The 57671-nt window shown below is 42.5% G+C and carries 43 protein-coding genes (1 of these 43 running past the window's edge); 36 read left to right on the top strand and 7 right to left on the bottom strand.

From position 1 onward, the window contains the following. The 18 genes from BMW61_RS12995 to BMW61_RS12910 form a co-directional block, all read left to right on the top strand. Window positions 1–724: the 3' portion of a glycosyltransferase gene (locus BMW61_RS12995; protein ID WP_091822661.1), read on the top strand. The gene continues 530 nt to the left of window position 1, outside the view; only the last 724 of its 1254 coding nucleotides appear in the window; the start codon falls outside the window, past its left edge; its stop codon occupies window positions 722–724. A gap of 43 nt (window positions 725–767) precedes the next feature. Then, the gene (locus BMW61_RS12990; protein WP_091822658.1) at window positions 768–2276 is read left to right on the top strand and encodes an MBOAT family O-acyltransferase; all 1509 of its coding nucleotides are present in this window, start codon (window positions 768–770) and stop codon (window positions 2274–2276) included. Window positions 2277–2294: 18 nt separating this feature from the next. Next, window positions 2295–3398 (top strand): hypothetical protein, encoded by a 1104-nt coding sequence (locus tag BMW61_RS12985; protein WP_091822655.1) that lies wholly within the window; start codon window positions 2295–2297, stop codon window positions 3396–3398. 10 nt (window positions 3399–3408) lie between these two features. After that, window positions 3409–4452 carry a glycosyltransferase family 2 protein gene (locus BMW61_RS12980; protein ID WP_091822652.1) on the top strand — a complete coding sequence of 348 codons (1044 nt, stop codon included), beginning with the start codon at window positions 3409–3411 and terminating at the stop codon, window positions 4450–4452. A gap of 34 nt (window positions 4453–4486) precedes the next feature. Beyond that, on the top strand, window positions 4487–5356 hold the full coding sequence (locus BMW61_RS12975) for an alpha-1,2-fucosyltransferase (RefSeq protein WP_022762282.1): 870 nt from the start codon (window positions 4487–4489) through the stop codon (window positions 5354–5356). A gap of 31 nt (window positions 5357–5387) precedes the next feature. Continuing rightward, window positions 5388–7211, top strand: a complete 1824-nt coding sequence (locus BMW61_RS12970; protein ID WP_022762283.1) for an ABC transporter ATP-binding protein — start codon at window positions 5388–5390, stop codon at window positions 7209–7211. Further along, complete coding sequence (locus tag BMW61_RS12965; protein WP_091822648.1) at window positions 7180–8376, top strand: hypothetical protein; 1197 nt, start codon at window positions 7180–7182, stop codon at window positions 8374–8376. Before BMW61_RS12970 ends, BMW61_RS12965 begins: the two co-directional genes overlap by 32 nt. Beyond that, on the top strand, window positions 8327–9736 hold the full coding sequence (locus BMW61_RS12960) for a sugar transferase (RefSeq protein WP_091822645.1): 1410 nt from the start codon (window positions 8327–8329) through the stop codon (window positions 9734–9736). The genes BMW61_RS12965 and BMW61_RS12960 overlap by 50 nt, the downstream gene beginning before the upstream one ends. Window positions 9737–9748: 12 nt before the next feature. After that, window positions 9749–10783, top strand: coding sequence for a glycosyltransferase family 2 protein (locus BMW61_RS12955; protein WP_091822642.1), 1035 nt, complete (start codon window positions 9749–9751; stop codon window positions 10781–10783). Then, entirely contained in the window at window positions 10780–11856 is a 1077-nt protein-coding gene (locus tag BMW61_RS12950; protein WP_022762287.1) for a glycosyltransferase family 2 protein, read from the top strand. The genes BMW61_RS12955 and BMW61_RS12950 overlap by 4 nt, the downstream gene beginning before the upstream one ends. Further along, the gene (locus BMW61_RS12945; protein ID WP_091822640.1) at window positions 11853–13244 is read left to right on the top strand and encodes a DUF3329 domain-containing protein; all 1392 of its coding nucleotides are present in this window, start codon (window positions 11853–11855) and stop codon (window positions 13242–13244) included. Before BMW61_RS12950 ends, BMW61_RS12945 begins: the two co-directional genes overlap by 4 nt. Window positions 13245–13263: 19 nt before the next feature. Continuing rightward, window positions 13264–14478 (top strand): polysaccharide pyruvyl transferase family protein, encoded by a 1215-nt coding sequence (locus BMW61_RS12940; protein WP_091822637.1) that lies wholly within the window; start codon window positions 13264–13266, stop codon window positions 14476–14478. Next, window positions 14478–15392, top strand: a complete 915-nt coding sequence (locus tag BMW61_RS12935; protein WP_022762290.1) for an alpha-1,2-fucosyltransferase — start codon at window positions 14478–14480, stop codon at window positions 15390–15392. Before BMW61_RS12940 ends, BMW61_RS12935 begins: the two co-directional genes overlap by 1 nt. Window positions 15393–15434: 42 nt before the next feature. Next, a complete protein-coding gene (locus BMW61_RS12930) occupies window positions 15435–16244 on the top strand; it encodes a DUF4422 domain-containing protein (protein ID WP_091822634.1) in 810 nt (269 codons plus the stop codon). A gap of 27 nt (window positions 16245–16271) precedes the next feature. Continuing rightward, the gene (locus BMW61_RS12925) at window positions 16272–17381 is read left to right on the top strand and encodes a glycerophosphodiester phosphodiesterase family protein (RefSeq protein WP_139176311.1); all 1110 of its coding nucleotides are present in this window, start codon (window positions 16272–16274) and stop codon (window positions 17379–17381) included. After that, window positions 17371–18306 (top strand): LicD family protein, encoded by a 936-nt coding sequence (locus tag BMW61_RS12920; RefSeq protein WP_175475196.1) that lies wholly within the window; start codon window positions 17371–17373, stop codon window positions 18304–18306. The genes BMW61_RS12925 and BMW61_RS12920 overlap by 11 nt, the downstream gene beginning before the upstream one ends. 3 nt (window positions 18307–18309) lie before the next feature. Further along, window positions 18310–19035, top strand: coding sequence for an IspD/TarI family cytidylyltransferase (locus tag BMW61_RS12915; protein ID WP_091822626.1), 726 nt, complete (start codon window positions 18310–18312; stop codon window positions 19033–19035). Window positions 19036–19099: 64 nt separating this feature from the next. Then, on the top strand, window positions 19100–20164 hold the full coding sequence (locus BMW61_RS12910; RefSeq protein WP_091822624.1) for an NAD-dependent epimerase/dehydratase family protein: 1065 nt from the start codon (window positions 19100–19102) through the stop codon (window positions 20162–20164). A gap of 46 nt (window positions 20165–20210) precedes the next feature. Here BMW61_RS12910 and BMW61_RS12905 read toward each other — a convergent pair whose 3' ends face one another. Beyond that, window positions 20211–21986 (bottom strand): glycosyltransferase family protein, encoded by a 1776-nt coding sequence (locus BMW61_RS12905; protein ID WP_175475195.1) that lies wholly within the window; start codon window positions 21984–21986, stop codon window positions 20211–20213. A 160-nt stretch (window positions 21987–22146) separates the two neighbouring features. Between BMW61_RS12905 and BMW61_RS12900 the strand changes: the two genes are divergently transcribed. Genes BMW61_RS12900 through BMW61_RS12880 form a run of 5 tightly spaced genes read left to right on the top strand, consistent with a single transcriptional unit; the run spans window position 22147 to window position 30511 of the window. Continuing rightward, on the top strand, window positions 22147–25143 hold the full coding sequence (locus tag BMW61_RS12900; RefSeq protein WP_091822619.1) for a sulfatase-like hydrolase/transferase: 2997 nt from the start codon (window positions 22147–22149) through the stop codon (window positions 25141–25143). Window positions 25144–25163: 20 nt separating this feature from the next. After that, window positions 25164–26381 carry a CDP-glycerol glycerophosphotransferase family protein gene (locus BMW61_RS12895; protein WP_091822616.1) on the top strand — a complete coding sequence of 406 codons (1218 nt, stop codon included), beginning with the start codon at window positions 25164–25166 and terminating at the stop codon, window positions 26379–26381. Continuing rightward, window positions 26378–27169, top strand: coding sequence for an ABC transporter permease (locus BMW61_RS12890; RefSeq protein ID WP_091822613.1), 792 nt, complete (start codon window positions 26378–26380; stop codon window positions 27167–27169). Before BMW61_RS12895 ends, BMW61_RS12890 begins: the two co-directional genes overlap by 4 nt. 19 nt (window positions 27170–27188) lie before the next feature. Continuing rightward, window positions 27189–28145 (top strand): ABC transporter ATP-binding protein, encoded by a 957-nt coding sequence (locus tag BMW61_RS12885; RefSeq protein WP_091822610.1) that lies wholly within the window; start codon window positions 27189–27191, stop codon window positions 28143–28145. Then, on the top strand, window positions 28145–30511 hold the full coding sequence (locus tag BMW61_RS12880) for a CDP-glycerol glycerophosphotransferase family protein (RefSeq protein WP_091822607.1): 2367 nt from the start codon (window positions 28145–28147) through the stop codon (window positions 30509–30511). The genes BMW61_RS12885 and BMW61_RS12880 overlap by 1 nt, the downstream gene beginning before the upstream one ends. 76 nt (window positions 30512–30587) lie before the next feature. Here BMW61_RS12880 and BMW61_RS12875 read toward each other — a convergent pair whose 3' ends face one another. Further along, window positions 30588–32291 (bottom strand): right-handed parallel beta-helix repeat-containing protein, encoded by a 1704-nt coding sequence (locus BMW61_RS12875; RefSeq protein ID WP_091822604.1) that lies wholly within the window; start codon window positions 32289–32291, stop codon window positions 30588–30590. A gap of 213 nt (window positions 32292–32504) precedes the next feature. Between BMW61_RS12875 and BMW61_RS12870 the strand changes: the two genes are divergently transcribed. Continuing rightward, window positions 32505–35414, top strand: a complete 2910-nt coding sequence (locus BMW61_RS12870; protein ID WP_091822601.1) for an Ig-like domain-containing protein — start codon at window positions 32505–32507, stop codon at window positions 35412–35414. A gap of 19 nt (window positions 35415–35433) precedes the next feature. Here BMW61_RS12870 and BMW61_RS12865 read toward each other — a convergent pair whose 3' ends face one another. Continuing rightward, entirely contained in the window at window positions 35434–37320 is a 1887-nt protein-coding gene (locus BMW61_RS12865) for a diguanylate cyclase (protein ID WP_091822599.1), read from the bottom strand. Between the two features lie 109 nt (window positions 37321–37429). Further along, a complete protein-coding gene (locus BMW61_RS12860; RefSeq protein ID WP_026498845.1) occupies window positions 37430–38236 on the bottom strand; it encodes a hypothetical protein in 807 nt (268 codons plus the stop codon). Between the two features lie 281 nt (window positions 38237–38517). On the opposite strand from BMW61_RS12860, the gene BMW61_RS12855 reads away from it, so the two are divergent. From BMW61_RS12855 to BMW61_RS21620, 10 genes are all read left to right on the top strand, one after another. After that, on the top strand, window positions 38518–39552 hold the full coding sequence (locus BMW61_RS12855; RefSeq protein ID WP_091822596.1) for an extracellular solute-binding protein: 1035 nt from the start codon (window positions 38518–38520) through the stop codon (window positions 39550–39552). Further along, window positions 39545–41203 (top strand): sensor histidine kinase, encoded by a 1659-nt coding sequence (locus BMW61_RS12850; protein ID WP_175475194.1) that lies wholly within the window; start codon window positions 39545–39547, stop codon window positions 41201–41203. The genes BMW61_RS12855 and BMW61_RS12850 overlap by 8 nt, the downstream gene beginning before the upstream one ends. 96 nt (window positions 41204–41299) lie before the next feature. Further along, complete coding sequence (locus tag BMW61_RS12845; protein ID WP_022762312.1) at window positions 41300–42061, top strand: response regulator transcription factor; 762 nt, start codon at window positions 41300–41302, stop codon at window positions 42059–42061. A gap of 106 nt (window positions 42062–42167) precedes the next feature. Next, window positions 42168–43388 carry an ABC transporter substrate-binding protein gene (locus BMW61_RS12840; protein WP_026498849.1) on the top strand — a complete coding sequence of 407 codons (1221 nt, stop codon included), beginning with the start codon at window positions 42168–42170 and terminating at the stop codon, window positions 43386–43388. Between the two features lie 63 nt (window positions 43389–43451). Continuing rightward, entirely contained in the window at window positions 43452–45164 is a 1713-nt protein-coding gene (locus tag BMW61_RS12835) for an ABC transporter permease (RefSeq protein WP_091822591.1), read from the top strand. Between the two features lie 16 nt (window positions 45165–45180). After that, the gene (locus BMW61_RS12830; RefSeq protein WP_022762315.1) at window positions 45181–46242 is read left to right on the top strand and encodes an ABC transporter ATP-binding protein; all 1062 of its coding nucleotides are present in this window, start codon (window positions 45181–45183) and stop codon (window positions 46240–46242) included. Window positions 46243–46271: 29 nt separating this feature from the next. Next, window positions 46272–46958, top strand: a complete 687-nt coding sequence (locus BMW61_RS12825) for an MgtC/SapB family protein (protein WP_022762316.1) — start codon at window positions 46272–46274, stop codon at window positions 46956–46958. A gap of 591 nt (window positions 46959–47549) precedes the next feature. Next, window positions 47550–47876, top strand: a complete 327-nt coding sequence (locus BMW61_RS12820; protein ID WP_091822588.1) for a hypothetical protein — start codon at window positions 47550–47552, stop codon at window positions 47874–47876. Between the two features lie 380 nt (window positions 47877–48256). After that, the gene (locus tag BMW61_RS12815) at window positions 48257–49363 is read left to right on the top strand and encodes a phosphodiester glycosidase family protein (RefSeq protein WP_091822585.1); all 1107 of its coding nucleotides are present in this window, start codon (window positions 48257–48259) and stop codon (window positions 49361–49363) included. Continuing rightward, on the top strand, window positions 49347–49757 hold the full coding sequence (locus BMW61_RS21620) for a hypothetical protein (protein ID WP_026498851.1): 411 nt from the start codon (window positions 49347–49349) through the stop codon (window positions 49755–49757). The genes BMW61_RS12815 and BMW61_RS21620 overlap by 17 nt, the downstream gene beginning before the upstream one ends. Here BMW61_RS21620 and BMW61_RS12810 read toward each other — a convergent pair. From BMW61_RS12810 to BMW61_RS12800, 3 genes are read right to left on the bottom strand one after another with little or no spacing between them, the layout of a single operon-like run. Continuing rightward, window positions 49698–50984: a DUF5605 domain-containing protein gene (locus BMW61_RS12810; RefSeq protein ID WP_091822582.1), complete on the bottom strand. Its 1287-nt coding sequence runs from the start codon at window positions 50982–50984 to the stop codon at window positions 49698–49700. The genes BMW61_RS21620 and BMW61_RS12810 overlap by 60 nt on opposite strands. Continuing rightward, complete coding sequence (locus tag BMW61_RS12805; protein WP_026498852.1) at window positions 50977–51624, bottom strand: HAD family hydrolase; 648 nt, start codon at window positions 51622–51624, stop codon at window positions 50977–50979. The genes BMW61_RS12810 and BMW61_RS12805 overlap by 8 nt, the downstream gene beginning before the upstream one ends. A 1-nt stretch (window position 51625) precedes the next feature. Then, window positions 51626–51865, bottom strand: coding sequence for a hypothetical protein (locus BMW61_RS12800; protein WP_026498853.1), 240 nt, complete (start codon window positions 51863–51865; stop codon window positions 51626–51628). Between the two features lie 165 nt (window positions 51866–52030). Between BMW61_RS12800 and BMW61_RS12795 the strand changes: the two genes are divergently transcribed. Both BMW61_RS12795 and BMW61_RS12790 read left to right on the top strand, forming a co-directional pair. Continuing rightward, entirely contained in the window at window positions 52031–52594 is a 564-nt protein-coding gene (locus tag BMW61_RS12795) for a rhomboid family intramembrane serine protease (RefSeq protein ID WP_022762321.1), read from the top strand. A 289-nt stretch (window positions 52595–52883) separates the two neighbouring features. Next, window positions 52884–57671, top strand: a 4788-nt coding sequence (locus BMW61_RS12790) for an InlB B-repeat-containing protein (RefSeq protein ID WP_091822576.1), incomplete at its 3' end; no start/stop codon positions are given.

Genomic DNA, 57671 nt, shown 5'->3' with positions numbered 1-57671 from the left:
GACTTTGTTTCCGGGGGCTGCGGGAGTTGTGGTTCAGACCAATGGGGCGATGGATTATTTCGGTTCACTGATAAAGACGAAATGTAAAGTCCTTCCAAATGCAGTCAATGAAGAATTCATAGGACATGACATCGTTCCCTTTGATGAGCGTAAAAAGGTAATAGTATCAGTAGGAAGACTTGATGAAAACAAGAACCAGAAGATACTTATAAATGCTTTTTCCTATGCTGTAAAGAAATATCCGGACTACAGGCTGGTTCTCTATGGCGACGGACCTACAAGAGACCTCTTGGAGAGACTCTGCAGGAGCCTTGGAATTCTTGATGAGACCGGTAAAGGCGCTGACGGTAAGGTAACCTTCATGGGTAGTGTTGACAGGATTGCCGACAGAATCGCGGAGGCAGAGATATTTGTGCTGACATCCAGAACTGAGGGTATGCCCAATGCACTAATAGAGGCGATGGCCCTCGGACTTTGCTGTATTTCTACGGACTGTCCCTGCGGAGGCCCGGCAGATCTCATAGTTAACGGTAGGAACGGGATACTGATTCCCATGGAGAGCGATGTAAACATGGCGATGAATATTTTCCATTCGTTGGAGCGTATAATGGAGGATCCTACGATTGCCAGAAAGATGGCGGCATCTGCCCTTGAAGTCAGGGATAAGTACAACCCGCAGGTAATAAATGAGATGTGGCGTAAATATTTTGAAGAATTGATGTAAGAGATTTTTTCATAAAAAATATTGATATTAAAGGAGATAGCGGATGCAGTTTAACTCATATATTTTCATACTGTGCTTTTTGCCGCTGTCTCTTATTTTATATTTTCTTTTCCATGATATGGGGAAGAAAAAGATGGCGATGACATCACTTCTGTTGATGTCGCTTTGGTTTTACGGATATTTTAATCCCTACTATCTTGCAATTATCTGCAGCAGTATTGTCGTAAACTATCTGCTGTCCAGAGCCATGAGTAAATACAGAAGGCCATGTTTGATAGCAGGCGTTCTTTTTAATGTAGGACTGATTTTTTATTTTAAGTACTACGATTTCTTTATCGAAAATGTTAATAGCGTTTTCGGAACCGGTTTTAATCTCAGGCATATAGTATTGCCGCTTGGAATCAGCTTTTTTACCTTTCAGCAGATATCCTTTATCGTGGATTCCTACAAGGGTGAAACCGGCGACTATTCGTTTCTCGAATATGCGCTGTTTGTGGCATATTTCCCTCAGTTGGTGGCAGGTCCTATAGTACTCCATTCCGAGCTCATTCCGCAGTTCAGAGATGAAAAAAAGCACAGGATTAACTATGAAAACTTATGCCGCGGAATTATGCTGTTTTCAAGGGGACTTGCCAAAAAGATGCTGATTGCGGACACCTTCGGAAAAGCTGTGGACTTTGGCTTTTCGCAGGCAGCTCTTATTCCGGTGGGAGAGGGTGCTCTGACAATTCCCGAGATAATTATTGTTATGTTATCCTACACCTTCCAGATTTACTTTGATTTCAGCGGTTACAGCGATATGGCAACGGGACTTGGTGCGATGTTCAACCTGGATATTCCGATGAACTTCAATTCACCCTACAAGGCAATATCCATCGCAGGTTTCTGGAAGCGCTGGCACATGACACTTACAAGATTCCTTACGAATTATATTTATATTCCGCTTGGCGGTAACCGGAAGGGGAAGCTTCGAACTTATATAAATACACTTGTTGTTTTTCTGGTGAGCGGAATCTGGCACGGTGCGAACTGGACATTTATTCTGTGGGGTGTATTCCACGGATTGTTTCAGTGCATCAACAAGCTTACGCACGGAATATACAAGTCGGTTTGCGATAATGCCGCAAAACTCCCGGCGGGTAAGGCTTTTGCCGGAATAATAAAGACCGTTAGCTGGATAATAACATTTGGTATATTAAATGTGTTGTGGCTTCTTTTCAGAGCTGACAGCGTAGAGCAGTGGCTTCAGATTTTAAGAAGACTCTTTGTGCTCAATCTCGATGTGAGATCTGAGCTTATCGAGGGCTTCAGAATCCCGAGATTCAGATATGTATTGTCTGCGCTTCATCTGCCTGATGCTGATAACGTGGTACTTCTTACGGGATGCGCCCTTTCGATGATTGCGGCTCTTCTGATATGCCTTTGCTGCAAAAACAATTATGAGAGAAAGTACAAGACAGATGCGGTTTCTCTCGTATTTACATGGGTGATTCTCATGGTTTGCATAGTTTCCATGAGTTCAATCTCTACATTTTTATATTTCAACTTTTAATCGGAGCAGAACTTTGTTATGAAAAGCAAAAAATGGTTTTTCTCCATCTTAATATTGTCTGTGGTTTCACTGATCCTGATAGCGGGACTGGTGTTTTTTGTGGACCCGTTTTTCCATTACAGAGCACCGAATCCCAAATTCTTTTATAAGCTTTATGATGAGAGATCGCAAAACGATGGTATAACAAAGCACTTCGACTACGACGCCATAATAACCGGGACCTCAATGGCAGAGAATTTCAAGGCATCGCAGTTGGAAGAGGGACTTGGCTTTAAGACCATTAAGGTGCCCTATTCGGGAGCTACCTATAAGGAGATAAATGACAACCTGGAGGTGGCTTATAGGAGCGGACATAACCCGCGTTATGTTTTAAGGCCTCTTGACTACACGCTTCTTGTAAGAGACAAGGATGAGCTAAGAGATGATATGGGTGAATATCCCTACTGGCTTACAAACGATATTATCTGGGATGATGTGAAATATCTTTTGAATAAGGATGTAATCGTAAGATATACAATACCTGCCATACTTGGATATTTTCAGGGAAAAAACCCCGGATATACGAATTTTGACGAATACAGCTTTACCGACGGGGAAAATATTTACGGAAAAGACCAAGTTCTTCTTGGGAGAAAGAAATTTAAGGAGCCCGAAAAGTATTATCTTCCATCCGATGAAGATATGAAGATGCTCGAGGAAAATATAGAGCAGAACGTCGTTGCGCTTGCCAGAAAGCACCCCGAGACTACATTTTTATATTTCTTCCCGCCTTATTCGATGGCATACTGGGGAGCAGTTAAGGAGGATGGAGAGCTCGATAATCTGTTAATATATAAAGAGAGAGCAATAGAGCTTATGCTCGAATGTGACAACATACATATTTACAGTTTTACTACTCATACGGACATCACCGCTGACCTTGACAGATACAGGGATCAGGCGCATTACGATTATGATGTGAATTGTATGGTGATGGATACTATAATAAAATATGAGAACGGCTATGAAAACACTGACATGTTCTCGGTATCCGACAGAATTACGAAGGATAATGTCATAGAATACGTGGCAGCCGAGAGCGTACTGTTGAGTGAGTTTGATTACAACTCACTGATCAAATGACGGAGCAGTTATGAAGGATATCAGCCATTTTTATTACAAGGGAATAGAACCGGAGAGGCAGCCTCTCGTTACGGTTGCCATATCCTGCTATGATGTCGAGAAGTATATTTCAAGATGCATAGAGTCCGTACTTGCGCAGACGTATTCCAACCTGGATATTCTGATTCTGGATGACGGATCCAGGGACAGAACCGGCAATATCTGCGACTATTATAAGACGCAGGATTCCAGGATAAGGGTGGTGCATCAGAGCAATCAAGGCCCGGGAACCGCAAGGAATTATCTGCTTGATATGGCTTTCGGAGACTTCATTGCGTTTCTTGACGGCGATGACTATGTTGAGAAATACATTTATGAATACATGGTCAGTGCAATCCTTGAGACACAGTGTCCGCTGGCTATCTGTAAGTATTATGAGAACAAGGAAGAGGATCCTGTAAAACGATATCAGCTTACTGAGGACATGCGTGCAAACAGACTCAGGATAATTCCGAGGGACGAACTTATCACCGGACTTATTGAGGAATCAGATGAACTTCCTGTCAGAAGTATGGTATGGAACAAGCTTTATCACAGAAGCATTCTGGAAGAGAGACGGTTCCCGGGAGTGATGTTTTACGAAGATAAACTGTTTACACTTCAGGTTCTCGGAGATGTGGAAGAGGCTGTGTTCATTGACACGCCGCTTTATCATTATATAATAGACAGAAAAGAAGGTTTAAGAACACAGGCGGGATTTTTCTGCATTTTTTCAGAGTGGCTTCCGTCACTACGGGATGCGAGGAACTATCTGTGCAGCATAGGCAGGGAAGATCTGGCCTGGTCACAGGATTATCTGAAATATAAGCAGCTTCTCGATTACTATTCTGAGGCCAAGCGTGACAAACTTGGTGATAAAAGTAAGTATCTTCCGGATATAACAGCGGAAATCGAGAAATGCAAAGATTCCTTTGACAAAATATACGGGTGCAGGATTGCTGACCCGAAGGAAAAAAAGCGCATGCAAAAGTTTTTGGAGCATCGCTGGACTTACGATCATTTCTATCTTAGATGATAATAATACATAATAAAAAGACGCAGGGGGAAGTATGATAATAATCAGAATGATGGGCGGTCTGGGTAACCAGATGTTTCAGTACGCCCTTTATCTTCAGCTGAAGGCATTGGGGAAAGAAGTCAAAATCGATGATGTATACGGGTTCAGGGATGACCCCCAGAGAGACCCGGTACTTGAAAAAATGTACGGAATAACTTATACGAAGGCTTCTGATGCAGAAGTTGTGGATATTACGGATTCGCATCTTGATATTTTCAGCAGAATAAGAAGAAAGCTCTTTGGCAGAAAATCACATGAATATATTGAAGAGACAGGACTCTTTGATCCCAAGGTATTTGAGTTTGAGACTGCATATCTCAACGGATATTTTCAGAGTGATAAATATTTCCCGGATAAAGAAGTACTCGCTCAGCTTCGCAGGGAATTTGTGATTAAGCCCGATGATGTGTTTACTTCGGCGGACAGCTGGGAACTTTACAGACAGATACGTGAGACGGAGTCTGTCAGCATCCATGTGAGAAGAGGAGACTATCTTCTTCCCGGAACAGTGGAGACCTTTGGCGGAATCTGTGACAATGACTATTACAAGAGAGCCATTGATCGCATGGTCAGTGAGCATCCGGATGCTATTTTCTTTGTCTTCACCAGTGATAAAGAGTGGTGCGAACAGAATGTGTCAGGTAAAAAGTTCCGTATAGTCGACACAAAAGAGGAAAACGACGATGCTGCAGATCTTCTGCTTATGAGCCTTTGCAAGCATCACATCCTTGCCAATTCAAGTTACAGCTGGTGGAGTGCGTGGATGAACGATTCACCGGAGAAGACGGTTATTGTGCCCTCAAAGTGGCTCAATACCAAGCCCATGGATGATATTTATACTTCCAGGATGACAAAAATCTGAGGGTGAAGGAATAGACGATAAAGGATAGTTTATGAGTTTGAGTAATCCGAAGGAGAATAAGGCCGAGAGTCTTAATCTCCTTTCCAAAATAAATTACATTTTTGATAAAAAGCAGAAGAGAATGCTGGTAGTTCTGGGAATCATGATAATTATCGGCGGACTTTTCGAGACTCTGGGAGTAGGAATGCTTGCTCCTGTTGCGGAGGTTATTCTTGATCCCGAGGAAGTATATAAAAAGATTGAGGGTATTCCGATCGTTAACAAAATGCCGCAGCTTCTTGGCCTTGATACCAACGCCAAGCTTATATGTGCGATACTGGCACTTCTGATCGCAATATACATAGTTAAAAACATATATCTTCTGATATTGGTATACGTTCAGAACAGCTTCATCTCCAAGACACGTAATGACATGATCTCCCGCGTAATGAGGGAATTTTTGAACAGACCTTACGAGGATTATCTTGGTGCTGATATTCCGACTGTATTTCGAATAACTGACGGAGACATTCCCAAGACCTTTTCACTGATGCTGGCGCTGCTCAATCTTTGTACCGAGCTGGTTGTTTCAACATGCCTTGGTGTTTTCCTTATTTATAAAAACTGGAAAATGGCACTTCTTATCATCGTAGTGCTTGGTGGTATGACTATGATCATTACCAGAGTCTTAAAGCCCAGGATGAATGACATAGGAAGAAAAAATCAGACTATTGCATCAAGAATTGCCAAGTGGCGAATCCAGGCAATCTATGGCTTAAAGGAAGTTAAGGTGCTGAACCGAGAGGACTTCTTTATCAGAAATTATTATGAGTCCGGTAAGATTGGTGCAGATACGGACATAAGATATACATTCCTGAATAATACGCCGAGATCCCTTATTGAGACAGTGTTTATGGTTTCAATTTTCGGATTTATGATCTGGTTTATATCAAACGGTGGAGATACAAAGGTTTTGGCGGCTCATCTTACAGTATTTGCTGTTGCTGCGGTCAGGCTCATTCCCAGCGCTACACGCATAAATACTTATGTAACAGAGATTGCTTATGAAATGCCTGCCCTGGACTTTGTGTTTAATAATCTTACCGAGTCCATGAAGGCAGATAAGAAGATGGCTGCTGAGAGAAGCGCCATAGCAGGACCTGCGCTTTCTCTTAATGACAAGATTGAGCTTAAGGGAATTACCTTTGCTTATCCCGATTCCGACAAGAATATTTTCACCGGAGCGGATATGGTGATACCTAAAGGAAAGTCTGTTGGTATCATGGGTTCCTCCGGAGCAGGAAAGTCCACTGTTGTGGATATACTTCTCGGACTTTTGCATGCACAGAAGGGTGAGATACTCTGTGACGGACAGAATATTTTCAGTAATTACGAGTCTTGGCTTGCTCAGATAGGATATATTCCACAGAGTATTTACCTTATTGATGAGTCTATAAGAGACAACATCGCCTTCGGTATCGATGCGGAGGAGATAGATGAGGAGAGAATCTGGAAGGTCTGCGAGGAAGCACAGCTTGCTGAGTTTATTAAATCTCTGCCCGAGGGTCTTGATACCAAGATAGGTGACAGAGGTGTGAGACTTTCAGGTGGACAGAGACAGCGTATAGGTATCGCAAGAGCGCTGTATCACAATCCGGAGATCCTTGTGTTTGACGAGGCTACAAGTGCTCTCGATAATGAGACAGAGGCAGCAGTTATGGAGGCTATCAACAGCTTCCACGGCAAGAAGACAATGATAATAATCGCCCATAGACTTAACACCATTGAAAAGTGCGACATGATCTATGAGGTTAGCGATGAAAAGATCGTGGAGACCAGTCTTGATGGAAAGATCGTTTATCATAAAGCTACGTAATATATGTTTATATGCGGCACTGACCATAGAGCTTCTTCTTATGATCTATGAGAGAAGCACGCTGCCGCTTTCCAGTCCGAAGATGATCTTTCGCGTTAGCTTTGTTCTGACGGTTGCAGCGGTGCTTCTTACGAAATATTCGTTTAAACAATGGGTTATTATCGCTATAACGGTTGCAATAAGCGTGGTGAGCTATAAAATTACAGGGAATAATGATCTTCTTCGATTTTCATTATTTGTTATAGCCTGCAAGGATGCTGACCTCAAAATTATGCTTCGCTATATCTTTGGGGTGACTGTGGTGGGAAGCCTTATCATTGCAGCCGCATCGGCTCTGGGCATTGCCGGAGACGTGAAAATAGCCCAGGATTTCGGGCGTGATGCCGGCTCCGAGGTTAGATATGCTTTTGGCTTCGGTCATCCAAACACGCTGCAGAGTGTGATTTTTTCGATAACTGTTCTTTTGATTTATCTGATAAGGGAATTTGCTAAGTTCAAAAGAAATGTTATAATGGCAATTGCGCTTGTCCTTAATGTGCTTTTGTATTTTATTACCGGATCAAGAACGGGCACGGCGCTTACAGTTTTTACCATAGTTCTGGCATTTATTGTTTATCAGTTTGGGCCACTGAAGGACACAAAGATACTCTATGTGTCAGGGGCAGTGGTTATCGGTGCCTGCGTGGCTTTTTCGGTTTGGGCAGCAGCAATCAGCAAATATGCCAGAAAGAAGAAGTATCCGTTTTATTACAAGCTTGACCGGATTCTTACAGGACGTATACAGTCATTGTATTATGACACAAAGCCTCACAAGGGGGCGCTTCAGACCTGGAGTCTTTTCGGTGACAAATTTAGCGGTAATGCTTTTTTTGATATGGGGTGGGTAAGGTTTTTTTACTGGTATGGAATCATACCGGCGATACTGATCTTACTTGTTATTTTATATTTAATATATCGCTTATATCTAAACAGGGATTACGGGGTGATGATAATGATAATCTCTGTCAGCTTATTTACTCTGGTTGAAGCTAGTTTTGTTTCTTCGTTTATAGGAAGGAATTATCTGCTTCCCATAGCCGGTGTATATCTTCTAGGCGATATATGGGAGGAAAATCGTGCAGGGAAAAACAAAGTATCTGATCAATTACATACTATGGATAGTTGATATTGTATCCATAGTTGTTTCTTTTGTGCTTGCTACTTATATCCGTTTCCTGAACTTCAGGGACATGGAGGATAAGGCGCTTCACTTCTATGTATGTATCGTTATGGTATTGGTATGTACAATCTATACCTTTGCCATAGATTCCAGCAGGGGATTTTTAAAGCGTACAGTTTGGAAAGAGGGTACGGTGGTATTTAAATCCGAGTTTGTTCTTATTCTCGGAACAATTGCCATTGCTTATGCTCTCCAGTTGGCACAGCCGTTTTCCCGACTTGTTATGCTGTATTTCATTATAATCAATTCAGTACTTATGCTTGCGCTTCATCAGATTGTGAAGCTTATACTGAAGCAGTACTGGCAGAGCGGTGATGCGGCAATAAAGCTTCTTGTTGTTTCCGAAAAAGAGATCATGATGCCTACCATCAGACATCTTCAGCACAGACTTGAGTTCAACTATTCAATAGAAGGTGCTGTTTGCCTTGATGAGGATATGGAAGGCGATGAGATTAGAGGAGTTAAGATTATCGCTAACAGAGAGAACCTCATTGATGTAGTAACCTCTCTTGCGGTAGATGAGATATTTATCTATACCCCCAATATCAGCCAGAAGGCTCTCAATGAGACTATAGCTGCCTTTGGTGATATGGGTGTTACGGTTCATTACTGCGTAGAACTTCCCAATATCGCAGGAAGTACTTCGGTTGGCAATATCGGAACTTATTCAGTTATTTCATATATTCACGGAACAGAGAGATACAGAGCGCTCATGATCAAGCGCCTTATGGATATTGTGGGAGCCTTTGTGGGACTTCTGATAACCGCAGTTGTTACACCTTTTGTTGCGCTTGCAATTTTCATTGATGATCCCGGTCCGATCTTCTTCTCACAGATCAGAATCGGAAGAAACGGACGTAGATTCAAGATTTATAAATTCCGAAGCATGAGAACAGATGCCGAGGAGGTTAAGAAGAAGCTGGAAGCACAGAATGAAATGAACGGTCTTATGTTCAAGATGAAGGACGACCCCAGAATTACCAAGGTGGGTGCTTTTATCAGAAAGACAAGTATCGATGAGCTTCCGCAGTTCTGGAACATATTCAAGGGCGATATGAGCCTTGTGGGAACAAGGCCTCCGACCGAAGATGAGTTCAATCAGTACAACCAGTATTATCGTAGAAGAATCAGTATGACGCCCGGACTTACAGGCCTTTGGCAGGTCAGTGGACGAAGCGATATAGAAGATTTTGATGATGTAGTTAAGCTTGATCTTCAGTATATAGACAACTGGTCACTGGGACTTGACCTGAGGATTCTTATTAAGACTGTCGGTGTTGTACTTTTTGGAAGAGGCGCACATTAACGAGGGTGTTGTATGCCGGAAAAATTAGTCAGTGTCATTATTCCTGTCTATAACATAAAGGAATACTTTAAGGACTGTATTGAAAGTGTTATAAACCAGACCTACCGCGACATAGAGATAATTCTCGTAGATGACGGAGCAAGTGATGGAAGTGAAGTCATGTGCGATGATTATGCCGCAAAGGATGAGAGAATCCGCGTTATTCATAAGAAAAACGGCGGATTGGTGTCTGCGTGGAGTGCAGGTGTCAAGGAAGCTACCGGTCATTATGTTATGTTTATCGACGGCGATGACTGGGTAGATACGGACATGGTTGAATCGCTTCTTGAATTTGCTAAGCCAAATGAGGGCGTTACTGAGATCATCAGTAGTAATTATATTATTGAGAAAAAGAACGAGAAGCGTAAAGCGTCCAATGGAATGCCTGTTGGTACATATTCCGGGGCAGAACTTCGAGAAGTAAGGACAAAGCTTCTTGGAGAAGAGAACAGACCGGTTATTATGTCCAGATGCATGAAGCTTATAACAAGGGATCTTATTTTAAATAACATGAAATATTTAAATTATGATATCCGTATGGCGGAAGACGTAAATATAATGCTTCCGTGCCTTCTCGATGTAGATAGACTTGTAATTCATGATGGATTCTTCTATCACTATAGAACAATCGGTACTTCTATGGCGCATGGGTATGACGAGCGGCTGCTTGATAATATCAGGCAGGATTACGATACCTTTTCCGGAATTATGAAGGACAAGGGCGTATCCAACGGGAAAGAACAGATGGACAGAGAATATGTGAGACTCCTGTTCTTTGTTATGAAAAATTTGCTCAGGGCAGATATTCCCGGAGTAACCGGGCGCGTAAGAGAAATTTTTGATACAGAGCCCATCAGGGGCATTATAAAAAATACACCCGTTACTGTATCGGAGAAATCCAATAAGCTTCTTTATTTTGGAATGAAACACCCGATTGCACCGGTGGTTCTTCTGATAAAGATGATAATCAGGAGCTTTGACAGAGTAACGGCGGGGGCATTCTTATGAGTACTAATGGGGGCGGACCACTTATCAGCGTCATTATACCTGCTTATAATGCACAGGAGCTTATAGAGAACTGTGTGAAGTCAGTGTGCAATCAGGTGGTATCAGATACTGTCAGAGCCTTTTTTGGTATAGCAAATGATGCAGACAGCAGCCTCTTTGAGGTTGTTATAGTTGATGACGGATCAACTGACAAAACAGGTGAGATCTGTGACAGACTCTCATCAGAGTATAATTTTATAAAAACCATTCATGTAAAAAACGGCGGTGTATCAAAAGCTAGGAATATCGGACTTGAGAATTCCTGCGGAAGGTATATCGCTTTTGTTGATGCTGATGACAGCGTGGAGGATACATATTTTGATAATCTGCTGGTGGCTGTAACAGGAGGCGATGATACTGCATCCGAAGATAGAATATCTCTTGTTATTATGGATGGTAAAATGGTAACAGATGATATTATTACCGGACGAAGGTATCTTGAGGACGGCCTCTTATGTGAAGATACCCATGTATGGGGAAAGCTTTTCAGTAGAGAGGCTCTGACAGTGGGAGGACGTGAGATTCGATTCCCTGAGGGACTTACCATAGGAGAGGATATGCTCTTTCTTATGGAATTCCTGATAGGTATCGGAGACAGGCCCGGTATCAGAGCTATTGAAGGCGGCGGATATCACTATAATTACAATGACGACGGGGCTATGCTGAAGCGTTTTACGCCTTCCTATCTGGATCAGATTACCTGCTGGGAGCGGGCTGACAAGCTTATGGAGAGCATGAATCCCGGTGTGTCCTTAGAGTCTGTCAGAAGGCTCTCCGTGATCAAGATAATGGCTGCACTTTTGGTTGTAGGAAAATTTGCTAAAATCCTCAATATGAGCGAAAATAGTGGTAGGGCTATGATTCTTGCCATGAGGGAGGAAGTGATAGGTAGGGCTAAAGGGATGATCACTGCAGCGAAAGCGGTTCCGGGAGCCTTCAGAGCACTTTCATCAGGCTATAAGGTCAAGACAGTTCTGTTTTCGGTAAGCCCTGACCTTTATATGAAACTTTACGGACAATGGAAGAAAAGATGATTAAAGAGGAAAACACCAGAAAAAGACTGTTTATATTCTCAGTAATATTGTGCTTTGTGACAATCTTTATCTATGAGTCGCTGACTCCGATGCTTATGGATGACCTTCCATATAGCAGGGAGGTTAGCAGGGCAGGGAGTTTCTTCGACCTTTTTGCGCAGGAATATAACCAGTATATGACCTGGATTGGCCGAAGCGTCGCGCATTTTATGCTGAGAGCCATTATGTTTATCGATATGCATACTCTTGGAGGCAGAACATTCTTCAATATCATAGCTGCGGGTGTGTTCACGCTACTCACTGTGCTGATTTATCTGAATACCGATAGCAAAATACGATATAACGTTAAGAATTATTTGTTGGGAGTACTTCTTGTCTGGATTTTTGGCGTGTCTTTCGGTCAGACAGTACTTTGGGAAGACGGTGCCTGCAACTATCTTTTTACAACAACAATAGTTATGGCTATGGTAACGGCATTTCGAAAGACCTATAGAAGAAGTATGTCGGGGGAGAATGCTACCGGTTTAAAATTAACCTTAGGTTTCTTTGTTTTGGGATTATTTGCCGGATGGTGCAATGAGAATACGAGCGGAGGACTCCTCCTTTTAATGATAATTCTCATATGCTATTACAAGAAGGTCTTCGTATGGACAATATCTGCAGTTATCGGTACGATCACAGGATTTGCCCTTATGCTGTTTGCTCCCGGCAACAGGATCAGAATGCAGTATATGGAGGAAAAGCACGAAGGACTTTCGGCGATACCTATAAGGTTCCTTAACATTACAACTACTCTTAAGGAAGAATTCATGCTGCTTTTAATTGCACTGGTTATTCTTCTTATATTCCTGTGGGTTCAGGGTAAAAAGTTTGAGGATATGAAGGAGATGTTTCTGTTTACATTCATATTCTTCGCAACGTCCTATTGCCTGGTGCTCACTGCAACGCCGCAGGAGAGAGTTTTCTTTGCTCCGGGAATATTCCTTACGGTTGCGCTGGTTCAGGGTTATGCGAATATTGATCCCGGCATGCCTGACCCGGAGTCGGCAAGATATGTGATTTTTAAGACCCTTAAACTTGGAATTGTGGGAGCGATGCTGGTCTATATGGTATTTACCTATATAGAATGCGGCGCAAAGCTTGTATGGATATACAGAGTGGAGCGTGAAAGGTACGAATACCTTGAGGAAATGGCAGCAAAGGGCGAAGAGAATGTAACGGTTCCAATGCTTTATCCTCAGTTTGAGAACAAATATACAGCTGCTTACGAAAGTGATGTCGCCGGTGACATTGATGATGACAGATACTGGATTAATGAACTTATAGCAAATTATTATGGCTTTAAAACAGTAACCGGTGTGGATCCTGACATTTGGGAAGAAAATTGATTATACGGATGAGGGACTGATGGACAGACAACTGATTTTTTATATGCACGCCGGAAGCGGCAACCACGGCTGCGAAGCCATAGCGGATGCCACACTTTTTGCTTTGAATAAGGTAAATGAGGGTAAAAAGGGGATAGCTCCTATTATTGTTACCAATAACAGGGAGCAGGACATGCGCTACGGGCTCGGAGAAAGGGTATCCGGTGGTGAGTGCAGCATAATTGAGGAAAAACATATAGCTGAGGATTTTATACCTCATGTTATGTATTATGTCTATAGAAAAATAACGGGTGATGCAGTATCTTTTTGGCGTTATCAGTTTAAAAATGTGCTTAAGACAGCAGGAGATTATATAAGACCAATAGCTGTGTCCATTGGTGGAGATAATTACTGCTACCCCGAGATGGTTAATGATCTTAAGCTTGCACACGAAGCCTTCCTGGAAAAGGGAATGCAGTCAGTGCTCATGGGATGTTCGATAGAACCCGATACAGTTTTGGGGCTAAAGGACGACCTGATGAAATTTGATCTCATAACAGTAAGGGAATCAATTTCTTACGAGGGGATGATACAGGGCGGAATACCGGAAGAAAAGGTTAAGCTTTGTCCGGACCCTGCATTTATGCTTCCGGTGGAAAAGGGAACTCTTCCCGAAGGCTTTGAGGAAGGCAATACGATAGGTCTCAATGTCAGCCCGATGGTTCAGGGGAAAGAATCCCGCCCCGGAATAACCATGGAAAACTACAGAAATTTAATAAAACATGTGTTATCTGAAATGGACGGAGCAAAAGTAGCTCTTATTCCTCATGTGGTTTGGAGCAGCAATGATGACAGAAAACCGCTTAAAGAGCTCTATGAGGAGTTCAAAGATACCGGAAGGGTTATCCTTGCAGAGGATGCGTCTGCTCAGAAACTTAAGGGAATAATCAGCGCCTGCAGATTTTTTATAGGTGCAAGGACACATTCCACTATCGCCGCTTATTCTACCTGTGTACCAACCCTGGTGCTCGGATATTCGGTAAAATCAAGAGGAATAGCAAGAGATCTCTTCGGGACGGAAGAAAACTATGTGGTACCCGTACAGAAGCTGAAGACGGAGACGGATCTCGTAGAGGCGTTTAAATTCATAGTCGAAAACGAAGATAATATCAGAGGAAAACTAAGTGAAATAATGCCGGAGTATAGCAGCAGAGCTGCTAATAACGTGCGTTATATAAAGGAGCTTGTCAGATAATGCTGATAATACAGATAGCAGGCGGCCTTGGAAATCAGATGCAGCAATACGCCATGTATAGAAAGCTGCTCAAAGCCGGTGCTGATAGGAATATAAAACTCGATACAAAATGGTTTGATGAGGATAAGCAGAGCGGGGTTCTGGCAAAGAGAAAGCTTGAGCTTGAGTACTTTACCGGATTGCCACTTCCTGTATGCAGCGAAAGTGAGCGGGCAAGATTTACGGACAGAAGTGTGGCAAGGAAGGTGGTGGAGAAGCTCGTTCCCGGAATGGGAAGTCGATTTACCGAGAGCTGCATGTATCATCCGGAAATATTCGAATTAAAGGATAAGTATATCGAGGGTTATTTTGCCTGCCAGAAATACTATGACGATATTATGGGTGAGTTGCAGGAGCTTTTCGTATTCCCCACACATCCTGATGAAGAGATCAATATTAAAAATATGAATCTTATGAATGAGATGGAAATGGTTCCCAGCGTAAGTGTTCACATAAGAAGAGGTGATTACCTTGATCCGGAGAATGCGGCGCTTTTTGGAAATATAGCTACAGATGCGTACTATGACAGTGCGATGGAATATTTTAAAGCAATTGATCCTGACACGCATTTCTATATTTTTACGAACGATCCGGAATATGCCAGAGAAAAGTATGCCGATCCTGGTAGATATACGATAGTAGACCATAACACAGGGAAGTATTCTCTTCTGGATATTCAGCTTATGAGTCACTGCAGGGGAAATATCTGTGCTAATTCCACATTTTCTTTCTGGGGAGCAAGACTCAACCGAAGAAAAGACAAAATACCTGTAAGAACTCTTGTAATGCGTAATAACCAACCGGTGACTCCGGAACTGATGCATGAATATTGGCCGGGGTGGGTGCTCGTGGACAAAGACGGCAAAGTGCGGTAAAATAAGCATTTAGATATTGATTGAAGGAAAAGGTACAGGCGAATGCCCGATATCAAGATTATAATCGCGACGACAAAAAAATACAGAATGCCTGACGATCCTGTTTACTTGCCTATACAGGTAGGCGCTGCCTTGAAGAAGGCTGCAAATACTCCGTATATTAAGGACAACACGGGCGACAATATTTCCGAGAAAAACAGCAGTTATTGTGAGCTGACCGGACTTTATTGGGCGTGGAAGAATCTTAAGGCAGATTATATAGGGCTTGTCCATTACAGAAGATATTTTGCGTCACCGGAATCAAGAGGTGAGGATGATCCGTTCAACAGAATCATAGGTGGCGAGGAAGTTAAGAGGCTTCTGGAAAAGAGCTGTATTATTGTCCCGAAGAAAAGAAGATATTATATAGAGACACTTCAGTCGCATTATGCGCACACACATTATGTGGAGCAGCTGGATGAGACGGGAAAGGTGATAAAGGATCTCTTTCCGGAGTATATGGAGTCATTTGAGAGAGTAATGACACAGACCTCCGGGCATATGTTTAACATGATGATCATGCGCAAGGATGTGCTGGACAGATACTGTGAGTGGTTGTTCGCCATTCTTCCCGAGGTTGAGAAAAGATATCCGGAGGAAAATCTCGGAGCCTATCAGGGAAGATATATCGGCAGAATCGCAGAACTGATATTTAACGTGTGGCTCGATTACCAGATTACGTCGGGAGTTATACCGCGATATCAGATACAGGAGCTTCCCTGCGTACATATTGAGACAGTCAACTGGCTTAAAAAGGGCGGAGCTTTCCTTGCAGCAAAGTTGTTTCATAAAAAATACGGTCACAGTTTCTGACCTTAGGGGACAAGTGAGAAATATATAGTGAATAATATTTTAGCATGTGTTGGCGCATTTGGTTTTTTATTGATGCTATCTGTTGGCATATCGTCATTATCCGGCGGTATGCTGTCTGTGTTGTATGTTCTGACAAACTATTTCACCATGGGAGTGGGAATTCGCCTATTTGTGGTTATCCTGCTTTGTTTTATTGTGATCCTGGCTACTTTTCTGTATAAAAAGAGAGGATCAATTACTTTTAGAAAGATAGTGCCTGTCTTTTTAGGGATGGTTCTGCTTCTGGCTTTTGTAGCAGCAGTGCCTGCTGTTACAGAATTTGTTGAGACTGTCACTGCGCAGCACAGACTTTCAAAGGAAGACAGAGATGAGATAGAAGCAGTTCGAAATGCCCTGATAGATGAGGGCCATATAGTTCATGCAGCGGGTTTTATTGAAAAGACCGATGGCGAAACAGTAAACTACACAAGCTGCGTGGAAGCTCTTAATAATTGCTATGATATGGGAAACAGGTTCTGCGAGCTTGATTTTTTGAATACAACGGACGGGAAACTTGTCTGTGCGCACGAATGGAAGCAGCTTTACGATAACGGAGAGCCGCTTTCCGAAGCTGTTTCGCTGGAAAAAGCTCTCACTTGCAAGGTTGAAGGAGAATTTACACCTCTGGATCTTGAACAGCTTGTGGATTTTTTGAGAGAGCATGAAAATTTATACATCGTTACTGATATTAAACATGATTATAATGTAGATGGTGCTAAACTGATTGCCGAAACTTGCCCGGATTTATTGGATCGTTTTATTATTCAGGTCTATCACGAGAAGGAAGCCGGGATTGTAGAGAAGATCGGCTTCAGGAATATAATATTTACGCTATACAGGACGGATGAGGCGGAAAGAAGTCCAAGAGCTATCAGACATGCAGCCTTAAAGCATGATTTCGTAGCGTGGACAGTAAAGAAAAGCCTTATCGATGAGGAATTTGTTTCCATGATAGATGAAAACAATGGCATTCTGTTTACACATACTATAAACGATCCTGAAAAGATGAAAGAATTCATAGCACTGGGAGTGGATGGGTTCTATTCGGATATAGTCATGTGGGATGACATTAAAAAGGAACTGGAAAATGGGAAGTAACAAGGCAATAGGTGCAAAGGACAGGCGTCATTTTTTTAAAACAGGCTTTCGGGGAGCTCCAGGCACTTTTGAACTTAGTGAAGAACAACTGAAAAAGCTGCAAAGTACACTGCTGGATATGCTTAAGGATTTTATAGAAGTATTTGAGAATGAAAAAATATTCTATACCCTGAGCGGAGGTTCGGTTCTGGGATCTATACGACATAAGGGTTTCATACCCTGGGATGATGATATAGACATCAATATGCCGAGAAAAGATTTCGAGCATCTTAAAAAGGTATTTGATAAAAGACTCGGAGATAAATACGTGCTATGCGGTCCCGAATTTGGCAGGGGATATGGCATGAGCCATGTACAGATCAAGAAGAAGGGCACGGTATACAAGGCGTTTAATGAGCTGACGATGGAAGATACCGGGATATTTATAGATATCTTTGTTCTGGAAAATACCTATGACAGTCCCCTAAAACGAAAGATTCATGGTACGCTGTGCCTGATTATGGGGTATGTACTTACCTGCAGGAAGACGGCAGAAGATTGGAAGGCACTTGAGCCATATCTCTCAGTTAATGAAGTGCTTAAAGGCGCCTTTTTGAAGAAGAAGAGGATAGGAAGTTTCTTTAAATTCATAAGTCTCGACAAAGTTGCAAAAAGGGTAGGATATTGGTATTCTTACTGTGGTTTAGGTGATTCTGAGCTTGTTTGTATACCGAGCGGACGGAAGCACTATTTCGGAGAAATGTATAGGCGGGAAGATATGTGTGAATCCCGCGAGGCAGTTTTTGAAGGAGTGAAAGTCAGAATTCCTAAGGGAACTGAACGATATATGGAGATCCTTTACGGGCCGGAATATATGGAGATTCCACCGGTGGAAGACAGAGAGATACATTCGGCAGTGGAACTTGATTTTGGAGCAGGAGGTTGAAAAATGGCAAACATAGCACTTATTATTGCAGGTGGTTCAGGACATCGCATGCAGCAGGATATACCGAAACAGTTTATAAATGTATACGATAAACCTGTACTGATGTATACACTGGAGGGATTTCAGAAACATCCTCAGATCGACGCCATCGAGCTTGTCTGCATCGATGGATGGCAGGATATGGTATGGGCTTATGCCAAGCAGTTTAATATCACTAAATTAAAATGGATTGTGCCGGGCGGCGAAAGCGGTCAGGAGTCCATCAGAAACGGCGTTTTCAATCTTGAAGGAAAAGCAGAAGATGATGATATCATCATTATTCATGACGGAATCAGACCTCTTGTGGATGAGATGGTACTTTCGGATGTAATCGTTGTCTGCAAGAAGCATGGTAATGCGGTTACATCTCTTCCATATAACGAGCAGATTTTCGTTGTAAATGAGGAGGATGAAGGTACAACCATGAAGTACATCCCCAGAGAAACACTTCGCCGTGTGTCAACACCTCAGGCATATAAATTCGGGAAACTGGATTGGGCATACCATGAGGCTTTTGAAAAAGGAATCGGCATTAAGGGAAGTGCATACACCAATACAATGATGGTTGATCTTGGCGAAAAGCTATATTTCGCGGCAGGATCCGACAAAAACATCAAGCTTACAACAAAGGACGACCTTGAGATGTTCAAAGCCTACCTCAAGGCAGATAAAGACAACTGGCTTAAATAAAAAGAAGGCACAATCCTCATTTCCTTCTCCTAAGGGAGAAGGAAATGAGGGGAATAGGACTAACATGACTTTATTGGAAAACAATCTCTATCAGGAAGATATCAAACGTGTGGGGGCTCTTGACCTTTCCTGGGATAAACTCTCCGGGAAAACAGTGCTTCTCTCCGGAGCAACCGGCCTTGTAGGAAGCTTTCTGATAGACGTTCTCAATTACAGAAATAAGGAATTTGGCAGCAACACAAAAATTATTGCACTTGGAAGAAACAAGCAGAGAATTTATGATCGCTTCGGACTTTCCGGAGATACTGAGCTTTTCAAAGCAATTGTTCAGGATGTTAACGATGATCTTTCAGAGGAGCTGCTTTCAGAGACTGCGGACTTCGTTCTTCATTTAGCAAGTAATACGCATCCTCTTCAGTATTCTACCGATCCCATAGGAACGATTATCACTAATATAATCGGACTTAGGAATATGCTTGATTTTGCTGCTGATAAAAAGGCTGAGCGCTTTGTCTTTGCCTCTTCGGTTGAGATTTATGGTGAAAACAAGGGAGACACCGAGAGATTTGAAGAGGGTTACCTGGGATATATTGACTGCAACACGTTAAGAGCAGGCTATCCCGAGAGTAAAAGAGCCGGAGAGGCTCTTTGCCAGGCATATATGAAGCAGAAAGAACTTGATGTTGTCATTCCCAGACTTTCAAGGACCTACGGACCTTCAATGCTTAAGACAGACACAAAAGCAATATCACAGTTCATTAAGAAAGGTGTGGATAAAGAGGATATTATCCTTAAATCAGAGGGGAATCAGCTTTATTCATACAGCTATGTTGCTGATGCAGTCACTGGTCTTCTGTATTGCCTGTTATATGGTGAAAACGGAGAAGCTTATAATATTGCCGATCCTGATTCGGATATCACTCTTAAGGACATGGCTAATGTTATTGCGGATTATGTAGGAACAAAGGTCATTTTTGAGCTTCCGGATGCTACCGAAGCAGCAGGCTACTCCAAGGCCACAAAAGCTATGCTTGATTCAGCAAAGCTGAAAAATCTAGGATGGAAAGCAGAATATGATATGAAAAAAGGCCTTACAAGAACAATAGATGTTCTCAGAACACTGAACTAATCAGGGAAAAGGCTGATAATAAGAAAAATGAGAATAAAAAGATGGGTCAAAACTGACCCATCTTTTCTATTATATCAGCTGCTCTGTTATCGAAGGTGTGGTTGTTTACAACGATATCATGGCCTTTTGAAGCTATCTCATCGCGTTCATCTTTATGTTCAAGATAATAGTCTATCTTATTTTTCAAATCATCAGGATCTTTGTAAGTCACTACGCTGTCACCAAGTAATTCATGGATTCCGGCAACGTCATCACTTATTACAAATGCACCTGATGAAAGGGCGTCGAAGATTCTGTTTGATATTATTCCGAATTCAAGCATATCATCCCAGTGGTCATTAAGAAGAATGGCAGCATTGTGATATGCGTCGGCTATCTTGGAATTATCATAATATTCTGCAACCAGATGCTCTTTTACAATAGGATACTCATCCCATTCACGGCCGTATACCTGAAGCTCATGTTCTGTGGGAAGCAGATCCTTTAAAATCCTGCGAAAAACATGTCGGCTGTTGCCTATGAAGAGCAATTCAGGAGTCATAGAGCATGTTCCTTCAGCGTTCATGATATCAGGATCAGTACATTGCGGAAGTATGCTGGAAGGCACGCTCACGGAACTCTCAAAGTGATCCTGCATAAGCTTTGAAGGATAGAATACATAATCTGCCTGCTTCAGCTCGCCGGGTGTGATTTCAGCAGGATGTGATATGGTCCAGTACATAAGTACCTGATCGTAGTTCACGGGACTTTTGAAGTAGGGACGAAGACCTCTGAGTACAAGGACAAACCTGGAATCCGATTTATCATACCAGTGTTCCCTTGATACAATATTGGCCTTGTAGCCCATTTTTTCAAAGGCTTTCTTTAGTGCGAGGGCATAATGATAATCACCCCAGCTTTTTGCACTGTCATTGTCAGGCATGGGACCGCAAATATCGATGCTTAATGGATCCAGTGGCGATTTACTTGCTTTTATGTCTGCTCCGCTTGAGAGATATTTAAACCAGCGTCCTCTGAAAACTTCTCTGTTTTGACGCTTGTCATCTGTGCTGATGTCGTTCACAAAGTTTGCGGCGCAAATAGCCTCTCTTAAGAGCTTATTATCATGACCTATGGCATTTGAATTAAGACACAGGTCTGCCAAAGGAAAAGTCATGTAATTTGTATTGTAGAAATCTGAGAAACCACCGATTTCTTTAAAGGTTTTAATAGACATTGCCACAAAGTCAGTTGAAGGAATGACTTCAGAGGATGAGGCTTCCTCCGACAACCAGTTGGGCTTAAATGAATTCCGGGCTTTTATACTATAATGAGGCAAAGAGTATTTCTTTCCTGATCGCTTTTCGGTATAGAGCCCCTCCTGCTTGATGAGATTTGCACGGCTTCTGCCCGAAATGGGAGAGTAGTAGGATGGAATTCCCACGATACCCGTTTGAGGGTTTTTCTCTAATTCGGAAACTAAAACTACATCAAAATAGGCAGAAACTTTATAAACATTATTAAGAAGGAAAACGTAATCTGCCTCGGAATTCAGGATAGCTATGTTAATTTCCTTAAATGTGACATCCTTGTGTGGCAAATTAATGAAAATACAGTTGCTTTTACCTGACAAGGCGGATGATATTCTGTCCAAAGAAGCCTTCGAGGTATCAGAACCAGGTAACATTACAAGCGCTATGGTTTTATTGGCTAAAGAAAAATTATTTGAAGAGCCTGTCAGCTGTTTTTGCAAAGACCTTTCCTGATTATATCTAAGATGCCCGGCATAAATGCCGAGCGCAAAATGATATGCTTTTCTTATGGTCGATTTAACTTTTTTCATACAATAGTCACCTAATAGATACATTCCCCGCTTTTATCACGTGAGAATATTATAGTGTAGAAATGCTCACTTTGCATTATTTTTTGGCTGACTTGTTTTGTAATTCAAATATTGATAAAATAACTAAGCTGTAAAATGAGGATTTTTTGAGGATTTTATAATGAAAAAAGAGAATAGCCGATTAAGAATAGTTGTTAAAGGCATTTTGTGGATATTGATTTTTTTTGCTACGTTACTGGGATTTAGTCTTAGGTGGATGCTCACCACATGGGGAGAGCTGACCTTTGAAGAGGTACTCTTCCAGCTTACCGCATCACTTGAAGGTACCGGAAACGGTATGGTGTTTCAGTACATTCTGTTTAGTGTGGTTCCCACAATCGTAGTTGTGGCGATAGTACTGCTATTTAGATTTGTTATATTAAAAAACAGTGATAAAAAGAAATATATTATGCCGGTTTCAGCAGTGCTCTGTGTAGGACTGTTTATTTTTATGTTTGTGATTACCTGCAGAAATCTCGGAATAGTTGCCTATATTAAGGGACAGCTGTTTCCCGGCACATTTATTGAGGAACACTATGTTAATCCCGAGGATGTGGATATAGAGCTCCCTGAGAAAAAGAGGAACCTCATATATATTTACATGGAGTCAGGTGAGGTGACTTTTGCAGATAAGGAAAACGGCGGAGCCTTTGATCAGAATGTGATTCCGGAGCTGACAGCCCTTGCAGAGGAAAATGAGGACTTTTCAGGTAAAGATCCTACCCTTAACGGTGGAGTGGCACTTTACGATACCACCTGGACCATGGCAGCTATTTTTGCACAGTCAGCCGGACTTCCCCTTAAGACTTCTCTTAGCAGAAACGGAATGGTTACGATGGAGAGCTTTTTCCCCGAAATCGTAACGCTGGGAGATGTTTTGGAGAACAACGGATACAAGCAGGTATTTATGTTGGGGTCACCTGTTGTATTTGGCGGAAGAGATACATTTTTCAATGATCACGGAAGCTTTGAGAGTAAAGACTATTATTATATGCAGGAAAAGGGCAAATTCCCGAAAGATTACTATGTATTCTGGGGTTATGAGGATGCCAAGCTCTTCGAGTATGCCAAGGAGGAGCTCGGTGATTTGTCAAAGGGAGAGGATCCCTTCAACCTGACACTACTTACTGTTGATACTCATTTTGAGGACGGATATGTATGTCAGGATTGTGAGAATAAGTTTGATGATCAGTATTCCAACGTGTTTGCCTGCTCCAGCAAGAGAATAGCTGAATTTGTGGAATGGGCTAAGCAGCAGGATTTTTATAAAGATACTACGATAGTTATCGTTGGTGATCATCCTACAATGGATCTTAATTACTGCGATGATGTGGACGTTTCATATCAGAGAAAAGTATATACAACCTATATAAATTCGGCTGTTACACCGGAAACAGACAAAAGGAGAGAGTATTCAACTTTTGACATGTTTCCTACTACATTGGCGGCTATGGGAGCCACAATACCCGGAAACAGACTGGGACTTGGTACGAATCTGTTTTCATCAGAGGATACTTTGCTTGAAGAGTTTGGTAAGAATTCCTTTAATCTGTATTTGCAGGAGAAATCCGTTTTCCTTGACAAGCTGATGGATACAGGTGATTCTAATTTCGTGCCCTTCGAGCGTATTCGGGATGCGTCGATAGATGTTACTAAGACTGATAATGATAATGAGTATAATGTAAAGGTAAGAGATATCCTGGGAGTTGGAGAGGGTATTGAATCCGTTGAGGTTGAGCTGTTTTCCGATAAGGAATCCGAAAGCAAGAAATACATCATGGATTTCGATGGATTTACCACATATTCCACGAATATAGACAAGGCGTTACTTGATGATAATTACGGCCATCTGAAAGTTATTGTTCATGGAACTGAGGGTGGAGAATACACTGTTATAGATGTAGAAACAGATATCTATCTCCTGTCCAGAACATATCTCAGCTTCCTGCATAAGATTAAGGAATATCAGGATGCCGGAAGAGATATGACTATTCTGTGTGCAGGTCAGTCCGCTGCGTCCAGTAAGCTTAAGCAGTACATAATGGATGCGATGAATGAGATTGGCTTTGAAACTGATTTTAATGAGCTTAATAAGCAGAGTTATTATGGAATAATTGACAAAGGAACCGTTACAGAAAAGCTGAGCCGCGGATATCTTACATATAAGGGAACTTTATCTGATGGAACTGCTTATAAGATAAACAGTGGTGGTTATTATTCTGGACGTATAAGCCATATAATATTGGATGGAGTTGATTATACCAGACGACTTGACGGATTTAATTATTTTATCTTTGATAACAGCAAAAACAGAGTTATCAGTACTGACGGATATAATACTCAGATGGTTGATCCTGATATGGATCTAAGGATGACAAGCTACGATCCCGAGAGTAAGAAAATGACCATCAGGATTACACAGATTAAGGGTGTGAGAAAATGGGATAGAAAGGATAATTCTACAATTAAGTATTTTGATCCCGCTGACCAGAGCTCTCTAAGGTTCACTCAGCTGATCCTGGATACGGAAGACGTATCGTACTCTGCAGAACTCGACCTGTCAGCCTTTACAAGTGACAGAATTCAGCTTCAGGTCAATTCTTTCGGAGATAATGGTAAAGTCAGAGTCGGAGAGAGCATAACCAGTCTTGAATATCTGGAACATTATGATATTGCAGAGTATTTTGACTATTTGAAGACCAAGGAGAATATTGCGATATTCCTGTCTGTAAGGGCAACGGGACTGGAGCTATATGATGAACCTACGAAAGAAAGTCTGAAGGCCCTTGGACTTGCGGAGACCGACAAATTTGCATCAGCAGAACAGATGGGATATGCAGCAGTTATTGATAAGGGCAGAGTTGTCTTTGAACAGATACAGGATGATGCAGCAGGCGAAGGCATCGAAGGAGTTACCGGTAAGCTCGCTGACGGTACTGAATATGAGATCAGTAGCTATGGTCTTAATTCTGGTGATGACAGTAAGATTGTATTAAACGGGACAAACTATTCTCTTAACAGGGATGGTATTAATATAGTGGTGTATGATTATGAAAAGGGCGAAGTGGTTGATACCGCTTCTGCGAACAGGGTTGGAGAATATATTGTCAGCAGATAGGAGTTTTGGAGATTACAAATATGCCGGCGATTAAGTTAGTTTGTCATAAGCTGTTCAGATTCTGCACCAGGAAAATTGTTTTTCCGCTCTACTATAATCTGAACACATTAAAACCGCTTAAGGAAAATAAGGTTGTTTTTGTGGAACTAAGGCTTCCGGAGCTTTCAAACAGTTTTACTGAAATTTACGATTATCTGACTAGAGGATATAATCTGGAGCTTAGGACACATTTTATAAAGCATGGGTTTGACAGTAACCTTAGTAAATATAAGAGTATTTTTGCTTTCCTTAAGGACGCTGCTACGGCGAAGTATATAATATATAATGAGGCATCCGATATATACGGCGGAATGAGAAAACGTAAGGGTGCGCATATGCTGTGTACCTGGCATGGGTGCGGAGCCTTTAAGAAATTCGGACTAAGTACGAAAGATAAAGGTTTCGGGGATTCGGGAATAGAAGCCCGTCTTTATCCGGGGCATCCTGACTATGATATAGTGACTGTGAGTAGCCCGGAGGTAACATGGGCTTACATTGAAGCTATGGGCAAGGAGAGCAGGAAGGACTGCATAAAGCCTACAGGTGTCAGCAGGACAGATGCTTTTTATCGAAAAGAGTTTATAGACAAAGCCTATGACAAGCTTAAGAAAGAAGTCCCTAAATCAGCCGGGAAAAAGGTTATGTTATATGCTCCAACCTTCAGAGGGGAGACAAAAACAGCGCGTACCCCTGAAGAACTTGATATCGGTATGATGTATGAGAGATTTGCCAATGAGTATGTTCTTCTTATAAAAAATCATCCGATTGTTCATAACAAGCTGATGATTCCAGATGAGTACAAAGATTTTGCTTTCGATGTAAGTAAGCTTCTTACGACAGAGGAGGTTATCTGCGTTGCAGATATCTGCATCTCAGATTACTCGTCGCTGATATATGAGTATTCAATCTTTGAAAGACCAATGGCCTTTTTTGCATTTGACCTTGATGATTATTTTGACAACAGAGGCTTTTACTACGACTATGATGAGCTGACTCCCGGACCTGTCTGCAGGACAAATGAGGAGCTTGCGGATGCAATCACAGATCTTATGACAGATTTTGAAAAATCTAAGTATAAAGAAAAGATTCGGGGGTTTAGGGAGAAATTCATGTGTTCATGTGACGGACATGCGACAGAGAGAATTGTCCATGAGTTTTTCGGGAATGATATAGAAAAGTACAAAAGGCGAAACAAATGATTAGTAAGTTAACAAAAAAATGTATAAGAAATATTAGACAGTATAAGTTCCTGTTCAGCGAACTGGTGAAGAGAGACTTTTCCCAGAAATATAAGAGAACATCTCTAGGAATGGCGTGGAGCGTACTGTCGCCTCTTCTTACACTTCTTGTAATGAAGATTGTATTTACCAAATTTTTCAGCAGGGATATGCCGCATTATACTACATATCTTTTCAGTGGTAACCTGGTCATGGCATTCTATAAGGAAGCTACCAAAAACGGTATGGACTCTCTTATGAAGAATTCCAAGATTATTGAAAAGATAAATCTTCCTAAGTATTTATTCCTGCTATCAAAAAATATTTCCGCGCTTGTGAATTTTGCGCTGACGTTGGTGGTTTATTTCCTATTCTGTATTTTGGACAGAATTACATTTACGCCGAGGATGATTCTTCTGATCTATCCGATCATATGCCTGACTGTGATGAACATCGGAATAGGAATGATCCTGTCGGCACTTTACGTGTTCTTTAGGGATATCAGATACTTATATGATGTATTCCTTACACTTCTGACATATCTGTCTGCGATATTTTATCCTGTTGACAGATTTAGCCCGCATATTCAGAAGATGTTTTTGCTCAATCCGGTGTATGTAATGATCAAGTATTTCAGAACCATTGTTATAGATATGACAGTGCCTTCTCTTGAGTTTCACTTATTGTGTCTGTTCTATGCGCTGTTTTATCTGGCACTTGGTTCATGGGTATATAAGAAGTATAACAATGAGTTTATATACTATCTGTAAGTTTTTGGAGAAGTAGAATATGTCAGTAATAGAATGTAAAAATGTCAGCGTCATCTATAAGACCGGCGATTTTAAGTCAATAGGACTTAAAGAGTATGTCGTAAGAAGACTCAAGGGCAATTTTAAAGTAAAAGAGTTTTATGCCGACAAGAATGTGACCTTTTCACTCGAAAAAGGAGATATGCTCGGAATCATCGGGACTAACGGCGCGGGTAAGAGTACAATTCTTAAGGCGATCACCGGAATTATGCAGCCTGCCGAAGGAAAGGTAAAGACTAAGGGAAGGATTGCAGCTTTCCTTGAGCTGGCCAGCGGTTTTGATCCTGAGATGACAATTAAAGAAAACACATACCTTAGAGGTGCGATGCTTGGTTATACCAAGGATTACATAGATGAGAAGTACGATGATATCATTAAGTTTGCTGAGCTTGAGAAGTTTGAAGATTATACCTTTAAGCAACTTTCAAGCGGAATGAAGAGCAGACTGGCTTTTGCAATCGCCAGTATGTGCCAGCCGGAGATTATTATTCTGGATGAGGTACTTAGTGTAGGCGACGGAGCTTTCAGAAAAAAGAGTAAGGAAAAGATGATGGAGATACTTGAGTCTGATGTTACCGGCATTCTTGTCTCTCATTCGGTAGGTCAGGTTCGAGAGCTTTGCAATAAAATATTGTGGCTTGATCATGGTAATCAAATTGCATTTACCAATGAGAAAGACCTATATCTTGATGCCTATGAGGAATTCCTTGAGAGTAAGGTTTTGCCCCGGGATGAGAGCGACATTCACAGGATGGCGGCCGAACATCAGATAAAGGTTCAGGCAAGGCTTGAGGCTGAGAATAACAAAGAAGCTGCAAGACTTGAAGCAATACTTGAAGAAGGCGAGAAGACATCTGCAGTTTATGCAGCCATAAATATTCTTCAGAAGAACTGCCCTGAAGTAATAAACAAAAAATATCTTAAGGAATACATGTGATGAAATTTTTTAAAAAACTTTATGGAAGCATATTCAGATTTGTAACAAGAAAGATTATTTTCAAGATTTATTCCAGGAAGTGCTCCAAGGCACCCATTGAAGATAATAAAGTAACCTTTATGGAACTCAGACTTCCTGAGCTTTCAAACAATTTTCAGCTTCTTCATAAAGAGCTTACCGAGAATTATGACCTTAATGTCAATGTCCACTACATTAGACAGGGTTTTGCAAGAGGTAAGGACAAATACAAGAGAATATTTGCTTTTCTTAAAGATGCTGCAACTTCCAAGTATATTATCTTAAATGAGGGTTCGGACATCGCCGGAGGACTTGAGAAGAGGGAAGGCCAGCATATCATGAATACCTGGCATGGCTGCGGAGCTTTCAAGAAGTTCGGCAGAAGCACCAGGGACAAGATCTTTGGTGATTCCGGTAAGACAGCAGACAGATATCCCGGACATCCGGACTATGATCTGGTAACAGTAAGCAGCCCTGAGATAGTATGGGCATATGTCGAGGCAATGGGCAAGGAAGATAAGCCCGAATGTATCAAACCTCTGGGACTTAGCCGCACGGATGTATTCTATGATGAAAAATTCATGGATCAGGCTAAGGAAAATGTATTAAAAGTAGTTCCCGCAAGTAAAGGTAAAAAGATTCTCTTATACGCACCTACTTTCAGAGGAAGGACAAAATGGGCGTTTTCTCCTTCGGAGCTTGATATCGGGAAGTTTTATGAGAATTTTCATGATGAGTATGTGCTTCTTTTTAAACATCATCCCATCACACATGACAGACCGGAGATTCCGGCTGAGTATGCCGACTTTGCATTTGATGTGACAGATTCTCTTTCGATAGAGGATTTGATCTGCGTATCGGATATCTGCATTTCGGACTACTCATCGCTTATATTCGAATACTCGATCTTTGAGAGACCTATGATATTCTTTGCATTTGATTTGGATGAGTATTTTGACTGGAGAGGCTTCTACTATGATTATGATGAGCTGACACCGGGTCCAGTTGTTTCTACCAACGATGAGATGATCGATTACATTAAGCATATCGATGAGAGATTCGACAAAAATGCGGTCCGTGAGTTCAGAAAGAAGTTCATGTCATCCTGTGATGGTAATGCCACAAGACGAGTGATAATGGATTTCTTCGGAAATGACATACAGAAATATAAGAAAGCCGGATTAGACCCGGAAGTATCGATCGTCATTCCTTCATACAACGCATCCGAATTCCTTGACGAGTGCCTTAAATCAGTGACAAAGCAGACCTTTAGAAATACTGAGATTATCATTGTTGATGATGAATCAACGGATGATACTGTAAGTAAAATCCGAAAGTACATGGAGAAGGACAAGAGGATCAGCCTCATTGAGCAGAAGCATTCAAATGCGGGAGATGCGAGAAACAGAGGACTTGAAGCTGCAAAGGGTAAATATATTATCTTCTGGGATGCAGATGATTTCTTCGAGCTTGATGCAATTGAGAGGATGTACAGGCAGTCAGAGATGGATCAGGCAGATATCTGTCTCTGCAACGGTAATAACTATGACGGTGCTACCAAGAGAATAATGGAAACCACAAGGAAACTCAATGAAGAGTGGATTCCTGCTGAAGTTCCTTTTAACTACGAAAGTGACCCGGATCATTTTATTCTGGTGACGGCACTTCCACTTTGGAATAAGCTTTACAGAAGAGATTTCCTCATGGAGAACAACATCAGATGTCAGAGCCAGCCTAAGGTCAATGATGCATATTTTTCACTGGTTTCACTATATGCTGCTAAGAGCATAACAATCGTAAACGAGAAGTTTATCCATTACAGAATTAACGAAGCATCAAGCACCACAAGGGCTACTGAGGTTTCACCGCTTTATATATTCAATGCTTATGAAAAGGCAAAGGATTATCTTGTGGAACAGGGTATTTATGAAAAGGTTAAGCGAGGTTTTGTGAATAAGGCACTTACAGGATACCTTTACAGCCTCAGGAAGCAGTGTGAATTCAATAAGATAGATAATTATAAGGCTATATTCGATTATATGCGGGATAAGGCCCTTCAGAACCTTGGAGTGGATGAACTTGAGCCCGGATATATATATGAGCCTGATAAGGAAGAAAAATACAGATCCATAAGGCAGGAGGGCTACGAAGGATATCTCTTTGATTATCTCCAGTACAAGATCGGAGCGTACGATAACACAATTTTAACGCACAAAGACAAGTATCAGAGACTTATGAAAAAATATGAGAGGATGAAGTATTCCTTCGCATATAAGGTAGGCATGAAAGCGACCTTCCCGATACGATATATAAACGGCAGACTCCACGGTGAGAAAATAAAAGAATAAAGCAAAATCCCCGATAGAAAATCATTTAGATGAAATTCTATCGGGGATTTATTATTTTGTCATAATTATGATAGTCTTACTTTACTGTAATCGTAACCTGAGCGGAATATTTGCCCTTCTTTGCTGTTACAGTAGTTGTACCTTTACCCTTGGTAACAATCTTTCCTTTGCTGTCTACAGTAGCGATGGATTTATCCTCTGTACTGTATTTTGTCTTACCCTTCTGACCATAGGTTGAGATAGTGGAGCTCTTACCTTTTTTCAGAGTTAAAATACCTTCATCTGCTGCAAGATATTTTCCGTTACCGCCATAAGGTCTGTTGCCGGGTTTGGTAATCTTGTTGCCGCGGGTTGTAAGAATCTGACTCTTCTTCCCCTGTACATCGATACCGTTTTTCTTAGGCTTAACGATAGTATTTTCAGCAATCAGAGATACTACGGCATTTTTACATACGGTTATTCCATAGGTCTTGGCCTTTTTAATCGTATTGCCGATAATCTGACCATTTTGGGAGCCCTGTATAAAGATTCCAACTGCACCGGGATTTGTTATGGTATTTTCTTTTACCAGGTCATTATTGTTACTGATAAGAGCGATGCCGTGAGGGGACTTTGTTCCCTTGGTTTTTGAGATAGTATTGCCGGAAACTGTAACGCCGTCGCAATATTCAACTCTTATACCATTGATGGATGCGCCTTCAGTGGTTGTTCCGGATATGGTACTGTTCTTAACATATCCTGCATAAACTGCGTATGCATGAGGGCCAAGTACCTTATTGTCTGTAACTTTATAACCACCAAGTAAAGTCTTGGAATTAAGAATGCCTGATATACGAATACCGCAAGGTGTCTTCCCCTTTGAAGTCTTAAGTGTAATTGTATTGTTTGAAATGGTTATATTTGCATCATAGGAGCCGGGATTGCCGCCAACCTGCTTGTCGGAAGGTCTGCAGTCAACACCAAAACCAACGCCGTCGAGAGTGTTGCCATCAACTATAGAGTTGGTCCATCCTATTGTTTCAATAGCAGTACCGAGAATATTTTTAAAGGTGCAGCCTTTTACGGAAATGTTGTTGAAGAAGTGACCTGCCTGTATTCTGTGTGCTCCGAATGCACGCGGTACGCCCTCAAAAATACAAGCTGAAACAGCAACATCCTCGCACGCAGTATCATCAAAAGGCTTAACCGAGAAGTTTCCTTCGCTTGCTATATCGAGTGAAAGAGCCTCATAGGCGCCCTTATCTTCTGCTGTTGAATACTTGCCATCCTTGAAGGTGCAATTTGTAATTGTAGCCTTCTTGCAAGCACCAAGCTCAAGCATGTGGCAATCTACAGCGCCGCTGAAGTTGACATGATCAACCACAACGTTTGTTGCATGACCGATGATTACCATTCCGGTTGCTACAGAGTCAGCTTTCTTAATGTTACCATTTTTGATAGTGATGTTTTTATACTTTTCAAAACCACCTTTATTTTCACCATAGGTTGCATCTGTAAATAGGATAGAACCGTTGGTATTGCCGGTAAGAGTATGACCATTTAAATCAAGGGTCACATCACTTGCAAGCCATATGTTTTTTGTAACGGTAATATCGTTTTGGAGCGTAATTGTACCGGGAGCTGAAACACCCTGGGCGATATTATAGGACAACAATCTGAGTTCTTCTCCGTCGGTTACGGGATAACTTGTTCCATCCGCCTTGGAAATTATGGCCGGCGAGCCAATCAGCATAAATGCTGCCAGCATCATTGGTAGTATTATTGCACTTATTTTCTTCATTATATTCCTCCTCTCGTAGAAGATGATTTTTTTGTAGAGAAGTATCAATAATATTATTCTAATGCATGAATGGGCTGGATTGAAATTAACTATTTATGAAATTTTGTTTAAGCATTTAAGATTTATTTTATTTTTCTAAATGTGTTATTTTGCATGTTCGTGGCTTATCGGCTAAAATAGAAAAAGTGATTATTTTTTTAGTGAGGACGGGTAATGAAAAGAAGTAAAGTTATAAAAATGCTTGCGATAGTGAGCATGGTTGCAGTGACGGTTAGTTTTACAGGGGAGCATGCCCTGGCAGTGTCGGAAGGGACACTGGCGATAGAGAATGAGAGCCTGCAAACACAGGAGGCAGAAACTCTTTCGGAAAACGGTGAAGGAGAGACAAGCGGAGGAAATGCTGAAAACGGTCAGAGTCCGGATGAGGAGACAAATGGTCGTGAGAGCGGCGAAGAGAGCGGGAATGCCGGAGATACAGCTGAAGCTGAAAATAGCGATTTAAACGGCGAGAATGCCGAAAAGATGGAAGAAGGCAGCAATGCCGAAGAATCAAGCAATGAATCAGCAGAAGATCAGGCAACAGAGGAGCAGGATCCCTTGGCGGAAAACGAGGTAAATCCCGCTGTTTCCGATGGAGATGCTGCTGCGGCTGATGAGACTTCCGAAGATAAGGAGCCCTTGGTTAGCGGAGCTTTTCACTATGAGACCGAGGCAGATGGATACCGGTTTGTATTCAGTGCTGAGGAAAACGTGGTTCCGGATGGAACAAAGGCTGAGGTTAAGCTTGTTCAGGCAGATGAGAATATCGTTAACGAGATAGACAGAGCGGCCACCGGAGAAGCAATAATCGCAGATGTTTTCGATATAAGGCTGTTTGACAAAGACGGGACAGAGATACAACCTGAAGAAGGTAGTGTACATATCTCTTTGAAGCTCTCGGAAGGAGCGATGATCAGGCAGGAAGAGTATGAAGGCTGTGCCGACCTGAAGATGATCCATATTCACGATGAAGAGTCTAAGCAGCTTGATAACGAAGAGACTAAGGAAAACTCAGGCGTTGAGATTCCTTCAGATACAGATGTTGAGACCTATGTTTCCGAGGATATGATTGATCCCGATACCCAGACTTTGAAAGACAACGTACTTCCTCAGACGGTTGTCCTGGGAGCCTCTAAAGACAAGGAATACTATCAGAATATTACATTGGATTTTGATACGGATTCATTCTCTGTATTTGCACTGGTGAATGTCTTACAGAAATATGAGTTTGATCCGGTAACAACTGTTGATGGTGATGTTTCAACTATTGATCTTACGTCTATGAAGGCAGATCTGGAATCTGATTTTTACCGCGTTGTGCAGGATGCGTTGGGAAAAGCCTGGGCAGTTACCAAAACAGACAGGACAAAGTTCTATAAGATCATAGTTCCGGCAGGGACCTATTATCAATACAGTGATGATAAGGCATCTTTGAGGCTTGGAAATAATACAACCCTTATTTTAAATGGGGTAACCATCATTAACCAGCGTGACGGGTTGATGTTCACAACGCGCAAGTTAGAAAATGCTGAAATAAAAGGAAAGTATGACGATTATTGCAATATCGCCATAAACGGTGGAACTCTTGTAGCAAATAGTGCATGTGTTGAGCATTCAATGGTAAAACTCGCACATATAACAGGACTCGAGATCAGTGGAGTGACATTCCAGGGCGGAGCATCTCCCCACATGCTGGAAATAGCGGCCTGTAAGGATGTAAAGGTTAAAAACTGTACTTTTAAAGATACTTTGCATGGGGATAATGAGCTTGAGGCTTTCCAGATCGATGTACAGACAGAAGGAATGATGACCTATGATGTTGATCCTGCCAACGATGACTATCCTTGCACAAATGTAGAGGTTTCCGGTTGCATCTTTTCAAACCTGTACAGAGGCTTTGGAAGCCACGGTGCGATTGCAGGACCTTTTTACTACACAAATATCAATGTAAATAATTGCACTTTTGATAACATAATAAATACCGCAATAATGTGTACGATGTGGAAGGATTCCAATATCGCCAATAACGTAATCACTAATGTGGGCAGAGGAATCGATACAACCACCTACTCCTGGTACACGAATTATCCAACCGATGAAGATGATAATCCGGGTAGTCTTTCATATAATTCAAACACGACTATTTCCGGCAATCAGATTTCCATTGGCGGAGCTGACAGAAACAGTGGCATTTGGGCAGGAATCCTCCTTTCCGGTTATTACAGTGCTACTGCGGGCGAGAATTATCCGGCAGGTCTTTATCCCGTAAGCGGATTTACAGTCACAGGTAATACTATTTCAGGATATAAGGACTGGAACTACTTTAAACAGGATGATATTTTTGCTGATATCTACACCCTCTATGCGAAAGGTGTTAATATCAACGATAACACGCTTACCGACAACTGGTACGGAATTCAGGTTCAGGGTGGCGGAGAAGCATCCATGCTGAGTTCAAATCATTTTGGCAGTGAAAAATATGCGAGCATAGCTGTTAAAAATGGCGGAAATGTACAGAATATGTCAGGAAACAAGCTCACTATGGATTGTCCTTTCGGAATATATGTAGATGATGAATCTATCTGTAACGGAACCTGTGAGACGAACGCTTATGTAATGGGAGCAGGTGAATCAAAAAGCGTAAGGACCGGAGCGTTTTCATTATTCACCAATGACTGCAGCAATCAGATTGCCGGAACCTATAAGTCCAGTAAAAAGTCTGTGGCTAAGGTAACGCAGTCCGGTAAGATCAAGGGAATCAAGAAAGGAAAGGCGACAGTCACTGCGTCATGGGACAGAGGCGGCGGAGTAGTTAATGTAGTGCTTACTGCAAACATAAAGAAAGCTCCGAGTAAGGTTAAGCTTGCCAAGAAGAAAACTCTTAAAAAGGGCAAGACATATCAGCTTAATCCCAAAGTAAATAAAGGGTCTCACTGCGAGAAATACAAATATAAGAGCAGCAACAAGAAGATAGCAAAGGTTTCATCGACAGGGCTTGTTACGGCCAGGAAAAAAGGAAAAGCAATAATAACGGTAAAAGCCTATAACGGCGTTTCGACAACCATCCTTATAAATGTAAAGTAAAAAAACTCCCGAGAATGGATCAATTCTCGGGAGTGTTATTTTTCTTATTCTGTTTATTTCTTTTTTTCATCTTGTACATCTGTTCATCGGCCATGGCAATGATCTTATCGAGGTCGAGGAACTCATCAAATATAGTCGAGTATGCTCCATAGCTTGAAGATACGGTGTAGCCAAGCTTTTCGCTTTCTTCCTTAAGTTTTTTCTCCATCTTCGCTATAATGTCGCAGCTGTTGCACTCGCCGGGCACCAGGGCAAGCATTTCATCACCGCCGAATCTGACACAAAGAGAACCTTTGGGACATACGGATTTAAGCACCTTAGCAACCGTAGCTATTGCACGGTCGCCTGCAGCGTGACCGAGATTGTCGTTTATCTCTTTGAGGCCGTTTAAGTCGGTCATGATGATTGTGAGCTTCTGGCCGGAATTCTGAGGCGCATCCTTGAGCTCTTCAAGTTTTGAAAGAAATGCCAGTCTGTTGTAGAGACCGGTGAGGGCATCATTTTGATACATCCTCTGAATCTTATCGCGCAGATATTTCTGGTAGCGGATGGTTACATAACCACCAAAACCCATTCCGAGACAGTTTGTAAGGCTCGGAGTTCTTGAATAATCTATCAGATCGTACCGGTTGAAGGAATAGCATACAAAACCGATATCTTTTCCCATATACTCAAGAACATTGAAGATAATGGGATAGCCCCTCTCCATGATATCCTCGAGATTGGGGATGATATCCTCTTCGTTGTACGGGAAAATCTCGTCAGTGTCGCTGTAGGAGTTATAGATGACGCTCCTGGTGGTCCTTTCCATGTCTTCGAGGAAATAATTGTTCTCGATGTTAAAGCAGGCATCTTCCACAATAAGGCACATATTTTGGGTGATGGAGTTCGTAACTGAATTGGAAAGGTGCCAAATGCAGTCGGCCATCTTGTCACTTGCCATGATATTGGAAGTGAGATCCTGCATGATATATACATCATCCTGATGATGGTAAAATCTGTTGTTAAAGCTCTGAACAGTGGACATCCAGTTAATCTGGCAGCGGGGACAACCGCAGGACTCGTTGGCCATGAAACTGGGAGTTATCCACTCGGTAATGTTTTTTTCGCCGCGAAGAACGCCGTTTATAACTTTCATGACGGTATTTGCAAGAGTTGCACTGTCACAGATAGCGGTCGTGATTCCGGGAGAGGATAAAAAGGCCTCATCCAGTCCGTCAAATCCGGATATCAGAACCTGATCGGGAGTATTAATTCCGTGAGAACTAAAGACATCACAGACATTTATCGCCATGATATCGTTGGCACAGATAACAGCGTCCGGAATGACATCCCTTTTAAGCAGCTCCTTGGCAGCAGCTCTTGAAGGAATCGACCAGAAATCCCCATAGCTTACCATGCTGTTATCAAAGGTGAAACCATTTTCCTCAATGACTTTTTTGAAAACTTCAAGCCTCTCATTTGAGAATTCGCTGTCCGGTTTTCCGGCCATAAAATGAGGATGTTTAGGCTTGTGGAACTCAATTATGTGCCTTACTATGGCTTCAAAACCCTTGGCATAATCAAATTTTACATGGGAAACATTATCATATTCGCCGTCAACGATGATGGCGGGAACCTCATGACTGTTAGCCTTGTCGATGATTCGTTCGACGAGCTCACGACATTTGATCTTTTCATCCATGATAATAATGGCATCGACTTTGTCATAAGGAATAAGGTCAAAAACAGATGCTTCTGCGAGATGGGTATTGCCGACATTGCCTATTTCGGCATTCATGGCATAGATAAACAGACGGCTGTCAGCTGCCTTCAAGAGCTCATTGAGTTCTGCTGTAAAACTGAAGACCTGAGAGTCGTATATTCTATATGTGCATAGAGCTATTATCTTCTTGCCAGCTATCATATGCCCTCACAAAAGTTACGCTGATAATCAGAAAAAATCATTTTTCCATTTAATATATTATCATATAAAAATCTGCATAGTACTAATATTTATTTGGATTTATATTTTTTTAGCGTTTTTTTATAACTAAATACAGAATATGGCTGTGATGGAAAACGAAAACAGCCGCAAGCAGGAACAGATGGGTGTAAAAAGCTCCCACTATGTAGTAATTGCGCTCAAGCAGGTAACCTGCCTCGAATCCAAAGAAACAAAGGAGCCCCGACAGCGTAAGTCCCAGCATCAGAAGCGGGAGCTTCATGAATATGTTTCTCATGGCATGCAGGAAATCCTTGAAGGAAGCGTCGAAGTACACGAAACGACCTATCATAAGACCGAGATAGTACATCATAACAGGGCTGTACTCACTTTCGTCGCCGATGACATTAAGAAACATCAAGATAATTATCACATAAAACATGCCGAGCATTCTGACACAGGCGATGTCATCTCTGGAAATCCTTTTTAAAGGGATGATGAGTTTATCCAAAATAGTATTTAAAACGCAGGACAAGCAGATAAGAAGCAGAAGTACGAAATCTTTCCAGTTTTCCCAGATATACATGAACTGTCCGAGGAATCCTGTCTGTGTGGTGCCCTGAATCAGGCTGTATACGTGGTTTAGGACCACATAGGCGCAGGCAAAGGACATGACTGAGGTCGCGGAGATGATCATCTCGTACAGGAGCTGAACCGAGTTGTGAAAACGCTCGCTGATTAGGGTTTTTCGCTCCTCGCGGTCCCTGCTGGATGTGACTATTTCCGTTCCGCCGAGGATCAGGAAGTCACAGATGATTATTCCCACCAGTGCCAAAAGAAAGAATATGAGCTTTTTTATCAAAGTAAAATCCGGATTAATATATGCTTCTATGGTCATGTTAATTTCTCCTTATTTGTTGTGCCTTCTCCCCTGGAGGCGCACGACGTCCGGGGGACGTCGGCTTTGCGCGGACCGGAGCGGAGCGTAGACAGGTGGCGCGAAGCGCCGGATGAGGCAAACCCAACTTATTTATTTTAATGACTTCTAAGGTGAATTTTCAACCCCCGCCGCGATCAAATTGCACGCTCCCGAAAATAATTTTCCACATGATATAATCAGTGTATTATATTTCCAAAACTATTAGTTTTAATTGTTTTAGAACAAAGGATAACGGTTGTATGAAACAGCGTGAAGGCTTGCCGATTTGGGCGATAATTGCAGTTCTGCTCGTAGTGGCTCTTTTGGGCGGAATTTTGCTTAATCTAAATAAAAAGAATACAGAAAGCAGCGATAAGCTCGTTGTTGTTTCACCGCATCCGACGGATTTCATGATTCCTCTTATTCAGGAGTTCGAAAATGAGACGGGGATAGAGGTGGACCTTCGCAGCTGTGGTACTTCCGAGGCTATTCGAAGCATGGTGGATGATGAAAATATCGATGTTTTGTGGGGAGGATCACTTTTGTCCGTCGGTGCGTACAGTGAGTTCTTTTACCCGTACAAAAGCGTGAACAGGGCTATGTTCAAGGATGATTTCAAGGATATTGACGGGAGGATCACCTGTTTTTCCAACGTTCCCAGTGTGATCATCGTGAACGAAGATATTATAGGAAACACGCAGATTGAGGGCTATGAGGACCTTCTTGCCGAGAATCTCAAGGGTAAGATCGCTTATGCGAATCCCGGTAAGTCATCTTCTGCCTTCGAACACCTGGTTAACATTCTCTATGCGATGGGGGATGGTAATCCGGAAGCCGGCTGGGATTATGTGGAAAAATTCATCGATCAGCTGAATGGTATTTTGCTTGGAAGTTCTTCTGAAGTTTACGAGGGCGTTGCTGCAGGAAAATATGTGGCAGGCCTTACTTTTGAAGAAGCTGCGGTTACTATGCTCGGAAAAGGGAAGCATATAAGGATAATCTACATGGAGGAGGGTGTCGTTTCGACGCCTGACGGAATCTATATCAGCAAGAATTCTACGAATATACTTAAGGCGGAGAAGTTTGTCGACTTCATGACAAGTGCGGGAACCCAGGAATTTATGGCGGGTAATCTCGGAAGAAGATCCGTGAGGCGCGATGTCTCTGCATCGGAGCTTGTTATTCCCGATAATGAGATTACCGCAATCGACGTCGACAGGGATGAAGTAATCAGCAAAAAGGATGAGTGGAATTCCAAATTCCTTGCACTTTTCGGGGAGGATAGCGATGAATAAGGCTCCCGCATCTTTTCAGGAAAACATAAGAAAAACCTTCATCAGATTTTCGGTTGTGCCCGTAGCGCTTGTTTCCGTAATGGCTTTGATTCTCTTTGTATTTTCCTTTGCCTTGATTATGGCGATCTCGAATCGCGGAGAGAATGAGGCTGTCAATGAAAAGCTCACTAGGATGACCAACATCTATTATCAGATGTTGGATGATGTGGGAGAATCCCTTGAAAATAATCATCTGACAGTTTCGAGGAATGAGGTTTTCGGAATTTTGTATGACAGGACCTCGGAATTTGAGGATATCGGAGATCTTATTATCCTCTCAAAGGATCAGAAGGTGCTGTTTAAGAGTAAGAGTAGTGTTCCGCAGTTTTTGACGGATGGAACAAGCTCAAACTGGGGCATTTTGAAGGCTTTGAAGAAGGCGAGGGGTAAGACCGCGTCGATTCTGTACGATAAGAAGCTGTGCATAGGAAAAGGCGTGTATCGCGGCGAGAAACTCAGGTTCATGATCGTCTATATCGTGCCCTCGGATGTGCTCAGCGTGGCGTCGGAGATTCAGAGCAGATATGTGCTCATTACAGATAAAAACGGTTGGATTTACGCGGCAAACACGAATAAACTGCGAGACAGCTACGGGCAGATAGATTCGAGGATTGCGCAAAACACAGGATTTATCATGGTCGACGGCGGACTGTTCTATGTGCATAAGTCGGTAACCGACAAGGGATTTGGGGTATATACCATAACCGACATGGGTTGGAGTGTTCAGTTGATTATCGTGCTTATCGTGATTTTGGCGATTGTATTTCTGGCAATTGCGTTTGTTACAGTCAGAAGTACGGCAAAGAGCTCAGAGGAATACACCCGTGACATCAGGAAAATCGAGAACGCTCTTGAAGAGGTTCAGAACGGCAATCTTGATGTGAGCCTCAGAATAGGCAGCAGCAAGGAGTTCATGACCATCGGTAACGACTTCAACGACATGCTTAAGGGACTTCGCGAGCAGATAGAGAGGAACAACGAACTAGCACAAAATGCGGCTTTCGCGCAGGTTAAACAGCTGGAGAGCCAGTTTAATCCGCACTTTTTATTTAATACTCTTGATAATATAAGATTCATGGCTAAGATCGATCCCGCGGCAGCTGATAAGATGATTGTGTCTTTGTCGGGGATTTTGCGATACTGCATCCGTGATATGCGAGAGGAAGTTACGGTCAGGGAGGATCTTGATAATCTGCAGTTTTACCTGAATATATTGCAGATACGTTTCAACAAGCGTTTTGCCTATAATATCGAGGTCAGTGAGGACATCATGGACTGCCTCATTCCGAAGCTGATGCTGCAGCCTCTTCTTGAAAATGCTATCAAGTACGGCTTCGGTGACCGTGAAAAGCTGACGGTGAATATCCGCGGCTATCAGATGCAGGATGAGCTTGTCTTTATCTGCGAAGACGATGGCGCCGGAATTGATGAGGAGCAGCTGTGGGTAATTCAGAATTATCTTAAAGAGGATGAAAACCGCACCAACCATTATGGGCTGTATAATATTCACCGCAGGATCAGGCTGCTTTATAAGGGCAACTACGGCCTGGATGTTACAAGTAAGAAGGACGAAGGCACGTGCGTGAGGATGATTATTCCGAAGCATACTTAAAGCCTCCTCCCGAGAGGCGCACGACGTCCGGGGGACGTCGGCTTTGCGCGGACCGGAGCGGAGACAGGTGGCGCACAGCGCCGGATGAGGGTAAGAATGTACAGAGTACTTATTGTAGAAGACGAAGATATCATAAGAAAGGGCATAGCCTACACCATGGACTGGACAGGCATGGGCTGCACCATAGCAGGCGAAGCCGCTAACGGCAAGGAAGGCCTTGAGAAGATTGAGGAACTTTCACCGGATATAGTTCTTGCAGACATAATGATGCCTGTTATGGACGGCATTGAGATGATCAGAAAAGGGCAGGAAATCTCTGACTTCAAGGCTATCATAATGACCAGCTATGCCGATTTTGAATACGCAAAGCAGGCGATTGACCTTGGAGTATCAGCGTATCTGATGAAGCCCGTGGATGAGGAAGAACTGAGGAAAAATGTTGCGAAGGTAACTTCCGAGATTGAGAAGGATAAGCAGATAAAGCAGCTTTCGGAGAGAAAGAAGTCCGGAGATGACCTCGATGTGGCCTTCATCAAGTCGGACAAGGATAATGACTATATTCAGCAGATAATTGAGAGGACGCGTGAGCGCTATTCTGAGAAGATCAGTCTGGACATGTTTTCAGAGGAACTGGGAGTGTCTTCAAGCTATCTTTCGCGCAAATTCAAAGAGGCCACCGGCCAGACCTATCTTGATTTCCTAAACCGCTACCGCGTAAGCCAGGCAGTAAAACTCCTTGAAACCGGCACCTACAAAGTGTATGAAGTCTCTGAACTTACCGGCTTCAGCGACTACAAGTACTTCAGCACCGTCTTTAAGAAGTATGCCGGAAGTTCTCCGTCTGACTTTGTGAAGTGAAGTTCAAAATATTGGATAATTAAACAGAATTTTAGGTATAGAAAAACGATTTCCTTCGGTATCATCTTCTTATCAAATGTATTTAACATTTTGAAAGGAGAGGAAAATGAGAAAAAAGTTAGCATTGGTTTTAGCAGGACTTATGACACTCAGCGTAGTTGGCTGTGGCGGATCTAACGGAGGATCTACAGAGGCACCCGCTGCTGAGACAAAGACTGAGGAGGCTGCACCGGCTGAGACAGCTACAGAAGAGCCCGCAGCAGAGGAGACAACAGAAGCTGAAGAGGCAACTGAGGATGCAGGTGAGGCTACAGAGGCCGGCGGAATGGATGCTCTTATTGAGGCAGCTAAGGCTGAGGGAGAGCTCATCGTTTACGGTTCATGCGAGGAAGAGTACCTTGCAGCAGCTTGTGAGAACTTCGAAAAAATGTATGGCATAAAAGTTCAGTATCAGCGCCTTTCTACCGGTGAAGTTCAGAGTAAGATCGAAGAAGAGAACGGAAATCCTTCAGGTGACGTTTGGTTCGGCGGCACAACCGATCCCTATAACGTAGCAGCAGGCGAGGGACTTCTTGAGGCATATGAAGCACAGAATGCTTCTCATCTTATCGGTGATAAGTATCGCGACAAGGATGGTTACTGGTATGGAATCTACAAGGGAATCCTTGGTTTCATGGTGAACAGAGACGAGCTCGAGAGAATGGGCATCGACGAGCCTAAGGACTGGCAGGATCTTCTTGATGAGAAGTACAAGGGACTTGTATGGCTTTCAAACTACAACACAGCAGGAACAGCTAAGCTTGTTATCAACACAATGATCCAGAAGTACGGACATGATGAAGGTATCCAGTACCTCGTTGACCTCGATAAGAACATCGAAGTTTACACAAAGTCAGGTTCAGGCCCTTCCAAGAACGTTGGAACAGGTGAGTGTATCGTAGGTATCGGTTTCCTTCACGATGGTATCACACAGATCGTTGACAACGGTTATGGCAATATTGACCTCGTAATTCCTTCAACAGGAACATCCTTCGAGATCGGTGCAACAGCTATTTTCAAGGGATGCGCACATCCAAATGCAGCTAAGCTTTGGATCGAGTATGCACTCAGCCCTGATTGCGTTGAGCTAGCAGCACAGAACGGTTCTTACCAGTTCCTTGTTATCGACAATGCAAAGCAGCCCGAAGTAGCAGCAGAGTTTGGACTTGATCCCGAGAACGTTATGGATTATGACTTCGAAGATGCAAAAGAGAATACAGAAACTTACATTGAGGAAGTTATGACCGCACTCGGAAGCGCAGCAGACGATCGTTTCCAGACCGAATAATATAACTATTATGGGCGGATGTTTATTTCATCCGCCCTAAATTTTTAGAGGAGGAGTTGAAAAATGGCAAAGAGTCAAAGTGCCAGCCTTGACAGGAAAAAGCTCATGGCGGATCCCATCATGGTTTCTACCATTATTCTTTTGGTGGTTTTTCTTACAGTATTTATTCTTTACCCGCTGGCTATACTGCTTGTTGACAGCTTTGTATCTGAATCGGGGTTAACGCTTGATACATTTAAGAGAGTTATGGGACTCTCAAATTTCAGACGCGCGATCACCAACACACTTAAGGTTGGATTTTTGGTAGGTATCGCGTCAGCTCTCATAGGCCTTTTATTTGCTTATGTTGAGGTTTATGTAAAACTCAGAACAAAATTCATGGAAGGTCTTTTCAAAGTCGTTTCCATGCTTCCGGTGGTTTCACCGCCGTTCGTGCTTTCACTTTCGATGATCATGCTTTTCGGAAAAGCAGGTATCATTACACGTTTTATCTTACATATCTATGACAACAGCGTGTATGGATTCTGGGGCATCGCCATAGTCCAGACACTTACATTTTTTCCTGTGTGCTACATGATGCTCAAGGGACTTTTGAAAAATATCGATCCTTCACTTGAGGAGGCTGCCAGAGACATGGGCGCTTCCCGTTTCAAGGTATTCATGACGGTTACTTTCCCGCTTATTCTTCCGGGACTTGGAAATGCCTTCCTTGTAACCTTCATAGAGTCTATTGCGGACTTTGCTAACCCCATGATTATCGGTGGTTCCTACGATACACTTGCGACAACAATTTACCTTCAGATTACAGGTGCGTATGATAAGCAGGGCGCGGCTGCCATGGCGGTTGTACTTCTTGCAATCACACTCGTGATGTTTATCATCCAGAAGTATTATCTCGAAGCCAAGAGCACAGCTACTCTTTCAGGAAAAGCGTCCAGAGAGCGTATGCTCATCACAGATAAGAGCGTTACAATCCCTCTTACAATCCTGTGCTCAGCGCTCGCGATTTTCGTAATAATCATGTATATCTGCGTTCCCTTTGGCGCTATGTTCAAGACCTGGGGATACGATTTTCATCTGACCTTCAAGTGGTTCGGCCAGGTGTTCACAAAGTACAAGGGACTAAAAGCATTTAAGGACAGCTTCATTCTTTCCTTCATATCGGCGCCTATCACGGCACTTCTGTCCATGATCATCTCTTATCTTGTTGTTAAGAGAAAGTTCAAGGCAAAGGGCTTTATCGAGGCGGTTTCAATGTTGGCTATGGCAGTTCCCGGAACTGTACTCGGTATCGGATATATCAGAGGATTTTCAGGCGGTATCTTCGGAACAGGAATCCTTCAGGGACTGTACGGAACAGGTGCGATTCTCGTAATCGTATTTATCGTTCGAAGCCTTCCTACAGGAACCAGAAGCGGTATCTCCGCCCTCAGACAGATTGATAAGAGCATTGAGGAATCCGCTTATGATATGGGTGCCGACAGCTTCAAAGTGTTTATGACAGTCACACTTCCGCTTATCAAGGACAGCTTCCTTTCGGGATTTGTAACATCCTTCGTAAGAAGTATCACAGCGATCAGTGCAATCATCCTTTTGGTTACACCTTCGTATCTTCTTATTACGGTTCAGATCAACGAGTTCGCAGAGAAGGGATCCTACGGAATTGCCTGCGCTTTTGCATCAATCCTGATCCTTATCACCTACAGCGCGGTTCTTGTTATGAACCTTGTGATTAAACACTTCGGAACAAGTCGTCAGATTAAGACTACAGATTGACGGGAGGAGAAAAATTATGTCAAAAGAGAAAAAGGGCGTACGCCTTGAACATATTTCAAAGATTTACAAGGATCCCAAGACCGGTAAAGATTTCTATGCAGTTAAGGATGCAAATATCGAGATCGAACCCGGAAGTTTCGTAACACTTCTTGGACCTTCAGGATGCGGAAAAACAACAACTCTTCGTATGATCGCCGGCTTTGAGAGCCCGGACGAGGGAGAGATTTACCTTGGAAATGAGCCGATAAATGCGCTCACTCCCAACAAGCGTGATACGGCTATGGTTTTCCAGAGCTATGCGCTTCTTCCTCACTACAACATTTTTGATAATGTTGCATACGGACTTAAGCTTCGTAAGATGGATAAGGAGACTATCAGGAAAAAGGTTACTGACATTCTCGGACTCGTAGGACTTGAGGGCATGGAAAACAGAATGACTAACCAGCTTTCAGGTGGACAGCAGCAGAGAGTTGCTCTTGCAAGAGCTCTTGTAATCGAGCCCGGCGTGCTCCTTTTCGATGAGCCGTTGTCAAACCTTGATGCAAAGCTTCGTGTTTCCATGAGAACAGAGATCAGAAGAATCCAGCAGGAAGCAGGAATCACAGCTATCTATGTAACACATGATCAGAGTGAGGCTATGGCTATCTCCGATAAGGTCATTATCATGAAGGGTGGTCTTGTGGAGCAGATTTCCACACCTCAGGAAGCATACTACTATCCGAACAACAAGTTTGTCGCAGATTTCATTGGCGAAGCAAACTTCCTTAAGGCTATTGTCAAGTCACAGGATATTGTCGAAATAAATGGTGAAGAGGTTAAGTGCTCAACAGGAAGTCTTGGAAACGGAGCTGAGTGCAGCATCGTTCTTCGTCCCGAGGGAGCAACCCTTGGCGACAACGGTTCTATAATGGGCGAAGTTGAGTATTCATGTTTCATGGGTGCTTATCAGGATTATCATATCAAGATTGGTGATGAACTTGTTAAAATCCAGGAGTACAACCCGAAGAACAAGAAGATTTATGGTGTAGGCGACAAGGTTTATCTGAACTTTGAAGAAAATACATTATATGCGCTTTAAAAAGAACACGAAGAAAAGGAGGGCGCTGAATGGGAACGCTCGAATTTTTTGAAAGCAGTGCCGATCTTGCGGTCGCACTTAGACTTGTGATAGCAACTCTTTTCGGTTGCCTCATCGGCTGGGAGCGTGTGGTAAAGCGCCATACTGCAGGTATCAAGACGTTCGCTCTTGTGAGTCTTGGCTCAGCGGTTGCGACATCCCTGAATATATATCTTGCAATGTTGCCGGGGCTTGGGGCTGATGTCAGCCGAATTCCCGCCGGCGTAGTAAGCGGTATCGGTTTCCTCGGCGCAGGTACTATCCTCGTCACAGGTAAGAAACAGATAAAGGGACTTACCACAGCTGCTTCTCTGTGGGTTACTTCCTGCATGGGAATGGCTATTGGTGCAGGATATATCGTTATCGGCATCACTTGCTTTGTGCTGGTCATGATCGCCAACGTAGTGCTTATGAATCTCAGCAATGTTGTTGAAGAATATAGTAAGTACATGAGCATGTATATTGAAGTGAATAAAGGCTCAGTCACTAAGCTCTCCAAGTATCTGTCTGAAGAGGATCTCTCAATCAGCAGTATGACCAAGAGCAAGGAGAAGACACTTCAATCCTCTGATGTTGCACTTCTGATCGATATCGACAGCTCCAGAAGACGCTCCCACAGGGAGATCATCAGAAGACTCCAGGAGCTGGAGTATGTTAATTATGTGGAAGAGATTTGATGGATATAGCATTATTTATAGGCTTGTCGTAAGTCAATTCGCGAAGAAATTAGGAATGGACTTACAGCTGGAGTCCTTTTTCTGTGGAATAGGAGTTTTGTGCAAAACCACAGATGTGTAAATCGGATTAATCTGCGTAATAGAAATTTTGTGCTAGAACACAGATAAAAAAATTGGTCAAATCTGTGAAAAAAATAATATGTGTAATATCATAGATGATTTTGAATTTTTATAGTTAAATTTATCTGTGAAAATTAGTATTGCGTAAGGAACACAGAAATATCTGACACAAAACTGGGTGGATAAAGGAAAAATATCTGTGAATAAAGAGTAGAAGCCCATAACACAGATTTTGGCAGAAAAATAATCTGTGAAAGAATTAAAAAAGTGGTTTTCACAGAAGATGAATAAATCCTATGGACATAATGTGGAAATGCTAAGTATATAAGATGTTAATCACAACAAAAAACATTGTGGTTCAAAATTAAGACACATTTGTGTGCTAGCATCAAAAATATGTGGATAATAAAGTCGCAATCAAACACAGTGTTTATCCATACCACATCAATTATCAATTTGGAGGAAACAAAAATGAGTCAGGAAAAAGTTGATGCTTACAAAATCGAGAAGAAGGGGAGAAAGGCAAGAATCGCAAAACATAAGAGAAATGTAAAGATTGCAAAGTGTGTAAGTCTGGTGCTTCTGCTTGCTGTATGTTCTCTGGTAGGATGGAGAGTTTATGCTGCTAAACATCCTACAGCAGATGCGGCTGCAACAGAGATTTCAGAGGATGTAGTACCTGCAGCAGAGACAGTTGATGGAACAGAAGCTACAGCAGAGACCACAGACGGAACTGAAACCGTAGATGAAACTGAAACTTCAACTGATGCTGCAGATGAGACAACAGATGCTAACTAATCCGTGATATATTTCATGACTGATTAAGATAATCAGTTTCAGGCTGAATTTTTTATTTTAGCATTTAGTTTCAATTTAGGTTAGAGGTATATAGTGTAATCATCGAGAGGAGCAATCCTTTTGGAAATAGCATACACACACTCTTTCTTCATATTAGTTGGCCGGGCTTCTCGAGGAGCCCGGCCATTCCTCATTAATATCGCAAAGCTTTATTCAGTCAAGCCTTCAAATCAGGAAAGGTTCTATCTAATCATATACTAAAAAATCATAGCATCCTTTTTAAACCTTTAGGTTGCATTTAGGTTCATTTGCAATAATACCCAATAAAGAAAATAAGCTGAAAAAGCTATTATGAAAAATACATTGAGGAAGGAAAGAAAATGAAAAAACACGCATGGGCTGTTTTGTACACTATCGCCCTTACAGCCTTTACCACATATATATCACTGGATACTTTTGTGTTGGCAAGGAGTTACAACACTAATGCAACTGATATAAATACAGCAATGTTTTCAGGAATGGAAGTCAGTTCAGGGATTAGTGACAGCATAAAACAGGACAATACAGATCAGGACACCACAGACGGGTCCGAAAAAAGAAAACATTCAAGAAATAAGCATCCGGGAGGATGGTCCAAAGATTCCGGATTCCCGGAAAAATTCAAGGACAGAAAAGCGCCTGACGATAGTGAATCAACTGAAGACAGCAATGCCCCAAGCGATAACGAATCCGCCAACAATAGTGAATCAACAACCACATCAGAATACACAGGAGAGACATCTTATAAAGATGAGAATGTGACCATAGAGCTCACTACTTACGATGAATATGACACGAAAATATATGTGGCAGACGTGACTCTGACATCCGCCGAGTATCTTAAGACAGCCTTTGCTGAGGATACTTACGGAAAAAATGTAACCGATACCACCTCCGATATTGCAGAGAAAAATGGCGCAATTCTCGCTGTAAACGGAGATTATTACGGTGCTCGTGAAAGCGGATATGTGATCAGAAACGGCGTGGTTTACAGGGATAGCGTTAATGGCTCTGATGTTCTATGCATATATGCGAACGGATCGATGGAGGTAGTAAAGGACAGCGAATATACGGCAGATGAACTTTTGGAAAAGGGAGTATGGCAGGCGTTTTCTTTCGGACCGGCACTGGTGGAGGACAGCGAAATAGCTGTAAGTACCAACACCAAAGTTGACAGAGAAATGAGCAGCAATCCCAGAACTGCCATCGGAGTGATCGATGAAAATCATTTTGTTTTTGTTGTATCGGACGGAAGAACTTCGGAAAGTGAAGGCTTGAGCCTATATGAGCTGGCAACCTTCATGGAAAAGCTTGGTGTGGAAACAGCTTACAATCTGGATGGGGGAGGATCATCAACAATGTATTTCAACGGTCAGGTTGTTAATAATCCGACCACAAGCGGAAAGATAAAGGAAAGAGAGGTAAGCGACATTGTATTCATTTCGTAGCATAAGAAGAAGTTTATTTGGAAACCTCGCAGGTACGATCTTTTTGGCTCTGTTTGGAGCAATTTATGAAATGTACAGCCATGGAGTATATTCGTATTTCATGATATATGCATTCGCGGTACCGCTTATAATGGGCGTTTTACCCTACATGATCATGCATACACTTGGAAAAACGGCGAGCCCGATATTCATCAATTTATGGAATTCTGCTATTGCAACATTAAGCGTAGGAAGCGTGTTCGCCGGGGTTCTTGCCATATACGGAACAACAAACAAGCTTCTGATCATTTATCCGATAGCCGGAGCAGTACTGATTCTGGGAAGTGTTATTTCCCTAGTGTGCAATCACAGCCATATAGGGCTTGCCGGGCAGAGCAACAGTAACCTTTCCTGATGCATTCTCGAGGACAACTTCCCTGGTCATGTTCCAGGTGTCGATTACTTCGACTTTGTACTTTTTATCTGCGGGCAAAACCAGAGTATCCCTGGCACAGCACCTGAGATAATAATAATTGATGATAGCAGAGTTATCAGCGCATCTGCCGCTGTAGCAGTGCTCTGCGTAGAAATGCATATGACGGTTCTCGGGAGTCATCAGTTCTATGGCATTCATGAAACTGACAAACCCGGGATCCTTTTCTTTTTCGCGGCGCTCCTCATCGGAGAGCTCAGAGAAGTAAGGAATACCGCCCGCCGTAGGTTCAACCGGTCCCGGAAGACTTTCAACAATTTCTTTAAGAAAAGCAATACGCTCGGGAGATGTTCCTTTTAAGCGGCCGCCCTTCGACCACCACAGCACATCGTCGGGATCAAGAAAAGTCTCTCCGTGAGTACAGTAAGCCCCGCTTACGATGCTCATCCAGAATCTGGCAGTCATCTCTTCGCCGGAAATAGAACCCCAGAAATCGGGAATATTTCCCTCATAACAGCACTCGTCAACCATAATCGGTTTTCCGAACTTCCTAACGAGACCTCCAATATCGGGAAAACGCTTGGTCTGGTAGGAACCGTGTGTAATATTCGCTCTCGAAGTATCCCAGGGAACAAAACAGTTATGGTTGGAAATAAGATGATGCCTCTTATCATGAGATGCTAGATACTCCTCAATCTCATACCAATCCGCCATGCTCTTTCTATGAAGCAGAAGATCATACTCATTCGCAAGGCTCCACCAGATATTATCAAGATGTCCCAGCCTGTCTATGCAAAGCTGCAGATATTTTAGATTATCTTCCTGTGAAAACTGCGAGAATCCCCATCTGTCGTAGGGATGAAAAAGAATGAGATCGCACTGAATCTCCATGTCATCGAGATGCTTGATAATGCTTTCCAGATGATTCCAGAATCTCTCATCGGGTGAATCTACATCCCAACACCCGGAATCAGTCTTATGGAACGGATAGAACTCCGGCTCATTTTTATTATAGGTATAGTCCTTGGGAAAAACGCACATTCTGACCTTATTAAAAGGAGAGCCGGAAAGGCTCTCAAAGGTATGCTCGATTATTTCCGAAGTTTGATGCGCGAAGGCATAGATAGTTGTACCGAAAGGATAGAAAATTATGCCGTCCTCATATTCGAAGTGAGTACCGACAGCTTTTACCATTCCATGTTTACTCATGAAGTAAAATCTCCTTAAGTTCCTCTGTGTCTTTTGCAAAGAGCTCCGCACCTGCTTCTATAAGCTCAGGCTTATCGCGAAATCCCCACAAAACAGTAACCATTGAAAGCTCTGAATTCTTTGCGGTGGCAACATCAATATCAGAGTCTCCGACATACACGGCTTCCGATTTTGACACACCAAGCTCAGAGAGCGCGATATCCACAAGCTCCGGTGAGGGCTTTCTCGGAACACCTTCTCTTGCGCCTACAGCCACTGTGAAAAGACCGTCAAAATAACTCTTTGCCAACCTGTGTACATTTTCATCGGTTTTGTTGGATACTACCGCGGTTTTAATTCCAGCATCCTTTAGAGACCTAAGTAGCTCGCAGATTCCGGGATAGGGCTTCGTCTTCTCCGCGCAGTGAAGAGGGTAGTACTCCTTGTGCATGGCAAGAACCCTGCTCTCGGTCTCAGGATCCGTGCCCTCGGGAACACATTTATTTACAAGGTATACCATACCTTTTCCGAGAAAAGCGCGAACCTCCTTTGTTGAACGCTCGGGAAGACCGTTCTCACGAAGAGCATGATTCACGCTGTCTCTTAAATCATCAAGACTGTCGAGGATGGTTCCGTCCATATCAAAAATGACTGCTTTCATATTATTGCTGCCTTCCCATATCCATCATGGTTCTGAAAAGATCGATATCATTCTGTGTAAGCTTGATATTACACTGTTTTGAAGCTCCGTCCGGAGTTGTGATTTTCATATCAAAAATGGTGCCCTCCTGAAGGGATGAGTCCTTTACCGCATTGAAAAAAGGGAATACGCGTGGGTGCTCAGCCTTGAAGGTGTTAAATTTCTGCTGCAATTCCATAATTGCCATAGGATTAATATTCATAAAAACCTCGCTAAAATAAAATATGCTTGCGCCGCAGCACAGCATATTTATTCTAAGAAAAAACAGGGTATCTTGTCTAGTACCGGCCTTGGTTTATCTGATATTTTGGAGAAAAATGTGATATGATTACATAAAATCATTGCTTACTTAAGGGGATTTGGGAAAATGAAAAAACTAAAGATAACATTTAACGCACCTGTTGTACTTGGCTTTGCACTGCTTAGTTTTGCAGTCCTTCTTCTGGGAATAGTAACGCATGGAGCCAGCACACAGACATTTTTCACAACCTACAGATCGGATCTTCGATCGCCGCTCACCTATCTCAGATTCTTCACTTATACGCTGGGACACTCCGGCTGGGAGCATTTCATCGGCAACATGTCCTATATACTTCTGCTTGGACCTGCGCTTGAGGAAAAGTACGGATCAGCAAAACTTGTTGTTGTTATACTTGTTACCGCTCTTATAACGGGAATCGTAAATTCAATGTTTTTCCCTACTGTTGCACTATGCGGAGCTAGCGGAATTGTATTTGCATTCATCGTAATGACTTCCTTCACAGGCTTCAAAGGCGGAGAAATCCCGCTTACTTTCATTCTTGTTGCAATCATATTTATAGGACAGCAGATAATAGACGGGGTTTTCATAAACGATAATATCTCTAACACAGCACATATTGTGGGTGGAATTGTCGGAGCTGCAATCGGATATATTTGGAATAAGAAGTAATGGCTGACAAAAGTCCTGAAAAAATGTCAATCATTTTCTTGCAATATTTTTTCAAAAACAAATTAAAATAATTATCTGAAAATAGCACAAATTGTTCTTTAAGAGCTGCTTATGGCAGCTCTTTTGTATACAATAGAAATAATATAGACCTATTTTCACGAAATTCTCAACTTGTCAAGTACGAATTATGAATTGATTATTTCATATTTGGTAGTTTATTTTGAAAGAAAATTTCATATAATAATATATATTGCACTAGTTAACTTTTTTATCGAGGGGAGAAAAAGTCATGCGTAAGAATATCGCACGTAAACTTGCTGCATTTATGGCTCTTGTAGTCCTTCTTACGACCTTTGGGTCAGACTACAACAGCATTGGCGCTCGCGCTAATTCAGACGTAGATGCAATCGAGCAAGGTCTATCAGACGAAAACGGGCTCTGGGAACCCCAGGGCGCAGAACAACAGAATGTGCAGGAGGCTGAAGAGCCGGCACCGGAGGTGGTAGAGGAGCCACAGGTAGAGGAGCCACAGGTAGAGGAGCCTCAAGTAGAGGAACCACCGGCAGAGGAACCTGTACAGGAAGAACCACAGGTAGAGGAGCCTCAAGCAGAGGCACCGGCAGAAGAAGCTCAGGTAGAAGAGCCTGCTGAAAATGTGGAGAATCCTGATGCACAGCCCACAGAGGAAGTACAGCCTACAGAGATTCCCGAAGAGGAAACTCCTGCAGCAGATACTCCCGCTGAGGAGACACCTTCAGCAGAGACACCAGCAGAGGAAAACGGCGAAGCAGTAGTGCCTGAAGAGGCACCTGCCGAGGCTGGAGAAGCTGAAGCACCTGCAGCTGAGACACCTCAGGGTATCGTGATAAGCTATGTTGCAGCTGAAGGCGGTAAAGTATCTGTAGAAACTGAGACAGTTACAGAGGCTGCTGCCGGATCTACAGCTATAGCTGATGAAGGCTATAAGTTTGCAAACTGGACAGATGCTGCCGCTACAGTAGTAGGAGAGGAAGCAACTTTTGTTCCTTCAGCAGAGCAGACCGTTGAGGGTGCTGTTTTCACAGCTAACTTCGAAAAGCTTGCGGTAGAGGCTGAGCCCGAAGTTGATATGCCGGCTGTAACCTTTGATGATGAGGCCGGAGATATCAGCGTTCACGTTGAAGCCGGAGAAGGAGCTTTTCCTGAAGGCACCATAATGAAGGTTACTGCTGTATATGATCAGGCTATTCTTGATGCAGCTGCACAGGCAGCAGGCGTTGAGGCTGACAGCACAGCAGCTGTTGATATCACTTTCTACTACAAGGATAAGGATATCGAGCCCGAAAAGCCTATCAAGGTACAGCTTCACAGTAAAGTGATCACAGAATCCGATGAAGCTCAGGTAGTTCACATTTCTGATGACGGAGATGCGAATGTTGTTTCTGATGCGAGTATGAACGGCGATACAGCTGAATTTAATTCCAGCGATTTCTCAGTATATGTAGTTGTCGGAAAAGATGATGATAACTGCCGTGTAAAGGTTGTTTTCAAGAATGGTGATGAAGAGATTGCTTCAATGTATGTTAAGAAGAATGACAAGATGGAGCAGGTTCTCTATGATCCTGGAGTTGGTCAATTAGCAGCCGGCGTTAATTTTGCAGGATGGACAACTGACAAGAATTATGAACCTGATGCAACCGGACTTACTATTCAAGAAATAAGGGATACAGTTAACGGTATGCTTCCACCTGCAATCGATGCTGATGAAGAAGGCGGAACAGTACTGGAATACTATGCAATGTTTCTTAAGCAGTACAAGGTAAAATATCTTGAAAACGAAGTTGTACTTGGAGAGCATGCAGTTAATGTACGTGCTGATGCTACAGGAGATGCTTCAATCAGACCTTACACTGTAAATATGGCATATACTGTGCCTGATGATGAGCATAAGTTTGAAGGCTGGCTTGTTGCTGAAGGCAATGGGAATATTGTAGACAGAGGGGGAGTAGAAACTGATAAGCCTTTCCCTAATCCCACGGACATAACAATAAAAGGTGATGTAGCCTTCTCTGTAGATGCTCCTTCAGGACATTGGCTTGTTTTTGATGAGAACGGAAAAGGAGCTACTTACTGCGCACCGATATTTGTTAAAGCAGATGAGGTTACAAGAAAATCCAGACCGGATGAGGAGATGACCAGAAAGGGTTATTCTTTTGGCGGTTGGTTCAAAGACAAAGCATGCACAGACGGAAATGAATTTACATTTGGTAACCCGCTTACTGAGAAAACAACCATCTATGCAAAATGGACTCCTAATAACGAAGCGCCCTATACAATTCTTATCTGGAAGCAGAATGCGGCCAAAAACGGCTATGATTTTGCAGGGTCTGCTGTAGGAAAAGGACGCGTTGGAAAGAAGATAAAAGAAGATGAAAAGGCTATCGAAGAAAAGACAATTGGAGATGTTAAATATGCAGTGATAGCCAAAGAACAGTATGGCGGAGTTAAATCTGCCGATGCAGAAAATCTTCCCAATATTAAGCATCCTGAGTTTGTCGGATTTACACTTAAGAATGTTGAAGATGCAACAATAACCGCCGAGGGTACCGGCGTAGCAAATGTATACTTTGATCGTGTTCAGTATACACTTAAGATGTATTTAACAAGGAAGACCGGTAATAATACTTACACGGGATCACAATATGCAGGTAACGGTGCGTATGGCGGAGCCTGGAACCTACCCTTAAATGGTATTACCAAGATTAAAGGTACTGCACCCGGTACAGCTGACGGACAGTACTACTATTATCCTATCACTGCCTATTATGGTGATGATATCTCGGGCCTGTGGCCTACATACGAAGAAGTACAACCTAGCGGACAAACTTTTGTAAGCTGGCTTCTTCGCAAAGGAGCTAAGTCCTATACCAGTAGCGGTAATGGTGGAAATACTGTCAAAGGTGTTATTGGAATAATGGATGAGTGCGTTCTTGCAGATCTTACTTCCAAGGATGGCAACTATGTAGTAGCCCGTTATGACAGCGATCCTTATAACTGGACCTATAATCTCTATTTTGCGGATGCAAATGGAGAATATCCCGCTGAACCCAGCAAGAAGGTTACAGTAAGATCTAATCAGAGTGGTATTGACTCTCAGCATGCTCCGCCAATAGACGGATATGAATATGTAAAACGTGATGGGTATAGTGTAACTGAGCGTCCCAAAACAGGTACTATAAACTATTATTATCAGCCTAAAGCATTTGCTATCAACTATATGGATGGTAAATATGCTAATGGTTCAGACGGTGAAATACAGAATAATAGCGGCGTTCAATTAACTGAAAGAGATGATATCAAATTTGGTGCTGATATTAGTGGATATAATATAACAGTAGATTGCCCCGAGCCTGGATATGTATTTGAAGGCTGGTACATGGATAAGGCATGTAATTCTAAATACAACTTTAACACCACAATGCCTATGGGAGGTGTAACAGTATTTGCAAAATGGCGTCAGATCCAGTACCGTGCATTCCTGCATCCCAATATGGAAGGTGCAGATTGGGGTAATAATCAGGCCATGGATTTCCGTGTAGATTACGGCGCAAAAATCAGTTCACCTACAGGAAGAAAAGCAGGATACCGTTTTGTTGGCTGGTATACAACTCCTGACTTTAAGCCGGATTCAGTATTCAATGGAGACGTATATGTCCTGAATGAAGATACGGTTACCACTCCGTATACTGATAAGTTATCTGAGGATGCGAATAGATTTTGGATTACCAAACAGTTCGATATCTATGCTGAGTGGAGAGAGGTTCTCGACGGTGCGGAAGGAATTAACGTTGTTTACAGCCTGACCGATCCTGATATTGATGGCAAGGGACATCCCGGAACAGGAACAGGAACTGCTGAGGATAAAGGATTATACGTTGATAATTCACGTGCGATAGCAGTGCCGGCAGTAAAGGCTCCTGAAGGATATGTTTTCTCGAACTGGGTAGTTCAGAAATACATTTCAGGGGATAAATACGAGGATGTGCAGGATGTATTCCCCGGTGGATCATATGATATAAAAGCAGCATATGCTAAGGTTACTTCGCTTGGAGGAGGCAAGAATTCTTATGTAATCCAGCTTCGTGCTGAGTACAAGCTTAAAGAAGAAGCTACACCTACCTACATACCGTGGTATGCAAACGATAATACAGCTGCATTCACAATTGATAAGGTTGACGCCGGAGAAACCACAGATAAGAGCACACTGCAGATCAATGAAGCAGTTGAAATTAAGACAGTTCCTGATACCTCTTCCTACAAGTCCAAGTATGAATTCAAGGGCTGGGCAAAGGTAAACATGGGTAATACTGACGAAGAGGCATCTAGATTTATGAATAATTCAGCCAATTGGAAAAAGAGCGGGCTGAGTCTATTCATACCATATGAAAACGGCGCATTCACTTATGAAGGCAAGGCGGCAACAAAGGTTGCTGCTAATGAGGCAATGCCTTATCAGGCACTGTTTGCAGTTTGGGAAGATAAGCTGACTTATCATTCTAACACAGAGGATGATGAGACGGTTGAACAAACAGGAGATCCTGAATCAACTCTTACTGTTGCGGCCAACAGCTTCGAAAATGGTGAGTATACATTCCTTGGCTGGAATACTAAGCCTGATGGAACCGGTACGACATACCAGCCGGGTTCATCTTATACACTTACTGAGGATGTTGATGAGCTCTTTGCTATGTGGGAGGATACCCTTACCTATAAGGCAAATACAGGTGCAACAGTTGAGGATATTGTTGATAAGGGAGAAATCGGCGAAGAACTTACAGTAAGAGCAGCCGATACATTCACAAACGGCACCTACAAATTCAAAGAGTGGAATACACAGGCTGATGGACAGGGAACAACATATGAGCCTGGTAATACATATACACTCACGGATGAGGATGACGTCCTTTATGCAATCTGGGAAGACACCCTTACCTATAAGGCAAATACAGGTGCAGCTGTAGAGGATATTGTTGATAAGGGAGAAATCGGCGAAGGACTTACAGTAAGAGCAGCCGATACATTCACAAACGGCACCTAC

The organism is Butyrivibrio sp. ob235, from assembly GCF_900109475.1.
Taxonomy (GTDB): domain Bacteria; phylum Bacillota; class Clostridia; order Lachnospirales; family Lachnospiraceae; genus Butyrivibrio.
Note: the sequence above shows the minus strand (reverse complement) of the source record. Positions and strands in the feature narration are given on the sequence as shown.

Bases quoted from the DNA above. Each gene is read 5' to 3' on its own strand.
- BMW61_RS12800 (WP_026498853.1), bottom strand. From the start codon at position 51,865: ATGAATATTAATCCTATGGCAATTATGGAATTGCAGCAGAAATTTAAC.
- BMW61_RS12940 (WP_091822637.1), top strand. From the start codon at position 13,264: ATGGACAGACAACTGATTTTTTATATGCACGCCGGAAGCGGCAACCAC.
- BMW61_RS12815 (WP_091822585.1), top strand. From the start codon at position 48,257: ATGAAAAAACACGCATGGGCTGTTTTGTACACTATCGCCCTTACAGCC.
- BMW61_RS12945 (WP_091822640.1), top strand. From the start codon at position 11,853: ATGATTAAAGAGGAAAACACCAGAAAAAGACTGTTTATATTCTCAGTA.
- BMW61_RS12930 (WP_091822634.1), top strand. From the start codon at position 15,435: ATGCCCGATATCAAGATTATAATCGCGACGACAAAAAAATACAGAATG.
- BMW61_RS12985 (WP_091822655.1), top strand. From the start codon at position 2,295: ATGAAAAGCAAAAAATGGTTTTTCTCCATCTTAATATTGTCTGTGGTT.
- BMW61_RS12980 (WP_091822652.1), top strand. From the start codon at position 3,409: ATGAAGGATATCAGCCATTTTTATTACAAGGGAATAGAACCGGAGAGG.
- BMW61_RS12850 (WP_175475194.1), top strand. From the start codon at position 39,545: ATGAATAAGGCTCCCGCATCTTTTCAGGAAAACATAAGAAAAACCTTC.
- BMW61_RS12990 (WP_091822658.1), top strand. From the start codon at position 768: ATGCAGTTTAACTCATATATTTTCATACTGTGCTTTTTGCCGCTGTCT.
- BMW61_RS12905 (WP_175475195.1), bottom strand. From the start codon at position 21,986: ATGAAAAAAGTTAAATCGACCATAAGAAAAGCATATCATTTTGCGCTC.
- BMW61_RS12860 (WP_026498845.1), bottom strand. From the start codon at position 38,236: ATGACCATAGAAGCATATATTAATCCGGATTTTACTTTGATAAAAAAG.
- BMW61_RS12955 (WP_091822642.1), top strand. From the start codon at position 9,749: ATGCCGGAAAAATTAGTCAGTGTCATTATTCCTGTCTATAACATAAAG.
- BMW61_RS12810 (WP_091822582.1), bottom strand. From the start codon at position 50,984: ATGAGTAAACATGGAATGGTAAAAGCTGTCGGTACTCACTTCGAATAT.
- BMW61_RS12865 (WP_091822599.1), bottom strand. From the start codon at position 37,320: ATGATAGCTGGCAAGAAGATAATAGCTCTATGCACATATAGAATATAC.
- BMW61_RS12870 (WP_091822601.1), top strand. From the start codon at position 32,505: ATGAAAAGAAGTAAAGTTATAAAAATGCTTGCGATAGTGAGCATGGTT.
- BMW61_RS12875 (WP_091822604.1), bottom strand. From the start codon at position 32,291: ATGAAGAAAATAAGTGCAATAATACTACCAATGATGCTGGCAGCATTT.
- BMW61_RS12900 (WP_091822619.1), top strand. From the start codon at position 22,147: ATGAAAAAAGAGAATAGCCGATTAAGAATAGTTGTTAAAGGCATTTTG.
- BMW61_RS12830 (WP_022762315.1), top strand. From the start codon at position 45,181: ATGTCAAAAGAGAAAAAGGGCGTACGCCTTGAACATATTTCAAAGATT.
- BMW61_RS12895 (WP_091822616.1), top strand. From the start codon at position 25,164: ATGCCGGCGATTAAGTTAGTTTGTCATAAGCTGTTCAGATTCTGCACC.
- BMW61_RS12825 (WP_022762316.1), top strand. From the start codon at position 46,272: ATGGGAACGCTCGAATTTTTTGAAAGCAGTGCCGATCTTGCGGTCGCA.
- BMW61_RS12920 (WP_175475196.1), top strand. From the start codon at position 17,371: ATGGGAAGTAACAAGGCAATAGGTGCAAAGGACAGGCGTCATTTTTTT.
- BMW61_RS12885 (WP_091822610.1), top strand. From the start codon at position 27,189: ATGTCAGTAATAGAATGTAAAAATGTCAGCGTCATCTATAAGACCGGC.
- BMW61_RS12820 (WP_091822588.1), top strand. From the start codon at position 47,550: ATGAGTCAGGAAAAAGTTGATGCTTACAAAATCGAGAAGAAGGGGAGA.
- BMW61_RS12835 (WP_091822591.1), top strand. From the start codon at position 43,452: ATGGCAAAGAGTCAAAGTGCCAGCCTTGACAGGAAAAAGCTCATGGCG.
- BMW61_RS12915 (WP_091822626.1), top strand. From the start codon at position 18,310: ATGGCAAACATAGCACTTATTATTGCAGGTGGTTCAGGACATCGCATG.
- BMW61_RS12965 (WP_091822648.1), top strand. From the start codon at position 7,180: ATGGAAAGATCGTTTATCATAAAGCTACGTAATATATGTTTATATGCG.
- BMW61_RS12840 (WP_026498849.1), top strand. From the start codon at position 42,168: ATGAGAAAAAAGTTAGCATTGGTTTTAGCAGGACTTATGACACTCAGC.
- BMW61_RS12970 (WP_022762283.1), top strand. From the start codon at position 5,388: ATGAGTTTGAGTAATCCGAAGGAGAATAAGGCCGAGAGTCTTAATCTC.
- BMW61_RS12935 (WP_022762290.1), top strand. From the start codon at position 14,478: ATGCTGATAATACAGATAGCAGGCGGCCTTGGAAATCAGATGCAGCAA.
- BMW61_RS12890 (WP_091822613.1), top strand. From the start codon at position 26,378: ATGATTAGTAAGTTAACAAAAAAATGTATAAGAAATATTAGACAGTAT.
- BMW61_RS12845 (WP_022762312.1), top strand. From the start codon at position 41,300: ATGTACAGAGTACTTATTGTAGAAGACGAAGATATCATAAGAAAGGGC.
- BMW61_RS12805 (WP_026498852.1), bottom strand. From the start codon at position 51,624: ATGAAAGCAGTCATTTTTGATATGGACGGAACCATCCTCGACAGTCTT.
- BMW61_RS12880 (WP_091822607.1), top strand. From the start codon at position 28,145: ATGAAATTTTTTAAAAAACTTTATGGAAGCATATTCAGATTTGTAACA.
- BMW61_RS12950 (WP_022762287.1), top strand. From the start codon at position 10,780: ATGAGTACTAATGGGGGCGGACCACTTATCAGCGTCATTATACCTGCT.
- BMW61_RS12975 (WP_022762282.1), top strand. From the start codon at position 4,487: ATGATAATAATCAGAATGATGGGCGGTCTGGGTAACCAGATGTTTCAG.
- BMW61_RS12910 (WP_091822624.1), top strand. From the start codon at position 19,100: ATGACTTTATTGGAAAACAATCTCTATCAGGAAGATATCAAACGTGTG.
- BMW61_RS12795 (WP_022762321.1), top strand. From the start codon at position 52,031: ATGAAAAAACTAAAGATAACATTTAACGCACCTGTTGTACTTGGCTTT.
- BMW61_RS12855 (WP_091822596.1), top strand. From the start codon at position 38,518: ATGAAACAGCGTGAAGGCTTGCCGATTTGGGCGATAATTGCAGTTCTG.